Source organism: Mycobacterium sp. SP-6446 (genome assembly GCF_001954045.1).
GTDB lineage: Bacteria > Actinomycetota > Actinomycetes > Mycobacteriales > Mycobacteriaceae > Mycobacterium.
In genome coordinates this window covers 1-46,295 of sequence record NZ_MBEM01000085.1, presented here as the reverse complement: position 1 = coordinate 46,295, position 46,295 = coordinate 1, and the positions used below count along the sequence as shown (strand labels likewise).

36 protein-coding genes and 2 pseudogenes are annotated in these 46,295 nt (G+C 68.2%); 18 read left to right on the top strand and 20 right to left on the bottom strand.

The genetic code is table 11. The features are described 5' to 3' along the window. A partial coding sequence (locus A5736_RS07090) for a type I polyketide synthase (RefSeq protein ID WP_139333178.1) occupies positions 1-5,914 on the bottom strand: 5,914 nt, incomplete at its 3' end. A gap of 317 nt (positions 5,915-6,231) precedes the next feature. Beyond that, the gene (locus tag A5736_RS26545) at positions 6,232-6,591 is read right to left on the bottom strand and encodes a hypothetical protein (RefSeq protein WP_371328366.1); all 360 of its coding nucleotides are present in this window, start codon (positions 6,589-6,591) and stop codon (positions 6,232-6,234) included. Between the two features lie 149 nt (positions 6,592-6,740). Between A5736_RS26545 and rbpA the strand changes: the two genes are divergently transcribed. Next, positions 6,741-7,076, top strand: coding sequence for an RNA polymerase-binding protein RbpA (gene rbpA / locus A5736_RS07080; protein ID WP_076058549.1), 336 nt, complete (start codon positions 6,741-6,743; stop codon positions 7,074-7,076). Between the two features lie 18 nt (positions 7,077-7,094). On the opposite strand, the pseudogene lnt reads toward rbpA, so the two are convergent. From lnt to A5736_RS07060, 3 genes and pseudogenes are all read right to left on the bottom strand, one after another. Beyond that, positions 7,095-9,955, bottom strand: a pseudogene (gene lnt, locus A5736_RS07070) (apolipoprotein N-acyltransferase). Beyond that, positions 9,900-11,432: an amidohydrolase gene (locus A5736_RS07065; RefSeq protein ID WP_076245319.1), complete on the bottom strand. Its 1,533-nt coding sequence runs from the start codon at positions 11,430-11,432 to the stop codon at positions 9,900-9,902. Before A5736_RS07065 ends, lnt begins: the two are co-directional and overlap by 56 nt. A 91-nt stretch (positions 11,433-11,523) precedes the next feature. Continuing rightward, on the bottom strand, positions 11,524-12,066 hold the full coding sequence (locus tag A5736_RS07060) for an FxsA family protein (RefSeq protein ID WP_076245303.1): 543 nt from the start codon (positions 12,064-12,066) through the stop codon (positions 11,524-11,526). A gap of 73 nt (positions 12,067-12,139) precedes the next feature. On the opposite strand from A5736_RS07060, the gene A5736_RS07055 reads away from it, so the two are divergent. Continuing rightward, positions 12,140-12,847 carry a dienelactone hydrolase family protein gene (locus A5736_RS07055; RefSeq protein ID WP_076128003.1) on the top strand — a complete coding sequence of 236 codons (708 nt, stop codon included), beginning with the start codon at positions 12,140-12,142 and terminating at the stop codon, positions 12,845-12,847. 5 nt (positions 12,848-12,852) lie between these two features. Here A5736_RS07055 and A5736_RS07050 read toward each other — a convergent pair whose 3' ends face one another. From A5736_RS07050 to cobN, 3 genes are all read right to left on the bottom strand, one after another. After that, positions 12,853-13,704: a type 1 glutamine amidotransferase domain-containing protein gene (locus tag A5736_RS07050; RefSeq protein ID WP_076245301.1), complete on the bottom strand. Its 852-nt coding sequence runs from the start codon at positions 13,702-13,704 to the stop codon at positions 12,853-12,855. Between the two features lie 5 nt (positions 13,705-13,709). Continuing rightward, positions 13,710-14,105: a PPOX class F420-dependent oxidoreductase gene (locus tag A5736_RS07045; protein ID WP_076127998.1), complete on the bottom strand. Its 396-nt coding sequence runs from the start codon at positions 14,103-14,105 to the stop codon at positions 13,710-13,712. Between the two features lie 137 nt (positions 14,106-14,242). Further along, on the bottom strand, positions 14,243-17,830 hold the full coding sequence (cobN, locus tag A5736_RS07040) for a cobaltochelatase subunit CobN (protein WP_076245299.1): 3,588 nt from the start codon (positions 17,828-17,830) through the stop codon (positions 14,243-14,245). A gap of 59 nt (positions 17,831-17,889) precedes the next feature. Between cobN and A5736_RS07035 the strand changes: the two genes are divergently transcribed. After that, positions 17,890-18,714: an SDR family oxidoreductase gene (locus A5736_RS07035; RefSeq protein ID WP_076245297.1), complete on the top strand. Its 825-nt coding sequence runs from the start codon at positions 17,890-17,892 to the stop codon at positions 18,712-18,714. Positions 18,715-18,717: 3 nt separating this feature from the next. On the opposite strand, the gene A5736_RS07030 is transcribed toward A5736_RS07035, so the two are convergent. After that, complete coding sequence (locus A5736_RS07030) at positions 18,718-20,175, bottom strand: NAD(P)/FAD-dependent oxidoreductase (RefSeq protein ID WP_076245295.1); 1,458 nt, start codon at positions 20,173-20,175, stop codon at positions 18,718-18,720. A gap of 68 nt (positions 20,176-20,243) precedes the next feature. Here A5736_RS07030 and cobG point away from each other — a divergent pair, with 68 nt between their 5' ends. The 4 genes from cobG to A5736_RS07010 are packed head-to-tail and all read left to right on the top strand — an operon-like array spanning position 20,244 to position 23,849. After that, entirely contained in the window at positions 20,244-21,344 is a 1,101-nt protein-coding gene (gene cobG / locus A5736_RS07025) for a precorrin-3B synthase (protein WP_076245293.1), read from the top strand. Between the two features lie 16 nt (positions 21,345-21,360). Further along, positions 21,361-21,987: a precorrin-8X methylmutase gene (locus A5736_RS07020; protein WP_076245291.1), complete on the top strand. Its 627-nt coding sequence runs from the start codon at positions 21,361-21,363 to the stop codon at positions 21,985-21,987. Continuing rightward, on the top strand, positions 21,984-23,465 hold the full coding sequence (locus A5736_RS07015) for a precorrin-2 C(20)-methyltransferase (protein WP_076245289.1): 1,482 nt from the start codon (positions 21,984-21,986) through the stop codon (positions 23,463-23,465). The genes A5736_RS07020 and A5736_RS07015 overlap by 4 nt, the downstream gene beginning before the upstream one ends. Positions 23,466-23,480: 15 nt before the next feature. After that, positions 23,481-23,849 (top strand): STAS/SEC14 domain-containing protein, encoded by a 369-nt coding sequence (locus tag A5736_RS07010; RefSeq protein WP_076127981.1) that lies wholly within the window; start codon positions 23,481-23,483, stop codon positions 23,847-23,849. Positions 23,850-23,861: 12 nt separating this feature from the next. On the opposite strand, the gene A5736_RS07005 is transcribed toward A5736_RS07010, so the two are convergent. Further along, on the bottom strand, positions 23,862-25,391 hold the full coding sequence (locus A5736_RS07005) for a PPE family protein (RefSeq protein ID WP_076245287.1): 1,530 nt from the start codon (positions 25,389-25,391) through the stop codon (positions 23,862-23,864). On the opposite strand from A5736_RS07005, the pseudogene A5736_RS26700 reads away from it, so the two are divergent. Beyond that, positions 25,350-26,180: pseudogene (locus A5736_RS26700) on the top strand (DUF2275 domain-containing protein); the annotation flags it as partial. The gene A5736_RS07005 and the pseudogene A5736_RS26700 sit on opposite strands and share 42 nt — an antisense overlap. A 174-nt stretch (positions 26,181-26,354) precedes the next feature. Beyond that, the gene (gene sigC, locus A5736_RS26695) at positions 26,355-26,909 is read left to right on the top strand and encodes an RNA polymerase sigma factor SigC (protein WP_233148105.1); all 555 of its coding nucleotides are present in this window, start codon (positions 26,355-26,357) and stop codon (positions 26,907-26,909) included. On the opposite strand, the gene A5736_RS06995 is transcribed toward sigC, so the two are convergent. From A5736_RS06995 to A5736_RS06980, 4 genes are read right to left on the bottom strand one after another with little or no spacing between them, the layout of a single operon-like run. After that, positions 26,906-27,634: a cobalt-precorrin-6A reductase gene (locus A5736_RS06995; RefSeq protein WP_139333179.1), complete on the bottom strand. Its 729-nt coding sequence runs from the start codon at positions 27,632-27,634 to the stop codon at positions 26,906-26,908. The two genes, sigC and A5736_RS06995, sit on opposite strands and share 4 nt — an antisense overlap. Beyond that, positions 27,631-28,386, bottom strand: coding sequence for a precorrin-4 C(11)-methyltransferase (cobM, locus tag A5736_RS06990; RefSeq protein ID WP_076245317.1), 756 nt, complete (start codon positions 28,384-28,386; stop codon positions 27,631-27,633). Before cobM ends, A5736_RS06995 begins: the two co-directional genes overlap by 4 nt. Beyond that, complete coding sequence (gene cbiE / locus A5736_RS06985) at positions 28,383-29,552, bottom strand: precorrin-6y C5,15-methyltransferase (decarboxylating) subunit CbiE (protein WP_076245283.1); 1,170 nt, start codon at positions 29,550-29,552, stop codon at positions 28,383-28,385. The genes cobM and cbiE overlap by 4 nt, the downstream gene beginning before the upstream one ends. Next, positions 29,549-30,298 carry an SDR family NAD(P)-dependent oxidoreductase gene (locus tag A5736_RS06980; protein WP_076245281.1) on the bottom strand — a complete coding sequence of 250 codons (750 nt, stop codon included), beginning with the start codon at positions 30,296-30,298 and terminating at the stop codon, positions 29,549-29,551. Before A5736_RS06980 ends, cbiE begins: the two co-directional genes overlap by 4 nt. Before the next feature lie 35 nt (positions 30,299-30,333). On the opposite strand from A5736_RS06980, the gene A5736_RS06975 reads away from it, so the two are divergent. The 6 genes from A5736_RS06975 to A5736_RS25885 all read left to right on the top strand — a co-directional run bounded on the left by A5736_RS06975 (position 30,334) and on the right by A5736_RS25885 (position 35,885). Next, the gene (locus tag A5736_RS06975; RefSeq protein ID WP_076058517.1) at positions 30,334-30,744 is read left to right on the top strand and encodes a F420-dependent biliverdin reductase; all 411 of its coding nucleotides are present in this window, start codon (positions 30,334-30,336) and stop codon (positions 30,742-30,744) included. A 253-nt stretch (positions 30,745-30,997) separates the two neighbouring features. Then, positions 30,998-32,572 carry a hypothetical protein gene (locus tag A5736_RS25890; protein WP_076245279.1) on the top strand — a complete coding sequence of 525 codons (1,575 nt, stop codon included), beginning with the start codon at positions 30,998-31,000 and terminating at the stop codon, positions 32,570-32,572. Between the two features lie 22 nt (positions 32,573-32,594). Beyond that, on the top strand, positions 32,595-32,903 hold the full coding sequence (locus A5736_RS06965; protein ID WP_076245277.1) for a hypothetical protein: 309 nt from the start codon (positions 32,595-32,597) through the stop codon (positions 32,901-32,903). 1 nt (position 32,904) lies between these two features. Next, positions 32,905-33,165 (top strand): hypothetical protein, encoded by a 261-nt coding sequence (locus A5736_RS06960; protein WP_083667225.1) that lies wholly within the window; start codon positions 32,905-32,907, stop codon positions 33,163-33,165. Positions 33,166-33,492: 327 nt separating this feature from the next. Then, the gene (locus A5736_RS06955; RefSeq protein ID WP_254848305.1) at positions 33,493-34,437 is read left to right on the top strand and encodes a hypothetical protein; all 945 of its coding nucleotides are present in this window, start codon (positions 33,493-33,495) and stop codon (positions 34,435-34,437) included. A gap of 992 nt (positions 34,438-35,429) precedes the next feature. After that, positions 35,430-35,885 (top strand): hypothetical protein, encoded by a 456-nt coding sequence (locus A5736_RS25885; protein ID WP_139333177.1) that lies wholly within the window; start codon positions 35,430-35,432, stop codon positions 35,883-35,885. Between the two features lie 74 nt (positions 35,886-35,959). Here A5736_RS25885 and A5736_RS06940 read toward each other — a convergent pair whose 3' ends face one another. Then, complete coding sequence (locus tag A5736_RS06940) at positions 35,960-36,484, bottom strand: hypothetical protein (protein WP_076245274.1); 525 nt, start codon at positions 36,482-36,484, stop codon at positions 35,960-35,962. Between the two features lie 506 nt (positions 36,485-36,990). Then, positions 36,991-37,299: a hypothetical protein gene (locus A5736_RS06935; RefSeq protein WP_217695738.1), complete on the bottom strand. Its 309-nt coding sequence runs from the start codon at positions 37,297-37,299 to the stop codon at positions 36,991-36,993. Between the two features lie 55 nt (positions 37,300-37,354). On the opposite strand from A5736_RS06935, the gene A5736_RS06930 reads away from it, so the two are divergent. Next, positions 37,355-38,068: a DUF5631 domain-containing protein gene (locus A5736_RS06930; protein WP_217695737.1), complete on the top strand. Its 714-nt coding sequence runs from the start codon at positions 37,355-37,357 to the stop codon at positions 38,066-38,068. 54 nt (positions 38,069-38,122) lie between these two features. Continuing rightward, positions 38,123-38,443 (top strand): DUF2563 family protein, encoded by a 321-nt coding sequence (locus A5736_RS06925; RefSeq protein WP_076245270.1) that lies wholly within the window; start codon positions 38,123-38,125, stop codon positions 38,441-38,443. On the opposite strand, the gene A5736_RS06920 is transcribed toward A5736_RS06925, so the two are convergent. Continuing rightward, positions 38,440-40,695 carry an alpha/beta hydrolase-fold protein gene (locus A5736_RS06920; RefSeq protein WP_076245309.1) on the bottom strand — a complete coding sequence of 752 codons (2,256 nt, stop codon included), beginning with the start codon at positions 40,693-40,695 and terminating at the stop codon, positions 38,440-38,442. The two genes, A5736_RS06925 and A5736_RS06920, sit on opposite strands and share 4 nt — an antisense overlap. Positions 40,696-40,720: 25 nt before the next feature. Next, positions 40,721-41,848: a Xaa-Pro peptidase family protein gene (locus A5736_RS06915; RefSeq protein ID WP_076245307.1), complete on the bottom strand. Its 1,128-nt coding sequence runs from the start codon at positions 41,846-41,848 to the stop codon at positions 40,721-40,723. A gap of 52 nt (positions 41,849-41,900) precedes the next feature. On the opposite strand from A5736_RS06915, the gene A5736_RS06910 reads away from it, so the two are divergent. Then, a complete protein-coding gene (locus A5736_RS06910; protein ID WP_076245268.1) occupies positions 41,901-42,857 on the top strand; it encodes a 5'-3' exonuclease in 957 nt (318 codons plus the stop codon). A gap of 18 nt (positions 42,858-42,875) precedes the next feature. On the opposite strand, the gene A5736_RS06905 is transcribed toward A5736_RS06910, so the two are convergent. Together A5736_RS06905 and A5736_RS06900 are read right to left on the bottom strand one after the other, a co-directional pair. Further along, positions 42,876-43,643 carry a DUF4333 domain-containing protein gene (locus A5736_RS06905; protein ID WP_076245266.1) on the bottom strand — a complete coding sequence of 256 codons (768 nt, stop codon included), beginning with the start codon at positions 43,641-43,643 and terminating at the stop codon, positions 42,876-42,878. A gap of 51 nt (positions 43,644-43,694) precedes the next feature. Next, a partial coding sequence (locus A5736_RS06900; RefSeq protein ID WP_076245265.1) for an RNA helicase occupies positions 43,695-46,295 on the bottom strand: 2,601 nt, incomplete at its 5' end.

Below are 46,295 nucleotides of genomic sequence, written 5' to 3'. Positions count from 1 at the left end.
CGTGCTGCTCAGCTTCGGGCAGCCCGTCCAGGCGATGCGCGAGCGCCGATTTCGATTTCGCGGCGGCCAGCGAATCGGCGACCCGGCGCCGGGTCGGCGCTTTGACGAGGTCGCCGAACATCGGCGGCACCGCGACCGCATGGGCGCGCAGGGCGCCGAGATCGATGCGGGCGGGCGCGATGAACGGCTCGTCGACAACCAGCGCGGTGTCGAACAGTTCCATCGCCTCGGCAGAGGACAACGCGAGGATCCCGTCCCGGCCGAGCCGAGCGAGGTCGGCGGCGTCCAACCCGCCCGTCATGGCGCTGGCCTGATCCCACAGCCCCCACGCCAGCGAGATCGCCGGCAGCCCGTGCGCCCGCCGATGGGCCGCCAGCGCATCGAGGAACGAGTTGGCGGCCCCGTAGTTGGCCTGGCCCGACGACCCGACCAGCCCCGCCATCGACGAAAACATCACGAACGCCGACAGATTCAGATCGCGGGTCAACTCGTGCAGGTTCCATGCCGCGTCGACCTTGGCCCGCAGCACTGTGTCGACGCGCTCGGGCGTCAGGGATGTCACCACCGCGTCGTCAAGCACGCCGGCCGCGTGAATCACGCCCGACAGCGGCCGTTGCTCGGAGATGTCGGCGATCGCCCTCGCCAGCGCGTCGCGGTCGGCCGCGTCGCACGCGACCACCCGCACCTGCGCTCCGGCCGCCTCCAATTCCGCGACCAATTCGGCGGATCCCGGCGCCCCGGGACCGCTGCGACTCAGCAGCACCAGGTCGCGAACCCCGTGCTGCGCGACGAGGTGGCGGGCCAACGTCGAGCCCGCCATGCCGGTGCCGCCGGTGATCAACACGGCGCCGGCCCCCAGCGCACCCGGCATGGTCATGACGACCTTGCCGACATGACGGGCCTGGCTCAGGTAGCGCAGCGCGCTGCGTGCGCGTCGCACGTCAAATGTCGTCGCCGGCAACGGCTTCAGCACTCCGGCGTCGAAAAGCCCGGCGAGTTCGAGCATCCACTGATGCATCCGGGGACGGCCGGGCTCGAAGAGGTCGAAGGCGCGGTAGCGCACGCCGGGGTATTCCTGGGCCACCGTGCCCGGGTCCCGGATGTCGGTCTTGCCCATCTCCAGGAAAATCCCGCCGGGCGCGACCAGCCGCAGTGAGGCATCGACGAATTCACCGGCCAGCGAGTCCAGCACCACATCCATGCCGCGGCCGCCGGTCACCGACCGGAACTTGTCCTCGAAGTCCAAAGTGCGTGAGTCCCCGATGTGGTCGTCGTCGAAGCCCATGGCCCGCAACGTGTCCCACTTGCCGCGGCTCGCGGTCCCGAACACCTCAAGGCCGAGATGCCGTGCCAGCTGGACCGCGGCCATTCCGACCCCGCCGGCGGCGGCGTGCACCAGCACCCGCTGTCCCGGCTTGACGTCGGCCAGGTGGATGAACGCCATGTATGCGGTGGTGAAAACCGCTGAGATACCGGCGGCTTCGGTATAGGACCAGTCGGCGGGCATCGGCAGCAGCAGGCGAACGTCGCCAGGGACCAGCGTGCCGCTGCCGTCGGGAAAGAAGCCGTATACCGAATCGCCGACCGCGAACTCGGTGACGCCCGGGCCGACTTCGACCACCACGCCGGCGCCCTCGCCGCCAAGCAGGGCGTCGTGGGTGAACATGCCCAGCGTGATCATGACGTCGCGGAAGTTTGTCGCGATGGCGCGCAGGGCGACCCGGACCTGACCCGGCTCCAGCGGCGCGTCGGCGTTGGGAACCGGCTCCAGTTGCAGGTTTTCGAAGGTGCCCGCGCTGTCGATACCCAGCCGCCAGGGCCCCTCGCCAGGAGGTGTCATGATCCCGTCGACAGCGCGGTTGCCGTGCACCCGCGGGGTATAAACCTTGCCGTCGCGCAGCAGCACCTGGGGTTCACCGGTCGCGAGAACGTCGGCTATCGCGCTGTCGTCGAGGGCCGCGTCGCAATCCACGAGCACGATCCGGCCGGGGTGTTCGGTCTGCGCCGAGCGCGCCAGCCCCCACACCGCCGCGCCCGCCAGGTCGGTGACGTCCTCGCCCGCCAATCCCATCGCACCCCGCGTCGCGACGACCAGGACGCCGGAGTCCCGCTCGGTCAGCCAGGACTGCACGGCGCCCAGCGCCTGGTGGGTGCGCTCGTAGGCTGCCTCGACCGGGTTGTTATGGGCCGCAACGGATTCGAATACTTGGTGAACGGGTAACTCGGCTTGGGTTGCGGCGGTCTTCGTCGCGGCGGGCGACCAGATCACCTCGAACAGCCGGTCCGAGCCCGCGCCCGACACCGCCGCACGCAGCTGCCGCTCGTTGACCGGGCGCGGCACCATCGCGCGCACCGACAGCACCGGCAATCCCAGCGCGTCGGCCAGCTCGATGGAGACCGCGTTGGCGCCTGCGCCGTCTGCCGGCGCGATGCGCGCGCGCACCGCCGATGCGCCCGCGGCATGCAACGACACGCCCTGCCACGAGAAGGGCAACATCATTTCGCCGGTCCGGCCGGTGATTTGGTGGCCCATCGCCAGGGCGTGCATCGCCGCGTCGAGCAGCGCGGGGTGCACGCCGAACCCATTGACGCCGCCGGCGGCTTCGGGCAGCCGCACCTCGGCGAATACCTCGTCACCGCGCACCCACGTCGCGGTCAATCCCTTGAACGCCGGGCCGTAGCCGTAGCCGAGGGCGGCCAATTGTTCGTAGCCGTCCGCCGGGTCGGCCATGACCGCGTTCGCCGGCGGCCATACGGACAGATCCGCGTCCGGCTCGATCGAGCCGGGGCTCAGCGTGCCCTCGGCGTGGCCTACCCAGCCGGAGTCCGCATCGGTGCGCGAGAAAATCGAGACGCTTCGGCGGCCCGATTCGTCGGCGGGGCCTACCACCACCTGGACGGCGGCCGAGCCGAGCCCAGAATCCTTGGCCGGCAACATCAACGGCGCCTGCAGCGTCAGTTCGTCGACCGTCGAGCAATCGACCTCGTCGCCCGCACGGATCGCCAACTCCACGAACCCGGCGCCGGGGAACACGACCTGGCCGGACACGGCGTGATCGGCCAGCCAACCCTGCAGACTGGGCGACAACCGGCCCGTCAGTACCACCCCGCCGGACGCCGGCAGCTCGACGACCGCGCTTAGCAGCGGGTGCTCGCTGCTGCCCAGCCCCAGGCCGGTGGCGTCGGCCGCGACACCCTCACCGGAGAGCCAAAATCGGCGGCGGTCAAAGGCGTACGTCGGCAGATCCACCAAGGCGGCGCCGCCCAGGGCACCGCGCCAATCCACGCGCGCTCCCGCGACGAACGCGGTGGCGGCCGACGTCAAAAACCGCTCGAGACCGCCGTCGTCGCGGCCCAGGGTGGGAACGACGATGGCCTCGCCGTCACCGCCCAGGCGGTCGTTGACGGTGTCCTCGATCCCGGCGATCAGGGCAGGATGGGGACTGGATTCGATGAATGTTCGGTATCCGTGCTCACCCGCGTTGCGCACCGCCTGGTCGAACTGCACGGTCTGGCGGATGTTGCGATACCAATAGTCGGCATCCAATCCCGCTGTGTCCAAGCGGGTTCCGGTCACGGTGGAAAAGAATGCTATGCGAGAAGAGTGCGGCTCGATACCGTCGAGAACCTCTGCGAGCTCACCGCGGATCGCCTCGACCTCAACCGAATGCGACGCGTAGTCCACGTCGATCCGCCGGGTTCGCAGCTCCAGGTCGGCACAGAAACCGACGAGCTCGTCGAGCGCCGCCACCTCACCTGACACCACGACGGCCGACCGGCCGTTGACGGCGGCGATGCTGACCCGATCACCGTAGGGCGCCAACAACTCCCGGGCCCGCTCGGTGCTGCAGGCGATGGACAGCATGCCCCCGGGGCCGGCCAGCGACGTCAGCAGCTTGCTGCGCAGCGTGACCACCCGGGCGGCGTCGCGCAGCGACAGCGCCCCGGCGACGTAGGCCGCGGCGATTTCCCCCTGCGAGTGGCCGATCACCGCATCCGGACTTACTCCGATCGACTTCCACAGCTCGGCCAGCGACACCATCATCGCGAAGAGGACCGGCTGCACGACGTCCACGCGATCCATCCCGGGAGCACCGGGGGCGCCGCGCAGCACATCGATCAGCGACCAGTCGACGAATTCCGCGAACGCTTCGGCGCACGCCTCGATCTGGCTCGCGAATACCGGTGCGGTATCGAGCAATTCGATGCCCATGCCCAGCCATTGAGAGCCTTGGCCGGGGAAGACGAACACGGTCTTGCCCGCCGGCGTCGCGGTGCCGCGAACAACCGATGCGGGGACGTCGTCGTCGGCCAGCTCGTCCAACCCGGCCAGCAACCGGTCGCGGTCGCCACCCACAACAACGGCCCGATGGTCAAACGTCGCCCGGCCCGCCAGCGTCCACCCGACATCGGCGACATCCAGCTCGTCGTGGGCGCGCACGTGCGCCGCCAACCGCGCCGCCTGCGCCCGCAGCGCCGCCGCCGACTTCGCCGAGATCACCCACGGCACCACCGGCCGCACCGGAGCAACGTCGCGCGCCGGCTCCGCGGGAGCGGCCTCGATGATCACGTGCGCGTTGGTCCCGCTGATCCCGAAGGACGACACCCCGGCCCGACGCTGGTGATCCGCCGGCCACGCCCGCGCCTCGGTCAGCAGCGACACCGAGCCCGCGGACCAATCGACGTGCGGGCTCGGCGCATCCACGTGCAGCGTCGCCGGCAGCACCCCGTGGCGCATGGCCTGCACCATCTTGATGACACCGGCCACACCGGCGGCGGCCTGCGTATGACCCATGTTCGACTTGATCGACCCCAGCCACAGCGGCTCGTCGCGGTCCTGGCCATAGGTGGCCAGCAAGGCCTGGGCCTCGATCGGGTCACCCAGCGTGGTGCCCGTCCCATGCCCTTCGACCACGTCGACCTCGGCCGTCGAGAGCCCCGCGTTGGCCAGCGCCGCGCGCACCACCCGTTGCTGCGACGGACCGTTCGGCGCGGTGAGCCCGTTCGACGCGCCATCCTGATTGACCGCCGAACCCCGCACCACCGCCAACACCGGATGACCCAACCGCTGCGCGTCCGACAACCGCTCGACGACCAGGATCGCCCCGCCCTCGGACCAGCCGACGCCGTCGGCCGCCCCAGCGTAGGCCTTGCACCGCCCGTCGGGCGCCAATCCGCGGTGCCGGCTGAATTCGACGAAGACCGTCGGCGTGGCGTTCACCGTCGCGCCGCCGGCCAGTGCCAGGTCGCACTCCCCCGAGCGCAGCGACTGCACCGCCATATGTAGTGCCACCAACGACGACGAACACGCGGTGTCGACCGACACCGCCGGGCCCTCCAGACCGAGCACATACGAGACCCGCCCCGACGCGACGCTAGACGTCATTCCGGTCAGGCGGTAGCCCTCGATCTCCTCGGCGAGCATGCCGTAGCCCTGGACGATGAGCCCGGCGAAAACACCGGTGGCGCTGCCGCGCAGCCCGCTAGGGTCAATTCCCGCGCGCTCCAACGCTTCCCACGACAGCTCCAGCAACATCCGATGCTGGGGGTCCATCGCCAGGGCTTCGCTGGGCGCGATGCCGAAGAACGCGGGGTCGAAGTCCCCGACGTCGTCGACGAAGCCACCGGTGTGCGCGTACGTCTTGTGGCGCGCGTCGGGGTCGGGGTCGATCAGTGTCGCGAGGTCCCACCCACGGTCGGTGGGAAACTCCGAGATCACGTCGCGGCCATCGGCAACCATTTGCCACAGGGCTTCGGGAGTGTCGACGCCGCCCGGGAAGCGGCAGGACATCCCGACGATCGCGATCGGCTCGCTCGACCGCTCCAGCAGGGCGCGGTTGGTGCGCTTCAGGCGTTCGACCTGTACCAGCGCTTTGCGCAGCGCTTCGGTCGCATGCTGGAGTTGATCCACCATCACTGCCCTTCGCCTACCATTGGCCGTCGTTCACCGCCGGATGCGGCTCTCGCCGAGTCACGGAAGTTGCGGCACGAAGCAACGTCGTCGTGCTGCTGTCCGACCCAAGAATGTCGCTGGTGAGTATGGCCAACTCCGGCTGGATTTCAAAACGTCCGACGCGGCCCGGCGACGCGCGCGGTGACCCCGAAGTCCCTCAGATTCGGCGCACCGTCCATGGCGTGACTGTACCCGCCTACGCATCGGCGGTGGTCAGGCGCATGGCGCTCTGAATCTCGACGCGAGCCGTCGGGGCACCGCGCCGGCGGCCGTCGCGGTCAGACGCCCACTCGGCGCCAGCCGTCGGCGGCCCGGGCGGCTCGGATCAGCACATCGCACAGGGCGCGCAATTCGGATGCCTCGGCTCCCTCGTCGAGCGCTGTGGCGACGTCCTCCGCCGCGCATCGCACCTGGTAGACGCGATCGGAGAGGTCAGCCGCCTCGTCGGCCGACAGCACGACCGCATCGGCGGGCAGCGCCAGCGCCGCCCCTGCCTCGCCCCGATGGAGCGAGGCGCGTTGCTCGTAGGCCCGCTGCCGGCACGACTGCCGGCAGTACTGGCGGCGGCGACCCATGCCGGCATCGGAGACGTCTCGACCACACCAGCGGCAGGGCTGCGGGCGGGCACGGCGGGTCACGCCTGCCGACTTTAGTCGGCCGCGCTCGGCCATCCCGGTATCATTGATGGTCGCGCCGCGTAGGCCGCGTGTCGGCCCGGGAACTACGCCGAGCACCGTAACGTTTGCCAAGCGGAGAGAATCCCACAGAACCTAGAGGAGTAGCACCCATGGCGGATCGAGTACTGAGGGGCAGTCGCCTCGGAGCCGTGAGCTACGAAACCGACCGCAACCACGACCTCGCGCCGCGTCAGATCGCGCGCTACCGCACCGAGAACGGCGAGGAGTTCGAGGTCCCGTTCGCCGACGACGCCGAGATCCCCGGTACCTGGCTGTGCCGCAACGGTATGGAGGGCACCCTGGTCGAGGGCGACCTGCCGGAGCCGAAGAAGGTCAAGCCGCCGCGGACGCACTGGGACATGTTGCTGGAGCGCCGCACGGTCGATGAGCTCGAAGAGCTGCTCAAGGAGCGCCTCGAACTGATCAGGTCGAAGCGCCGCGGCTGACCCGGGCTGACTCCGTCCTTAAGCCCCTTGGGCCCCGGCCGACTTGGTGCGGTTGTCGGCGCGCGCCGCGCGTGCGCTGGGGGTTCGTCCCTGGATGCCCCACCGAGTGACCTTCACCAGTGCCTCGCGGATGTTGGATCCGCTCATCTTCGACACGCCGAGTTCGCGCTCGGTGAAGGTGATCGGCACTTCGACGATGGCGAAGCCGTTGCACACCGTCCGCCAGGTCAGATCGATCTGGAAGCAGTAGCCCTTGGAGTCAACGCCGTCGAGGTCGATCGCCTCCAGGACTTCGCGACGGTAGGCGCGGTAGCCGGCGGTGATGTCGTGGACATCGATGCCGAGTGCCACCCGCGCATAGGTGTTGGCCGTCCAGGACAGGGCCCAGCGACGCCACGGCCAGTTGCGCACCGTTCCGCCGTCGACGTAGCGCGACCCGATCGCCAGGTCGGCTCCGTTGTCGACGGCGTCGAGCAGGCGGTGCAGCTGCTCGGGCGCGTGGCTGCCGTCCGCATCCATCTCGACGAGCACCGAGTAGTCCCGGCTCAACCCCCACGCGAAGCCCGCCAGATAGGCGGCGCCCAGGCCGTCCTTGGCCGTGCGGTGCATGACGTGGGTGCGGCCCGGATCGGCCGCGGCCAACTCGTCGGCGAGCTTGCCCGTACCGTCCGGGCTGCTGTCGTCCACGATCAACAGGTGCACCTCGGGGCACGCGTCCTTCAGCCGCCGGTGGATCACCGGCAGGTTCTCCAGCTCGTTGAAGGTGGGGATGATCACCAGGACGCGTTGGCTGGGCCGGTTGCCCGGAACGCGGGGCGCCTGCTGGCCGGTGGTCATGTAGCTCCTCTGTGTCGCCCGAAACTGTGTCGCCCGAAACTGGGTGGGCCGCCCTCGTCGAGCGGGCTCTCGTCACCGCCTTCTTCCGGCGGAGTGTGATCGCCGCCCTCGTCGGGCGCGGCGTCTTGCGTCATATCCAAGTCGCCCTCGGCGTCGCCCGGGAACTTACCGGAATCGTCCGATTCACCCGACGGCCTCGCCCGGAAGGGCCGCAACCTCGGCCGAACCGGACGCGGGGACCACCCATTGTGCCGTATCCCGACCAGAATGGCCGCTCCGGCCGCCACGACCAGCAACCATTGCACGATCGGGCCCCAGCGGGTGGCCGGCGTCAGCTGCGTCTTGAGGCGCACCTGGATGTCCAGATAGCCGGGCTCGAAGAATCCGGTGCGGACCAACTCGGCCCCGTCCGGCGCGATCACCGAACTGATCCCGGTGGTGCCAGCGACCACGACGTATCGGTCGTGCTCCACGGCGCGGACCTTCGCGAAGGCGAGCTGTTGCTCGCTCATGCGCCTGTTGAAGGTGGCGTTGTTGGCCGGCACGGCCAACAACTGGGCGCCGTTGCGGACGGCTTTGCGCGGCTCGCGGTCGAAGATCACTTCCCAGCACGTGGCTACGCCCACCGGCACCCCCGCGATCTGCACCACGTCGCTGCTCTTGCGGGGCACCATGTTGCCCGCCCGGTCGGCGTAGGACGAGAGATGTTTGAAGAGCCACGGCATCGGCAGGTATTCGCCGAACGGCTGCACGATTTCCTTGTCGTGGCGGTCGGCCGCGCCGCTGACCGGATTCCAGACGATCATCGTGTTCGTGTATTCCGCGGGTTCCTGCGTGCCGGGCGCGGCGAGGACGGTCCCCACCAGGATCGGCGCGCCGATCGCATGGGCCGCCTGCGCGATTTGCTGCCCGGCGTCGGCATTGAGCAACGGATCGACGTCCGAGGAGTCTTCCGGCCAGATGACGAATTGAGGTTGTGGTGCGAGCCCGGCGCGCACGTCCTCGGCCAGCCGCAGCGTCTCCTGGACGTGGTTGTCCAGGACCGCTCGGCGTTGCGCGTTGAAGTCGAGGCCGAGCCGGGGAACGTTGCCCTGCACGGCCGCGACGGTGACCGTGGGTTCGCCGCCCGCTCCGGCGCCGGCGTGCCGCACCTGCGGCCAGATGATGACGGCGGTGAACAAGACCAGGCAGATGCAAATCCCAGGCAGCACCACCGCGGGCGGCTGTTGATCGGCGTCCTCGGCGTCCTTGTCCCGCGCCTCGGTTCGCCACCATTTCATGATTTCCAGCGCGATCGCGGTCGCGCTGAATCCCACCAGCACGACGGCCGTCGACAGCAGGGCAACGCCGCCGAGCTTGACCAACGGCAGCAGCGGACCTTCGGCTTGACCGAACGCCACCAACCCCCAGGGGAACCCACCGAACGGAACGATCGACTTCAACCACTCCTGGGCCGCCCACACCAACGCGAACCAGACGGGCCAGCCGGGCAGCCCCCGCACCACGACGGCGAATATGCCGAAGAGCGCGGGAAACAGCGCGCACGCCATCGCCAACGCCAACCACGGCACGTCGCCCACCAGCAGGCTGATCCACGGCAGTAGCGGCAGATAAAACGCGAGCCCGAACAGAAATCCGTAGCCCAGACCGCCGGCCATGGTGGTGGCGGGGTGCTTGAGCACCCAGGCCAACAGCGCGGCGGCGACCACGGCGGCCCACCACCAGCTCAGCGACGGGAAGCTGGCGCACATCAGCAATCCGGCCACGACGGTGACCAGCAGCCGCGCCAGGCGGGGCTGGAGCGCCGCCTGCAGGCCCGGCAGCCGAGCGATCACCGCGGCGACCGCCCGCGCCAGTGCCTGGCGTGCTATCGCGCCCGCGCGCTCGGCCACGCCGGGAGCGTCATGCGTGTCCGTGCGTACCGGCGCGTCGGTGGGCTCTTCGTCGCGCTCCGATTCGGCGTCGTCGGGCCGCTCGTGCCGACCGTTAGCCATAGATGACAGCGCCCCGATGCACGGTCCGGCGGCAACGCGGCAAGGCATCGGCCGGGCCCAGCCGCGGCAACGCGGGCACCCGCGAGCGCGGGTCGGTGGACCAGCGCTGCACGGCGTCGCGCGGTGCGCTCACGTCCAGGGCTTCGGCGTCCCAGACGGCGTAGGACGCGGGCGCACCCGGCGCCAGGGTGCCCGTCACGCCGTCGCGGACACCGCTCGCGCGCCATCCGCCGCGGGTCGCGGCGGCGAATGCGGCCCGCGCCGACACGGCGCTGCCTGCGGTGTGATGGTTGACGGCCGCGCGCACGCTGGCCCACGGGTCAAGACCCGTCACCGGGGCGTCGGTACCGAGCGCGAGGGGCACGCCTTGGGATGCTAACAGCGCCAGCGGGTTGAGCCGGCTGCCTCGTTCGGCGCCGAGCCGGCGGGCGTACATGCCGTCGTCGCCGCCCCACAGCGCATCGAAATTGGGCTGCACGCTGGCGATGACGCCCCACGCGCCGAGTTTGGCGGCATGATCGGCCGTCACCATCTCGAGGTGCTCCAGACGATGCCCGCAGCGGGCGACGGCGGGAGCCCCCAGGTCGGCCACGACCCGTTCGATGGCGTCGACGACCGCGGAGACCGCGGCATCTCCGATGACGTGGAAACCCGCCGTCACCTCGGCCTGGGTGCAGGCCCGCAGATGCGCCTCGATGACGTCCCGGTCCAGGTGGCAGGTGCCGACGCGGTCCGGCGCGTCGGCGTACGGCTCGTGCAGCCAGGCGGTGCGGGACCCCAGCGCCCCGTCGACGAACAGGTCACCGGCCAGCCCGCGGGCTCCGGTCACGTCCATCAGGGCACGGGCCTGCGCCGGGCTGGTCACCGCCTCACCCCAGTAGCCGATGACCTCGACGCCGTGATCGAGGGCGCGGAGCGCCAGCCAGTCGTCCAGGCCGCCGATCTCGGGCCCGGCGCATTCGTGCACGGCGACGATGCCGGCCGCGGCGGCGGCACGCAGTGCGGCGCTCCGGGCGTCGGCCAGCTGCCCGGCGGTCAGCAGGTTGCGGGCGGTCGCCCGGACCAGGTGGTGCGCATCGTCGGCGAGCGGCCCCTCGGCGCTGAAGCCGCCCGCCGCCGGCAGCTCCGCGACCCTGCGTCGCAGCGCCGACGAGGCCAGGGCGGAATGAACGTCGACGCGAGCCAGGTAAGCGGGCCGGTCCCCGAGCACCGCGTCGAGGTCGGTGGTGCTCGGCGGGGTGTTCTCGGGCCACGACGACTCGTCCCAGCCGTGCCCCCACACCAGTTGGCCGGGGTGCGCGGCGGCATGCTCGGCGACCATCTGGATGCACTGTGCGCGCGACGTGGCGGGCCGCAGGTCGAGCCCGGTGAGGGCGAGGCCGGTCGCGGTCAGGTGGATGTGGCTGTCGACGAATCCCGGCGCGACGAAGCCACCGTCGAGATCCACGACCTCGGCGTCGGGAAACTGGCTGCGGCCGACGTCATCGCTGCCCAACCATGCGACGACGTCGCCGCGCACCGCCATGGCGGTGGCGTCGGGGTGGCTCGGGCTGTGCACCCGGCCGTTCAGCAGCAGCGTCGTAGGCCGACGATCGGTTTGCGCCACACGCCAAAACTTAGATCGATCCCGGCGTCGACGGGGGCCGCGGTGGCAGCTCGACGTCGTGCACGTCGATGACCTCCCCGTCGATGACCTCGCCGTCGATGTAGGCGCCGTCGATGTAGTCGCGGCCGTCGGCGGCTTGGCCGCGGCGAGGGCCGGTCGTGAAGACCGTCGTCTGGGTGATCAGCGGTGCCCGCCCGCGCAGCCCGCGCAGCGCGATCCCGCTCAGGCCGGGGCCGGCAACCGCCCGTATCGGCGGCACCAACAACAACAGTCCCAACACCGTGGTGACCAGCCCGGGAACCAAGACCAGCGCCATGGCCAAACCGACCATTGCGCCGTCGTTCACCGCGGCCTGCGGTTCGGTCAGGCCCGATCGCAGTTGCCCGAGTTGGCGAATGAGCTGCGACCCGGCCATCGGCGCCAAGAGGCCCCACCCGAGCAGGAAGGTGGCCAGCAGCACCAGCAGGGTCCAGCCCCACCCGATCGTCGACACCAGCGCGAAGATCACCGCAAGTTCGACGACCGCATAGACGAGCAACAGCCGCGACAGCATGTCACGCCAACGTCCGCGGACCGGCGCTGAGTTCCCCTGGTGAGGCACGACCCGGCTGCAGTTAGATGACGCTATGACGACGATTCAGATCGAGGCCCCGGACGGACCCATCGATGCGCTGCTGGGCATTCCCCACGGCGACGGCCCCTGGCCTGGTGTGGTGGTGATCCACGATGCGGTCGGCTACGGCCCCGACAATGAACTGATTTCGCGGCGCATCGCGCAGGCGGGCTATCTGGCGCTGACCCCGAACATGTACGCCAGGGGTGGTCGCGCGCGATGCATCACGAGAGTCATGCGCGAGCTGCTGACCAAGCGTGGTCGCGCGCTCGACGACATCCTGGCCGCTCGCGATCACTTGCAGTCGATGCCGGAATGCACCGGCCGCGTGGGCATCGCCGGCTTCTGCATGGGTGGTGGTTTCTCACTCATTATGTCGCCCAAGGGTTTTGGTGCTTCCGCGCCGTTCTACGGCACGCCACTGCCGCGCAATTTGAGCGAGACACTAGACGGGGCGTGCCCGATCGTCGCCAGCTTCGGCAGTCGTGACCCGCTAGGCGTCGGCGCACCCAAGAAATTTCGCGAGGTGACGGCCGCCAAGGGGATCACCACCGATATCAAGGCCTACCCCGGTGCGGGCCACAGCTTCGCGAACCAGCTCCCCGCCCAGCCGCTGCTTCGCGTCGTCGGCTTCGGCTACAACCGGGCGGCGGCCGACGATGCGTGGGACCGGGTCTTCGCGTTCTTCGGCGAGCATCTGGGGGCCGGCGCGACGACTTAGTGCCGTCAGAGCTTCCGCGACAAAACGGTGGCGAAGGTGTGCGTGTCGCCGGGCCAGCGCGCCGAGATGTAGTTGCCGTCGTCGACGACGAATGCCGGCCGCGAGTCGGTCGCGGTATCCCTTGCCATTCCCGAGGATTTGCGCCGCCAGTGCGGTTCTCCGCGGACGACGTCGCAAAAATCTGCCGGATCTTTAAGGGCTCGGGTGACTTCGGACTGCACCGACATGTATCCGCCGGGCTGGCCGGGCTGCTCGGTGTAGGTCCGGTAGTAGTCGGGGTCCCGGAATCGGGTGCGGCGGGTGAGCCGCCAGGCGAGCCGTTCCATTGCCCACGTCAACGCCGTGGTCCTGTGCCCGTAGAGCACGGAGTGACCCGTGCCGGGATCGACGCTGCGCGCAGCGAGCAGCACACCATGGCAGATCGCGGCCACGATCATCCCGCGGGCGAAGGCGTCCACCACCAACCGGTGCAGTATGTCGCTGTCGATGTAGCTGCGCATTCCGCGGGCGCGGTGTCCGCCGGGCAGGAGCAGTGCGTCGACGTCGTCGAGGGTGGCCTGAGACCAGCTGAGGGGATGCCGAAATTCGGTCGAATCGACCATCGCGGCGTAGGCATCGCGACCGTCTTTGTTGGCCCGCAGCATCAGCCCGATGACCGGGATGGCCCCGAATATCGGTAGCGCAGACCAGATGTCGAGTCCACGGCCGGTGACCATGATGTCGTCGGCCACCCCCGCCGAGCCGCTTTCGGTGGCGAACACCACCCGATGACCGTTCCTGGTCAGGACGCGCCAGCTGACGGCGACCTCGGTGGGGTCGAAGTCGCGGTCCGGGATCGGAATCAGGACGGTGCCCATTTGCGTTAGGGCGCGGCCACTTTGAGCTCGAGCCCGACGTTCTTTTCCATGCCGCCGCGCGCCTTGCTAAAGAAGTTGAACACCTTGCCCACGATGCCGTAGCGCTGGCCGATCGCGTCGTAGACGGCGGCGGTGTGCGACTTGTCGAGAATGGTCGCGGTCGCCTCGACCGGCTCGCTGGTCGGGCGGCCGCGCATGGTGCAGGTGGCTAGCGTCACGCGCGGGGTGTTCCGGATCCGCTTGACCTTCCACGACTTTTCCTCGGTGATCACCAGTAAACGGTCGCCGCGCTCCTTATCCACGGCGGTCCAGATTGGCACGGGCTTGGGGCGGCCGTCTTTGGTGAAGGTGGTCAGCAGGATGTATTCCGACTTGGCGAGGTCGGCGAAGCTTGGGGTCACGCTGCCAACCTACTCCGCGAGAAGACTCCTGACGGTGGCCCTCTCATGCCGAGTGTGCGGCCAGCCGCACGTTCGGCTGCGAGTGTGCGGCTAGCCGCACGTTCGCGACCGGGGCGGCGATTTCGGAGAAGCCCGGATCAGCCCTCCAGGTCACCCTCGGTTTCCAGCAGCGCTTGACGCAGCCCGTCGAGGGTTTCCGGTTGCGGATCCGCCCACATGCCCCGGCCGGCCGCCTCCAGCAGCCGCTCGGCCATGCCGTGCAGCGCCCACGGGTTGGACTCCGCCATGAACTTGCGGTTCTCGGCGTCCATCACGTAGCGCTCGGTGAGTTGTTCGTACATCCAGTCGGCCATCACCCCCGCGGTGGCGTCGTAGCCGAACAGGTAGTCGACCGTCGCGGCCATCTCGAAGGCACCCTTGTAGCCGTGCCGTCTCATCGCGGCCATCCAGCGGGGATTGACGACGCGGGCGCGGAATACCCGGGTGGTCTCCTCCGACAGGGTGCGGGTGCGGATCGCGTCGGGCCTGGTGTTGTCGCCGATGTAGGCGGCGGGCGCTTGGCCGGTGAGCGCCCGCACGGTGGCCACCATCCCGCCGTGGTATTGGAAGTAGTCGTCGGAGTCGGCGATGTCGTGTTCGCGGGTGTCGGTGTTCTTGGCGGCCACCGCGATTCGCCGGTACTGGCGGTTCATGTCGTCGACGGCCTCGCGTCCGTCCAGGTCACGTCCGTAGGCGAACCCGCCCCACGCCGTGTACACCTGCGCCAGGTCCGCATCGTCGCGCCAGTTGCGGCTGTCGATCAGCTGTAGCAAGCCGGCGCCATATGTTCCCGGCTTGGATCCGAAAATCCTTGTGGTGGATCGGCGTTGATCGCCATGCTGGGCCAGGTCGGCCTGGGCGTGCGCGCGTACGTAGTTGTCTTGCTCCGGCTCGTCGAGCTCGGCGACCAACCGTACCGCGTCGTCTAGCATCGTCACGACGTGTGGGAAGGCGTCCCTGAAGAACCCGGAGATCCGAACGGTCACATCGATGCGCGGCCGGCCCAGCTCGGCCAGCGGCATCGGGGTCAGACCGACGACCCGCCGCGACGCGTCGTCCCAGACCGGTCGAACGCCCAGCAGCGCAAGGACTTCGGCGATATCGTCACCGGCGGTGCGCATGGCCGAGGTACCCCATACCGACAGCCCCACCGATTGCGGCCAGCGGCCATGATCGTTCCGATACCGGGCGAGCAGCGAATCCGCCAGCGCCACACCGGCTTCCCACGCCAGCCGGGACGGGATCGCCTTGGGGTCGACGGAGTAGAAGTTGCGTCCGGTGGGCAGCACGTTGATCAGGCCGCGCAGCGGCGAACCCGACGGACCGGCCGGAATGAACCGGCCGTCCAGCGCCCTGAGCACCTGGTCGATTTCGGCTGCCGTGCCGGCCAGCCGGGGCACCACCTCGGCGGCCGCGAACCGCAGAACTCTTGCCACTTCGGTGTCGCCGGTGAGGCGTTCGGCGGCGTCGGGATCCCATCCGCTCGCCTGCAGCGCGGCGACCAGTTCACGGGCGGCGGCCTCCGCCTCGTCAACTGACGTCCGCTCGTCGGTGCCGTCCTCGGCCAGGCCCAACGCCTCTCGCAGGCCGGGAATGGCCTGCTCCCCACCGAACAGCTGGCGGGCCCGCAGAATAGCCAACACCAGATCGAGTTCGGTCTCGCCCGTGGGCCTTTGGCCGAGGACGTGCAGGCCGTCGCGGATCTGGACGTCCTTGATCTCGCACAGCCAGCCGTCGATGTGCAGGATCATGTCGTCGAACGAGTCCTCGGCGGGTCGCTCGGTCAGGCCCAGGTCGTGATCCATCTTGGCGGCCCGGATGAGCGTCCAGATCTGCTGGCGGATGGCGGGCAGCTTGCCGGGGTCAAGCGCGGCGACGTTAGCGTGCTCGTCGAGCAACTGCTCCAAACGCGCGATGTCGCCGTAGGTTTCGGCGCGGGCCATCGGCGGGATGAGGTGGTCGACGAGCACCGCGTGCGCTCGTCGCTTGGCCTGGGTGCCCTCCCCGGGATCGTTGACCAGGAATGGGTAGATCAGCGGCAGGTTCCCCAGCGCGGCGTCGGATCCACATGCCGCCGACATGCCCAGCGTCTTTCCGGGCAGCCATTCCAGGTTGCCGTGCTTGCCCAGATGGATGACGGCATCGGCTTTGAAGCCGGTGTCCAGCCAGTGGTAGGCCGCCAGGTAGTGGTGGCTGGGCGGCAGATCCGGATCGTGATAGATGGCAACGGGGTTTTCGCCGAAACCGCGGGGCGGCTGGACCATCAGCACCAGATTGCCCGCCTGCATCGCAGCGATGACGATGTCGCCGTCGGGATCGATGCTGCGGTCGACGAAGAGGTCGCCGGGCGGCGGCCCCCAGTGCTCTTGGACGGCGTCGGTGAGTTCGGCCGGCAGGGTCGCGAACCACTCGCGATAGTCCTTGGCGGACACCCGGATCGGGTTGCCGGCGAGTTGCCCTTCGGTGAGCCAGTCGGGATCCTGCCCGCCGCGTTCGATCAGCGCGTGGATCAGCGCGTCGCCGTCGTTGGACTCCACCCCGGGAAGGTCGTCCACCCGATACCCGCGCTCGCGCATCGCACGCAGCAGCGCGACCGCGCTGGCCGGGGTGTCCAGTCCGACCGCGTTGCCGATGCGGGCGTGCTTGGTGGGATACGCCGAAAACACCAGAGCCACGCGCTTCTGCGCGGGTGCGACGTGCCGCAGCCGTGCGTGGCGGACCGCCAGGCCCGCGACGCGCGAGCAGCGTTCCGGGTCGGCGACATAGGAGATCAGGCCGTCGTCGTCAATCTCCTTGAACGAGAACGGAACCGTGATGATGCGCCCGTCGAACTCCGGGACCGCCACCTGACTGGCCACGTCGAGCGGGCTGAGCCCGTCGTCGTTGTCGCGCCACTGATCGCGCGGGCTGGTGAGGCACAGGCCCTGCAGGATCGGGATGTCCAGCGCCGCAAGGTGTTCGACGTTCCAGCTGTCGTCGTCCCCGCCGGCGGACACCGTGGCCGGCTTCAGTCCCCCGGCCGCCAGCACGGTAACGACCATGGCGTCGGCGTCTTTCAGCCGTTGCAGCAGCTCCGGTTCGGCGGTGCGCAGCGACGCGCAGTAGACCGGCAGCGGCCGCCCACCCTCGTCCTCGATGGCCCGGCAAAGCGATTCGATGTATGCGGTGTTGCCTGCCAGGTGCTGCGCGCGGTAGTACAGCACCGCGATCGTCGGGCCTTCTGTGTTCGCGGCGTCTTGGCGCCGCAGCTCGCCCCACGTCGGCGTCACCACCGGCGGGGTGAAACCGTACCCAGTCATCAGCACGGTGTCCGAAAGGAAGGCGTGCAGCTGACGCAGGTTCTCGACCCCGCCGTGGGCGAGGTAGATGTGCGCCTGCACCGCGATGCCGGCGGCCAGCGTGGACAGGCCGGTCAATTCCGCGTCGGCCGCCTGCTCACCGCTGACCAGCACCGTCGGCACCCCACTGGCGACCACTGTGTCGATGCCGCTTTGCCACGCCCGATAGCCACCGAGGATCCGGACCACCACGATCGCGGCGCCGGATAACAGGTCACCCAGTTCTGAATCGGCTAGGGGGTCGGACAGCCGCGACGGATTGGCCCACCGATAGTTTTTGCCGCTGGACCGTGCGCTGATCAGGTCGGTGTCGGATGTCGACAGCAGCAGGATGGTCGGCTCGGCCACCCACCATTCGTACCGCAGCGGGGCTCGGCAACCGGCGGCGGTACGGCTAGCGTGAGGCAATGAACGCAACCTCGGTCACGGGCAAGGTCATCGCTGTCACCGGCGGAGCGCGCGGAATCGGCCTGGCCATCGCCACGGTTCTGGACGGTTTGGGCGCCCACGTCGCCATAGGCGACATCGACGAATCTGCCGCAAAGGAGGCCGGCCGCCCGTTCGAGCTTTCCCGCAAATTGGACGTGACCGACCGCCAATCCTTCACGGAGTTTCTCGACGCTGTCGAAGACCGACTCGGGCCGCTCGACGTCTTGGTGAACAACGCGGGCGTCATCGCGGTGGGTAGCGCGATCGACGAGGCCGATGCCGTGACCCGGCAACTACTTGACGTCAACATTTTCGGCGTGATCCTGGGCACCAAGTTGGGCGCCCAGCGGATGCTGCCGCGTCGCCGAGGGCACATCGTTAACATCGCCTCTCTGGGCGGCGTGCTGCCGACCGAGGGCATCGCAACCTATTGCGCCACAAAGCATGCCGTCCTCGGCTACACCGACACCGTTCGCATGGAGAACCGTGGCAGCGGCGTCCACTTCTCGGCGATCATGCCGACGCTGACGAACACCGAGATGGTCGCGGGCATCGGACACGCGCGCGGCTTCAAGAACGTCGAGCCAGACGACGTCGCTCAGGCCGTGGTTCGAGTGATCGTCAATCCGAAACCCCGCGTGGCTATTCCCCGCTCGATGGGCATCGCGCTGTCGGGCCAGCGTTTGATGCCGCGCGCTGTCGCGGAGGCACTTGGGCGTCTATTGGGTACCGGCCGCGTTTTCACCAGCGACGTCGAAGTGGGTAAGCGCGCTTCGTACGCCCGCCGGACCGGGACGTCCTAGCGCTCAGGCGGTGCGCACCTCGAAGTGCGTCGGCTCGGGTCGTCGCAACAGCTCGCGGTGGGTCTCGGGCGTCCACGGGAAGAGCTCCGGCAGACCGTCCTTGCCAAGGTACCAACTGCTGCAGCCGGTAACCCAAATCGTCTGCGGCATCGCGGCTTTCATGCGCTCGTTGTATTCCTTGGTTGCCGCCTCGGTCGGAGCCGCTGCGCGCACGGCTCCGTCACGCAGCTGCTCGATCCACCACATCACGTAGCCGGCCTGGTCCTCGGCGATCGGAACGAGCGACTGGTTGCCGATCGGCGAATGCGGCCCCATCAGCATGAACAGATTGGGGAATCCCGGCACCGCGATAGACCGATAAGCCATCGGACCGTCCTCCCAGACCTCGTCCAGGGTGATTCCGCCCTCCCCGATCAATTCGAGTGGACGCACGTAGGCGCGCGCGTCGAATCCGGTGGCATAGACCAGCATGTCGAGTTCGTGTAGCGCGCCGTCGGCGGTGACGATGCCGCGCGGCTCGATGCGGTCGATCGAGTCGGTGATGATCTCGACTCCAGGCTTTTGTACGGACCGGTAGAAATGCCCGGCCATCACCTGCCGCTTGCACATCGGTTGGTAGGTGGGAGTCAGCTTCGCCCGGAGCTGCGGGTCGCGCACCGACAGCCGCAGGTTCCATCGACACCAGGCCTGGATCTGACGGCGCTGCCAGCCCGGGCGGATCGGTGCCACGCCGAACCAGTGCCGCATCAGCCACCCCCAGAAGCGATAGGGCAGACCGTTCAGCGCGGGCCACCGTGACAGCGCCGCCTGAGCCAACTTCGAATAGCGCGGGTTAGGGAATGGGTAAACCCACTGCGCGGTGCGCTGAAAGACTTTCAGCTGGCGCACCTTGCCGCCGAGCTCCGCGGTAATCTGCACACCGGTCGAACCGGTGCCGATCAGGCCGATCCTCTTGTCCGGCAACGAAACCGAGTGGTCCCACTGCGACGAGTGAAAGGCCGGGCCGGCGAACGTGTCCCGTCCGGGGATGTCCGGATAGCGAGGCACCCGCAGGACCCCCGTCGCGGTGACGAGCACGTCGAACGTCTCCTCACCGTCGGGGGTGGTGAGCCGCCACGTCCCGTCGTCATAGCGGGCCGCGGTGACGACGGTGCCGAACCGGATGTGCGGACGGATGCCCCGTTCGTCGGCCACCCGCTGGAAATACGCCTGGATCTCCGGACCCGGCGGGAGCCAGTGCGACCAGTTGGGATTCGGCCGGAACGAATAGGAGTAGTAGCGCGACGGGACATCGCAGGTAAGTCCGGGATAGGTGTTGTCGCGCCACGTGCCGCCCACCTCGTCGGCCTTCTCGAAAATGGTGAACGAGTCGATGCCGGCGTCCTGCAGCTTGGCGGCCATGCAGATGCCGGACATCCCGGCGCCGATGATCGCGACCTTCACTGGGCGCTTCTGTGCCATGGCAATCACCCGACCTCTCGCTGGCCTGCACGTTACGCCGGAAAGTCCCCGGGTCGTACCGTAAACGGATGGCCAGATCGCGCGACACGGACGGTTGCCCGGGCGCACTGCAGGCGCATCAGGCGGCCGACGGCGCGCTGGTGCGCGTCCGGCTACCCGGCGGAATGATCGCGGCCGCCCAGCTGGCCGCGCTCGCCGGTGTCTCGAGCCGGCTCGGTTCGGCAAGGCTGGAGCTGACGTCCCGCGGCAACGTGCAACTACGCGGCATCACCGACGTGACGGCGGCGGCCGAGGCGATCGCCAGCGCCGGGCTGTTGCCGTCGACGACGCATGAGCGCGTCCGCAACATCGTCGCGTCGCCGCTGTCGGGACGGGCCGGCGGGCGCGCCGACGTGCGTCCCTGGGTGAGTGAGCTGGACGCGGCGATCTGCGCCGAACCCAGTCTCGCCGAGCTCGGGGGCCGGTTCTGGTTCAGCCTCGACGACGGCCGCGGCGACGTGTCGGGGCTGGGCGCCGACATCGGCGTGCACGTCCTGGGTGACGACTGTGCGCTGCTGCTGGCGGGGCGGGACACCGGCGTCCGGCTGGCCCCGCGCGACGTGATCCAGACACTCGTGGAAGTGGCCCGCCGGTTCATCAAGATGCGCGGAAAGGCTTGGCGCATCGGCGAATTGGATGACATCGCTGGACTTGTTCCCGGCGCGGCGGTCGGTGACACCACCTTCCCACCCGTCACCCGGCCACCGGTGGGCTGGATCGACCAGGACGACGGCCGGATCGCGCTGGGCGCGGCTGTGCCCCTGGGGGCGCTGCCCGCGCGCGTCGCGGAGTACCTCGCCGCGATCGAGGCGCCGCTGGTGGTCATGCCGTGGCGGTCGGTACTGGTGTGCGACGTCGAGGAGGCCGTCGCCGACGCCGCGCTGCGCGTCCTCGCCCCGCTGGGCTTGGTGTTCGACGAGAACTCCCCCTGGCTCAACGTCAGCGCCTGCATCGGCAGCCCCGGGTGCGAACATTCGGCTGCCGACGTGCGGGCCGACGCGGCGCTGTCGCTCGACGCGGATTCGGCCGTGCATCGTCACTTCGTCGGCTGCGAACGCGCGTGCGGCAGCCCACCCGCCGGTCAGGTGCTGGTCGCCAGCGGACAGGGCTACCGGCTGCTGCGAGGCTAGCGCTTAGGGTGAGCACGTGCTCGACTACATCCGCGACGCGGCGGAGATCTATCGCCAGTCGTTCGCGGCCATCCGCGCGGAGGCCGACCTATCGCGATTTCCCGACGACGTGGCTCGGGTCGTGGTCCGGCTGATCCACACCTGCGGACAGGTCGATGTCGCCGAACACGTCGCCTTCACCGACGACGTCGTCGCGCGAACCAGCGCCGCGCTGCAAGGCGGCGCCCCGGTCCTGTGCGATTCGTCGATGGTGGCCGCCGGGATCACGACCGCGCGGCTGCCCGCCGACAACCAGGTCGTGTCGCTGGTGGCCGACTCGGGCGCGGCCGACCTGGCGGCTCGCCGGCAGACCACCCGCTCGGCGGCCGGCGTGGAGCTGTGGGCAGACCGGTTGGACGGGGCCGTGCTGGCGATCGGCAACGCCCCGACCGCCCTGTTCCGGCTGCTCGAACTCGTGGACGAGGGAGTGGCGCCGCCGGTCGCGGTGCTGGGCGGGCCGGTCGGATTCGTCGGCTCGGCGCAGTCCAAGCAGGAGCTGATCGAGCGTCCGCGCGGCATCTCGTATCTGGTGGTGCGCGGCCGCCGGGGCGGCAGCGCCATGGCCGCCGCGGCCGTCAACGCGATCGCGAGCAACAGCGAATGACATCCCGCGGCAGGCTCTGGGGAGTCGGGCTTGGCCCCGGCGACCCGGAGTTGGTGACCGTCAAGGCCGCCCGGGTGATCGGCGAAGCGGACGTGGTGGCCTATCACAGCGCCCGGCACGGCCGCAGCATCGCGCGCGGCATCGCCGAACCGTATCTGCGGCCCGGCCAGATCGAGGAGCACCTGGTCTATCCGGTGACGACCGAGGCGACAGATCATCCCGGCGGGTACGCCGGCGCGATGGAGGACTTCTACGCCGAGGCCACCCGACGGATCGCCGCGCACCTCGACGCGGGACGCAACGTGGCGCTGCTCGCCGAGGGCGACCCGCTGTTCTACAGCTCGTACATGCACCTGCACACCCGGCTGACGGAGCGGTTCGATGCCGTCATCGTGCCGGGTGTGACGTCGGTGAGCGCGGCCTCGGCCGCCATCGCGACGCCGCTGGTGGCTGGCGACGAGGTGCTGTCGGTGCTGCCGGGCACGCTGCCGGTCGCCGAGCTGACCCGCCGGCTCGCCGACGCCGACGCCGCCGTGGTCCTCAAACTGGGCCGGTCGTATCACGCTGTGCGAGAAGCGCTTTCGGCGTCCGGACAGCTGGACGCAGCGTTCTATGTGGAGCGTGCCAGCGGCGCCGGGGAACGCATACTGCCCGCCGCCGACGTCGACGAGAACAGCGTGCCGTACTTCTCGCTGGCCATGCTGCCGGGCGGACGCCGTGGTGAACGGCAATCGGCGCGCGAGGGCACCGTCGCGGTGGTGGGCCTGGGCCCCGGCGACCTCGACTGGATGACGCCGCAGAGCCGACGCGAGCTGGCCGGCGCGACCGACCTGATCGGCTACAACGGCTACCTGGATCGCGTCCCGGTCCGCGACGGCCAGCGGCGGCACCCCAGCGACAACACCGACGAGCCGGCGCGTGCGCGGCTGGCGTGCGCGTTGGCCGAGCAGGGGCGCACCGTCGCGGTGGTGTCGTCCGGCGATCCGGGAGTTTTCGCCATGGCCACCGCCGTGTTGGAAGAGGCCAAACAATGGCCGGGGGTGCGGATCCGCGTGATTCCCGCGATGACCGCCGCGCAGGCCGTCGCCAGCCGGGTGGGCGCGCCGTTGGGCCACGACTACGCGGTGATCTCGCTGTCGGACCGGCTCAAGCCGTGGGATGTCATTTCGGCCCGGCTGGCCGCCGCGGCCGCGGCCGATCTGGTGCTGGCCATCTACAACCCGGCCTCGAAGTCGCGGACCTGGCAGGTGGCCGCGATGCGCGACGTGCTGCTCGCACACCGCGAACCCGGCACTCCGGTAGTGATCGGCCGCAGCGTTTCCGGTCCGGACGAAGACGTGCGCGTGGTGCGGCTGGCCGATCTCAACCCCGCCGAGATCGACATGCGCTGCCTGCTGATCGTCGGATCCTCGCAAACCCAGTGGTACACAGACGATTTCGGTGACCGGGTGTTCACCCCGCGTCGCTACCCGACCTAACGGAAGGAGAAGTCGATGATCGAACTGCTGCACGACGTGCCCGAGGGTGTGATCGGCATCCGCGTATCGGGCCGGCTGAGCGGTGACGAACTGCGCGAGGTCAGGCCCGCCGTCGAGGAACTGGTGAAGACCGGCGAGATCAGGATCGTTGAGGTCATCGAGCCGGACTACGAGGGCTTCGGGCCCGGCGGGTTGGTCGAAGATATCAAGCTGGGCTTGGGCACTGTGTTGCCGCATCATTCGGCGTTCAAGCGAATCGCCGTAGTGTCCGACAAGGAGTGGGTCGCCCATACCCTGCATGCGCTGGCGTGGCTGGTCCCCGGCGAGCTCGCCCTGTTCGGCCTCGACGAGCTCGAGCGCGCCAAACAGTGGGCCGCCGGCTGAAGACCTCTTTCCCTAGTCCTGGTCCCAGCTGCCCGGCATCATGGGCACGGTCGGGCCGTCGCTCAACCCGTCGCCGGTCACGGTGATCAGCCCCGCGGGCTGGGGTCCATCGGATTTGGCTGCGGCCCCGGCAAATCCGAGCGGTCCAGCGCTCTGCGCGGAAGCCCAGGCGCCCTCCGGGTCCATGAATTCGTAGCGGTATCCGAGGTCCTTGGCCGTTGCCCCGCGCCGTCGGCGGGCCCGGGCTCGCTGGTCCGCTGCCGCGGCGGCCGGTGCGTCGGCGTCGTCGGGCGCCGGTTCCCCGGACTTGCGGCGCGCCCGGCTTTGGGCGCTACTGCGTCCCGACAGTCCGGACAGGCCCACGGCATACAGCGAGTCGGAGATTCCCGCGCCGATTCCGTCGGTCGCCGTCGGGCCGAAGCCAACTCCGGGTCCGCCGCCGACCGGTCCGCCACCCGACGCCGTGGCCACACTTGGCGCCGGGCTGGAAGCCGTGGCGGTGCTCGCGTTCGCCGGGGTGCTGGTGGACATTGTCGGCGTCGGAGCCGGCGTGGTGGCCATCGGCGCCGGCGGTGCCGTTGCCAACGGCACGCTCACTGCCGGCGCAGCGGCGGCGGCGGCACTCACAGCACCGGCAACAGCCGCGGCCACACCTGCGGCAGCGGCGGCGGAGACAGCCGCGATCATGACCGGGGCAAGCATTACTCCCAGCTGAGCCGCTTGTACTAAGGGCCAGACGAGCATCAACGAATGAAAGATGAACCAACCCAACGCTGTGGCCAGCGCGGGGCTCATGCCGGGAATTTGCATGAAGAAGGAGGACACCGCGTTGGCAAATGGCACCGCGTCAATGGGCCAGCCGTCGGGGTATATCTCCTTCCCGAGCGGCCAGAGGATGTTTTGGGTGAAGTCCGAAAGTGCCTTCGCTAGCTCGTCCTGCCACGAGGTGACGGTAGGAGTCTCGGAAGCCGTATTCGCTGCCGCTGCCTGGACCTCGCCGCCCGGAGTGACTATCTGCGGCGCGGGCGTCGTCGCCGGAACCGCCGCCATGGCGGATTCGCTGACGGCCTGGTAGGTGGTCATCGTCGTGGCTGCCTGTACCCACATGCGCGCGTAATCCGCTTCGTTCACCGCGATCGGGATTGTGTTGACGCCGAAGAAGTTGGTGGCGACCAGCACGGCGTGGGTGGCGTGGTTTGCCGCGAGCTCGGCCAGCGTCGGCATGGTGGCCAGCGCCGTGGTGTAGGCGGCGCCCGCCGTCGTGTGCAATGTTGCCGCCGCGGTGCTCTTGCTGGCGGTGTCGATCAGCCAGCTCAAGTAGGGGACGTGTGCCGCCACGTATTGTTCGGCGCTGGGCCCATCCCATGCGCCACCCTGCACGGCGCCCAGTAACGCGACGAGTTCGTCTGCTGCCGTGGCATATTCGGTGCCCAGGGACGTCCACGCTGCCGCCGCGGCAAACAGCGGCCCGGGTCCCGGGCCGCTGCTGAGCAATGTCGAATGCACCTCCGGCGGAAAGGCGATCCAGATCGGGGCGGTCATCGTCGGCGGCCTTCGAGCGGAAACACGGATACCTCTTCGATGAGTGTTCGTGAGTGTGAGGGTGCTTGCCTCCAGTGGTCGGTTTGCCGTGCGGTTTGGTTCCACGTCATTTTTCGCGCGCCCTTTGCGCGCGGACCGGGCATGCGCAACGATGCAGGGATGCGGTGTGACGTTGCCCGTGAGGCGCTTTCCGCGCGATTGGACGGCGAGCGTCCCCAAGTGCTCGCGCAGCAGGTCGACGCGCATCTGGAATCGTGCCGAAGTTGCCGCGCCTGGCTGATCGGTGCCGCCGTGCAGACCCGCCGGCTGGCCTCGATGGAGCCCGGCGATGCACCGGATCTCGTCGACAAGATTCTGGCGAGCGCCGCCGCCGAGTCCACCGCGTATCAGCGCGCGATGCGCTGGCTGCGATCGCACTATCGGCGCTGGGGCCTGATCGGCGTCGGCGCGTTCCAGGTCGCGATCGCCGCGGCCCAAATCAGTGGAACCAATTTCGGCATGGTGTCGATGCACATGCACGGCGCGATGTCCGGAGAGCATCTGATGCACGAGTCCACCGCATGGCTGCTGGCGTTGGGCCTGGCGATGATGGCCGCGGGCATCTGGCCCGTCACCGCCATCGGGGTCGCGGCGATCACCGGCGTGTATTCGGTCGCGCTGTTGAGCTACGTGATCGTCGACGCATTCAACGGCGAGGTCACCGTGGCACGCATCGCCAGTCACGTGCCGGTGCTACTGGGCCTCGTATTCACGTTGCTGGTGGCGCGGGAGCGCGCCGGGTCGCATCGGCCGCGCAGGCGCGACAGCGACGCCGATGTTGAGCACCCCAGCCCGCCCACCGCGTCGGGTCATGCTCGGCGCCGTGGACACCTATGGCCGATCAACCGGTCGTCAGGCCCCCTTGCCGCCTCTACGACAACCCGTCGTAGACTCGCCGTGCCCGCGCAACTAAGGTGGTTGGCCATGACCGCGTCAAGCGACGACGAGGCCGTTACCGAACTCGCTTTGGCGGCTGCACGCGGGAATGCGCGAGCGCTCGAGGCGTTCATCAAGGCCACCCAGCAAGACGTGTGGCGCTTTGTCACCTATCTGTCGGACGCGGGCGTCGCGGACGACCTGACACAGGAGACGTACCTGCGGGCGATCGGCGCGATCGAACGATTTTCCGGACGCTCCACCGCCCGAACCTGGTTGCTGGCCATCGCCCGTCGTGTCGTGGCCGATCACATCCGCCACGCCCAATCGCGGCCGCGCACAGCGCCCGGCGCCGATCCCGAGCAGGTGCTCAACGGCGACCGTCACGCCCGCGGCTTCGAAGACCTCGTCGAGGTGACGACGATGATCGCCGGCCTCACCGCCGAACAACGCGAGGCCCTGCTGCTCACCCAGCTGCTCGGGCTGCCCTACGCCGACGCCGCGGCCGTGTGCGGTTGCCCGGTGGGCACCATCCGGTCGCGGGTCGCCCGCGCCCGCGACGCGCTGCTCGCCGATGCCGAACGCGACGACCTGACCGGCTAGTCCAGTCCGGCTACCCAGTCGGCCGCCTCTTGCACGGTGCCCACCGCCGTCACCCCGGCCGGCAGCGGCGGGCGCGCCACCATCACCACCGGAATGCCCAGCGCCGCAGCGGCATCCAGCTTGGCACGGGTCATGTCGCCTCCGCTGTTCTTGGTGACCAGCGCGTCGATGCGGTGCTCACGCATGATGGCCAACTCGTCGTCGTAGTGATACGGGCCGCGGGACAGCAGCAACTCGTGGTGGCGCGGCAGCGCGGTGGCGTCGGGTTCGGTCACCGTGCGGATCAAGAACCAGGCGTCGCTGCCGGCGAATGCGTTGACGCCGGAACGGCCGGTGGTGAGAAAGACACGTGAATAACGTTGCCGCGCAACGGCTTCGGCCGCCTTGCTGTCATCCGTGACGATGATCGCGTTGTTGGGGTCCCATGGCGGGCGGGCCAACACCAGGTGGGGTATCCGCAATTCGCGGCACGCTTCGCTGGCGTGGTCGGTCATGGTCGCCGCAAACGGGTGGGTGGCGTCGACGACGGCGTCGATGCGCTCCTCCTGTAGCCATCGCTTTAGGCCGTGCACACCGCCGAATCCGCCGATGCGTACCGGCCCCACCGGCAGCGCCGGGTCTGGTACCCGGCCGGCCAGCGAGCTGATGAGGTCGACCTTGGGGTGCAACGTTTTCGCCAGCGCGCGGGCCTCGGCGGTGCCGCCGAGCAGCAGCACCCGCATCAGTGTGGGCCTTTGGCGCGGCGCGCGGCCGAATACAAGTAGCTGTCGGTGAACCCCTCGGCCGCCAGCACGTCGCCGACGATGATGACCGCGGTCTTGGTGATGGCGGCGTCTCGCATTTGCCCGGCGATGTCGGCAAGGGTGCCTTTCAGCACGCTCTGGCGCGGCCAGCTGGCGAAAGCCACTACCGCGGTGGGTGTTTCGGGTCGGTAGCCGCTGGTTAGTAGCTGCTCGACGATGGCGTCGATCTGCGCTGCGGCCAGGTGCAGGACGAGGGTGCCGCCGGATTGGGCGAGGGTGTGTAGGTCTTCCCTCGGCGGCATGGGTGTCGACAGGGTGGACACCCGGGTCAGGGTCACCGTCTGCGCGACGCCGGGGACGGTGAGTTCGCGTCTGAGCGCGGCCGCGGCTGCGGCGAAAGCCGGTACGCCCGGGACGATTTCGTAGTCGATGCCCAGCGCGTCGAGCCGGCGGCACTGTTCGGCGAGCGCGCTGTAGAGTGACGGGTCGCCGGAGTGCAGCCGCGCAATGTCGTGGCCCGCTTCGTGCGCGAGTTTGAGTTCGGCGATGATCTGGTCGAGCGTCAACGGGCCGGTGTCAATGATTTTCGCGTCGGGCGGGCAGAGGGCGAGCAGCTCATCGGGCATGATCGAACCGGCGTAGAGGCATGTTCGGCATCGCTCGAGCAGGCGCTGTCCGCGGACGGTGATCAGGTCGGCCGCCCCGGGGCCGGCTCCGATGAAGTACACCGTCACGGTTTTGTCACCGCCCACTGTGTGACCGGATGCTGCGGGCGCCATCCGGTGAAGCCGCCCAGCGGCTCGCCCCGATAGTGCTGGAAGCGGCGCAGCTGGCCGCCGAGGCGTGAATATGCCTGCAACAGGACGGTTTCGGACTCGGTGGTGACAGTGTTGGCGACCAGCCTGCCCCCGCTGGGCAGGTTGTCGAGGCACGCGTCGAGCAGACCCGGCTGCGTCAGGCCGCCGCCGATGAAGATCACCGACGGCGGTGGGGCGCCGTCGAACGTGTCCGGGGCTTCACCGCGCACGTCGATTTCCACGCCGGACGCGGCGGCGTTTGATTCGATGTTGAGGCGGCGTTGCTCGTCGCGTTCGAAAGCCACCGCACTGCAACCCTTCCAGCGCAGGCACCACTCGACCGCGATGCTGCCCGAGCCCGCGCCGACGTCCCAGAGCCGCGCGCCCGGCCGCGGCCGCAGGGCCGCCAAAGTCACCGCGCGGATTTCGTATTTGGTGATCTGCCCGTCGTGAGCGAACGCGTCGTCGTGCAGCGGTGACACGCGTTCGTCGGGCAGGTAACGGATGGCGATGACGTTGAGATCGTCGATGTCTGTGGGTGCGTCGTTGGCCCACTGGCGCGCGGTGCCGTCGCGACGGCGTTCGGTTGGGCCGCCGAGATTTTCGAGCACGCTGTATTCGGACTCGCCCCGGCCGTGGGTGTTCAGTTCTACCGCCAGCGCTTTCGGTGTGGACGCGTTCTTGGACAACACGATCGCCTGGCCGCCCCGGCGCACCGCCGTGTGTGGCTGCGCGGTGACCAGGCTGATCACCTCGGTGTCGTGAAAGTTCCAGCCCATGCGCGCGCACGCCAGCGTCACCGCCGAGACGTGCGGCAGCACCCGCACCCTCTCGGTGCCGTACAGGCGGATCAGGGTGCCGCCGATGCCGTGCGTCAGCGGGTCGCCGCTGGCGACGACGTGGATGTCGTCGTCGACCGGCAGTGCTTGCAGGGCAGGCAGCAGCGGCGACGGCCACTCCCAGCGGGCGGCGGCCACGGTGTCGTCGAGCAGGGCGAGTTGTCGTTTTGCGCCGTAAATGATTGTTGCCCTTTGTAATTCGGTGCGCGATGCCGGGGCCAGCCCCGCCATACCGTCGGCGCCGATACCGACCACGGTGATCATCGCGGCATCCTTCGCCAGACGAATCGCGGCAGCAGCCGCATCACGACAGACGCGGGCCCCAGCGCCCACGGGATCCACACCGTGCGCCGGCGCTTGGCGAGCGCACGCGCGGTTGCGGCGGCCACCTTTTGCGGGGTGGTCGGCAGCGGCGCGGGTGTCATGCCCTGCGTCATGCGCCCGACGACGAACCCCGGCCGGGCGATGAGCAGGTGCACCCCGGTGCCGTGCAGCGCGTCGGCCAGGCCGCTGGCAAAGCCGTCCAGGCCCGCCTTCGCCGAGCCGTAGACGTAGTTGGCGCGGCGCACGCGCGCTCCAGCGATCGAGGAGAACACGACCAGCGCTCCTGTGCCGGCCGTCCGCATGGCGGCGGCCAGATGCGTGAGCATGCTGACCTGGGCGACGTAGTCGGTCTGGACGATGGAGATCGCGTGGGCGGCGTCGGCCTCGGCGCGGGCCTGGTCGCCGAGGATCCCGAAGGCCAGCACCGCGGTGCCGATGGGGCCGTGGTCGGCGACGATCGAGGCGACCAGCGGGCCGTGCGAAGCGAGGTCGTCGGCGTCGAATTCCCTGGTGTGCACCGCCGCGGCCCCTGCTTTGGTCAGCGTCGCAACCTGCTCGTCGAGCTGATCTGCTCGGCGCGCGGCCAGGATCACCGTCCTTTCCGGGGCGAGGCACCGCGCGAGTTCGATGCCGATCTCGCTGCGGCCGCCCAGAATTAGTACCGGACCTGCGCCCGTGTCATCCACGGCTGCGATTATGACCTGCGCTAGCGTGGGCGTTGATGGCGAACACCACTACGCGGCTCACGGACGACGCTCTGGCGTTTCTGTCCGAACGTCATCTGGCGATGCTGACCACGCTTCGCGCCGACAATTCACCGCATGTGGTGGCCGTGGGTTTCACCTTCGATCCCAAGACGCATATCGCGCGGGTGATCACCACTGGCGGTTCTCAGAAGGCCGTCAACGCCGACCGTGGCGGGGTGGCGGTGCTCAGCCAGGTCGATGGGGCTCGGTGGCTGTCGCTGGAGGGCCGGTCCAAGGTCAACAGCGATGTCGACGCCGTGCGCGACGCCGAGCTGCGCTATGCCCAGCGCTATCGGACCCCCCGGGCCAACCCGCGACGGGTGGTCATCGAGGTACAGGTGGAGCGGGTGCTGGGGTCGTCGGATCTGCTCGACCGTAGCGAGTAGCGCGCGGTTGGTTCGCCATTCGTTTGGGGATTGCAGTGAATTGACCAGCGTCTATTGCTGGGATTAGCCTCTCGGCATCAGCGGACAGGTCGCCGCGGCAATCTCGAACCGGACAGCTTGAAAGGGTAGCGATGTTCGTCAACAGCCGAATCTCGCACTCGGGGGCGAACCGGCCTCAGGGCACTGCGTGTGTGGCTGCCCTTGAGCTCGCTGACACGGAGGCGGGCGATGTCGCGGGAGTGCGGGCAGTGCGATGCAGCTGCGCTACATAAGCATCGCGGCGCTGATCGCCGAGGCCGGTGGTGATCCTTGGGCGATCAACCAAAGCCTGCAAGCCGGGCGTCCGGCCCAGATTTCCGACCTGGCAGAGGCGTTTCATTCGGCGGCCCGTTGCACTACCGAGTCCAGCAAGGCCTTCGATGAAGCCCGTCGCCGCTTCGAGGCATCGTGGAATCGGGACAACGGCGAGAACCCGATCAACGACTCGGCCGAAGTAGAACGCGTAACCAAGTCACTGGGAGCGCAGTCCGAACAGCTGCCCAAGATCGGCGTCGAGTTGGAAAACATCGCGGCCGCGCTAGCGGAGGCACAGCGAACCGGCGCAGTGCAGATCTCGAATTTGGAAGGCCAGCTCGAGCAGCTCGACAACGAAATCGGCCGAGCGGTCGAAGAGGAAAAAGACATCCATCTCAGCCCCGGTTATCGACGCTTGCTCGAGGCGCTCATCTCACATCTAGAACAGCAAGCCATCGACGACACCAAATCAGCGCTGGGCCAGCTTCAGTCACTACGCAACGGCTACTCAGACCGCCTACAAGGTTCGTTGACTACGCTCAGCAACGACGGCTATGACCCTGCCATAATCCAGCCGGTGGATGCCCCTGGGACGCCATCCAAGGCCGAACCCATAACCAACAAACGGCAGAATGAAATCGATGCATTCGCAAAGGTTTTCGGCCGGCCGCCGAGTTCCCCGGCTGACTGGGATACCGCCGCGGCCCTGGATCCGCACAGCTATGACCCGAAAAACGGCGGTGTGCCTCCGAACATCGTTGTCGGGCGAATCAAACCAGTGCCCGGTCAGGGCGTCGTGCGCACGAACCTGTTCATCCCGGGCCGAGCGGTTTGGGACCCCCAGGTCGATTGGCCGCCGTTCCACGACAATCTCGGTGATAACCGAGGTTTCTCGCCCACAGTTGGCCCCGAAGAGTCAAGGGTCTCGATATTTGTCGACTACGAGAACGGCATCATCGTGGCCCGACAGAATCCATCGGTCGACGCAACGACGGGCCAGATTCGCGCTGGCACACCCAGCATCTCGGCCGTCCAACAAAGTAACGGCTCAGTCCTGGTCAAGTACAGCGCCGCCGACCCATTCTCGCCAGGCGGCGAAAGTCTCGCGAAGGCAACGTCATTCGACGTAAATGGCACCATCGCGATCGAGCCATCGGCAGGGGGTCCTCGCGTCGGTGGAACGGTGACGAATTTCCCCGCGATCGAGATCTACAGCGACCAAGCGGGAAGGGCTACGACGCCGCTCGTCCAGTCGTGGCCGTTCTTCGTTGATGGGGCCGGTGGGCCGGCCGCGGGTCTTGGGTGGCACAAGCCGATCGGGGACGCGGCTATCGAACTGGGCTTTAACGACCAGTTTCCAGCTCCGAAGATTCCTGCCCTCCCCCATCCGGGGCACGTTCCGCCGGTAGCGCCGATTGCGCCGCCGCTGGTCGCGAGCCCGCCAGGTACATATCCACTCGGCCCCGTCGACCATCCGCCGGAAATCGGCGTGCATGATCCGGTTGTCATGCTGCCGGCGTTACCGTCCAAATAAGCACGCGCCACATGGGAGTCACATGAAAGAGCCGGTCGATTGGATACGGGCGGTGTTTTCTGGGGCAGTCATCGGTGGCGTTCTGTGGGCGATCATGGTGAAGATGCTGGCAGTGCTCACGCATGGCCACATGTCCATTCGTGACGTGTATAGCTTCCTTCCCCTGGTATCCCTCGGTGTTCTCGCCGCCGGCGTGGTTCTGTACATATACTCCAAAAACGCATTCTGGCGCAGTACAGCAATTGGTGTGATCTTGGCGCCCCTGACCGGGTGGTCGATTCTGGTGTTCGTTTCGCTGACCATCGTCCTTCCGATGCACCGGATGCACTGACGTGACGTCGTCCGACTACATAGGTCCGTTCGACCGGGCTCGCGAACGACCGGTCCAACTCGTCGCGGGGCTGTTTGTCGGCGTGATGTCGACGATGCTGACGTTCGGTTTCCTGTGGTTTTTTGCGCCCATATTTCCCCTCATGCTTTGTGGGTTGACAATGGCCTTCCGCCGTACATCCGCCTTCTCGGTGGGCGCTTTCGCAGCCTTTTTCGGCGTCTTCATTTTCGTGGCGCTATTTGCGGTGCTGTACTACATATAGGTAAAACCTGCCGACCGAATTGTCGGCACAGCCACACCACAGCCAGGACCGACACTCAGTCGACAACAGCGGCCCTGACTGGCGTCGCAACACTGGGTGAATTGACCGGTGTCAAAGCCGTCGTTAGCCTCAGAATCGGTGTGCGCGGGGGCACAATGTAGGTCGGACCTGCAGCATTCGGGTAACCCACACGCGAGGAAAGGTAGCGATGGTGATCGGCACTGGTTCGGCTGGGCACGGCAGTGGACCGGTCGGGCTGCGCGAGCGGCCATCGGTGCGTGCCCATCCCTTCAACCTGTTCCACGTCACAGTGCCTAGGGGGGCGTGATGGGTGGTGGCGACGGTCGGATTCAAATAATTCTCGATCAGCTCGCACAGCTGAGCGATTCGCCGCCGCCGCCCGGCATCCCGCCCGATCCGCTTGCTACGGGGCGCTCGTACATCAGCCAACTGCTGAAAATCCTTGGCATGGCGTCAAATAGCGGCGATCCCGGTGACATGACGGCCGCGCAAGCCGGGTATGACGAGCGTGGCATGAAAACCGGTGACGCCCTTACCAAATTCCCTGCCAACGAAGCAGATTCGTCGGCGAAGCTGGCCGCTTCGGGCGGTCAAAACGAGATGTCGCAGATGCTTCAGCAGATCCCGCAGATGGCGTCCGGCCTTGCCGGCAGCCTCTCGGGTGCCCTCGGCGGTTTGTTGCAACCGCTGGGTCAGATGACGCAACAGGTCGCTCAGATCGGACAGCAAGCGATGCAAGCAGGTATGAGCGGGCTGCAGCATGGCACGGGAGCTGCGGCGACAGGTGAGGCCATTCCGGGTGAATTGCTCGGGGCCAAAGGCGGTGCCGGTGAGCTTGGCGGTGGCGGCGGTGGCGGTCTCGGCGGCGGCCTAGGCACCACTCCTACCGCGATGCTTGGGCCGCTTCCCGCCCCGTCCGCCGGTACCGAGCCCGCCTCGGCGCATAGCGCTACCCCACCGCCAACCAACGCATCGACGCAGCCCGCGGTGCAAAGGGGCGCGATGGGCGCGATGCCGATGATGCCGCCGGGCGCCATGCACGGCGCGGGCGGGACGGGCAGCGATGCAAAGGCCGACACCAAACGCGTCGTTGCGCCGTCCGTAAAGAACGGCGCCCCCGTGCAGGGTCGTATCACCACGCCCCCGCCGACACCCGAGGTGACCAAACGCGCTGAGGGCAAACCGATTGCGAGTCGGCGGATCCTGCTGCCCGATCACAAGCGGGAAGACGACGCGGACTCAAGCCGCTAAGCCGCGACCGATGCTGGGTGTTGGCCAGCGCTAGCTGTTGAGTCCAAATCTCGGAACCAGGCGTGGCATCACTGCTAACGGTGGCAATCGTCGCAGCCGGCACACGTCGCACAAGCCGCACAAATGGACATCCACGAAACTTTGAGATTCGGTATCAGCGGCTGATCGTCGACAGCGTCAGATGAGCTCGCCGGCCCCTGGATGGCTCCATTTAGTGAGACAAATTCAAGCGCCAGCGAAAGTGACTTCCGAAGCTACAAATGAACGATACGATCCACGACGTGTCGAACCCATTTGATCCCCCGGCTGTACCACTGCCCCGGCCACCTGGAACGCCGCCCCGTCCAGACCGGCCGAGGCCGTGGCTAGCTCTTATCTCTCTCATCGTCGCGCTATTAGCGATATGCGTCGCAATTGGTGCGTGGTTTCGTCCCACACCGCGTAACAATCCACCATCCGCACCACCGGCACCTTCTTATAGCGACCAACAAATCGCAGACGCCAAAACGAAAGTCTGCGGCGCATATAAGAAAGTGCATCGCGCACTCGAGTTGAGTTCAGCACGGAATGGCGGCACCGACCCAACCGCAATCCTTGGCGTAGCAACCAGTGGGCGCCAAGTCCTCGATGGGGGCAGCCGCTACCTCATCACCAAGCTGTCCGACGAGCCAGCGACGCCGCCGGAACTTGGCGGGGCGATTCGAAATCTTGCTAATGCATACCAAGAACTGACGATCAGTTACCTTGGTGGGCTCACAAATTCTGACACTGAACTACAGCCGACGCTACAAGCTGCGGACGACGCCTCCTCCAAAATCGACCGACTTTGCAAGTGACCAACAAGCGTTCAGATGTATTGGTGGGTGACTACCGATACTGCTGTTTGACGATACGATCAGAGGGTGTCGGTACTGCCCCCACCTTCCGTTCCTCCGCCCGTCCCACCCCCGTGGCCGCCGGCACACCCAGCCGAGCGAAGGCGGCAGTGGCCGATGTTTGCGCTACTCGTGGTCGCCCTCTTGATGACACTCGGCATTGCGATTGTCGGCTGGTTTCGGCCAGTGCCAGCAAAACCCGCACCTCCGCCGCCCACGTACACGAGCCAACAGGTCGCCGAGGCTAAGGCGAAAGTATGCGCCGCTTACGCGAAGGTGCACAGCGCGGTCGGAGTCAGTATGGCTCGCGACCTCGGAAGCGACCCTACTTCACAGCTCGCGGTCGCGACGAGCGCACGACAAGCTCTACTTGCGGGCAGCGAATACCTTATAACCACACTTTCTGAAGAGCCCGCGACCGCGCCAGATCTGGCAACTGCAATTCGAAAGCTTGCAAGCTTATTTCAGCAATACACGGTTGACTATTTGAATGGGCACACGAATGCTGATATGGAATCGGCGTTACGCGCTGGCGATGATACAACTTTGACAATTGAAGGCTTGTGCAAATGATATTTCCGCCCGGGGAATGGTCATTTCTGCTCGTTGGCGACCAATGGCCAGATGACCAAGACCTGATGGCGCTTTCACACGGGAAGGTGAATCGCGGACAAATCAAAGTTGGGTTTATGCATTTCGCAGACATGCTTCGCAATGCGCAAACCGGTCCGCTCGCCGAACAGCAGGGCTATACGGCCGATGATCTCCGCAACGCTTTCCAGCAGGGTGAGAGTCAAGCGCGGCGGATTGCTGAAAAGAACGGCACCAAGGAGGGCGCGTACAGCAACGCCTACGACAGCATGGAGAGCCTCCAACACGATCTGACCAATTTGGCTAACGAGGGTAATCAACGGATCAAAGAGATCCAGGACTCCAAAGAGCCTGCGGCAGCGAAGGTGCCGCAGATTGTGGCCGCAATAAACCAGTATCGTGCGCTGGCTGGTCTTGCTGCAGCGAAATATAGCGGCAATGTCTTCGATGCGATGCAGCGGATCCTGGACGAGGAGGCCACGGGGCAGTCCGCCCGTCAGTTCGCGCAGGCTCACGGCCTTGATGTCGGACAAATGTTCCGACCGCCAGAAAACCAGCAGGAATTGGAAAAACAGGTCCAAGGAATGCTCGACAAGCCCGGCTCGACAATGGGCTTTACCGAGCGGTCAGGATTCACCGGGACATCCGAGGCGCTTCCACCAGCACATGGCACCGCTACACCTGGTTCGGCGATGAACATCGGTGGCAGCGGCCAATACGCGGCGCCAGCGCCTGCCCCAGGGCCATCTGTCCCCGGGCCTGGCTCAAGAATGAACATCACTGCCGCTGCGAGCAATCCGCCAACACCAACTCCCGGAGTGACCACGCCGGCGCCCGCTCCGGTTACAGGACCGGCCGCGCCGGGGACGCCGAGCGCAGCAGGCTTTCCCGCCGCCCAGGCGCCGTCGATGCAAGGCACAACCATGCCATCGGCTCCGGCCGCGCCAACACCCTTAACCGGCGGCACGCCAATGGCACCGACGGGCCCTGTGCAAGGCACGACCCCAGCGCAATTGATGCAGAGCTTCGACCAGGGACTGCAGACAGGCGCGCCGTTGTCGAATGCAGCCGGTGCGATTCCGCCTCCTCAGATGACGCCGACAGACCCGGCGGCCGCCACGACCCCGTCGGCCGGCGTCAGTGCCCCGGTAACCGCGCAGGCGTTCGATGCACCAGCTCCCGTCGCGCACGCGCCAACGGCCGACGCGACTCCGGCGCCGCAGGTGGTGGCGGGGCCAGCCACCACGGGAGGACCGATCGCGGCCGCGCCCCCGCCGTCGGGCCCTCTCCCCGCGTACGCCTCCGACATCAGGCCCTCGATCTCGGCGGCCACAGCACCCTCCGCGCCGGCGAGCGCGCCTTCGACGATGCCAGCTTCGGCACCGGTCCATCCCACAGCCGGACAGGCCACGCCGGCCCAACCGACCGTGGTGCGTCGAGAAGCCGTGCCGATGCCACCATCGTCACCGTCGAGCCTTGGATCCCAGGCCGTCGCGGCCACGGCGACCGGCGCGGTGGCGGGCGCGGCATCGGCCAACGCCACCGCGAGGGCCCGCTTGCAGCGACTAGTCTTCGCCGTCGCCCGCCAACAGCCCCGGCTGTCCTGGGCGGCCGGTGACCGCCCCGACAACACCACCGTGCTGGCAACCGATCTGGCCAGCGGCTGGATCCCCCCGGGCATCGATCTCCCATCCGCGGTCAAGCTGCTGCCACCCGAACGGCGCCGAGGCGATCTCGAGGCTCTCCTCGGCGAAGTCAGCGTCGCCGCCGGCTACACACCCATCCACCACATCCCCGAGGACGACGAACCAGTCGTCACGTCGCCGAGGGCTCGACGCCTGCCCGACATCGACGAACTCGGCTGGGAGCTCAACCAAGCCACCCAATGGCGCGACGGCCTGCCGCGGCTTGCCCACACGCTGGCCAAAGCGGCATCCGCGGGCACCGGTGTGCTGGACAAGGAAGTCGACCAGCTGCACGAGCACCTGGCCACGATCAGCGCCCGCGTCCTCGACAACTATCCGGACCACGTGGATCCCAACGACATTGGCAATTGGCAGCTGCTGGCCGCCATCGATGCACTCATCACCGGCGACAAGACATCCGCCAACTATCACCTCGCGTGGTTCAAGGCCTGCAGCACAACGACAATCGGCCAAAGGTGAATTGACCTGCAAATCCGCCGTATTAGAGTTACTCCTGTTCGAAAGGGATTAGCGATGGAAGTCGACACCGGATTGCTGCACTCGGGGGGCAACGAGTCGCACCGCGCGGGTGGGCACGCCCAGGAGGCGGCCGGTCACCTGTCGCGCGGGCCGCTGGCGCCCGGGATGTTCGGCCAGTTCGCCGCGGCCGAATCGTTTCACGAAGCGGTCACATCGGCGCATGCTCAGCATGTGAAAACGCTGCAGGCACATCAAGAAACGCTGACGACTGTCGGCAAGAACGCACACCTGGCCGCCGACGGCTTCACGGACATGGAAGAGCACAACGCCGCGCAGCTGCGAGCGGTGCGACCCAGCTCTGCCACACTCAGTTAGCGAGCCGGCTCCCCCAATGTGATTCGGTGCCGTCCCGGTGACACCGCCACGGTCGATCCCGTCGGCTCACCGTCGAGTCGCACCTGGACCCCTGCCGGCAGTTCGCCGAGCGCGATTTTCGAATCGGAATCGGTGGCGACGGTTATCGTCGACGACGGCAACGACGCCAACCCGGCGCGCCGCAGATCCACTGTGAGACTGGCAACCCCACTCAATCGCAACGTCAGATACGGCAGCGGGTCGACGGGCAATCCCACGCGCCAATCCAGCTCGCTGTACAACCCGGGCGAAGGCTCGAAGTTGAGGATGACGCCGCGGCGATGCCGAACGGTGTGCGTTGGATCCGGCCGGGCATACGACCGCGCATCCACCGACGCGACCGCGCCGCGCCGAGCGGCAACCGCCGGATCCGCGGTCAGCTCCGAGACCCACCACGCCCGATCGGGACCGATACCCAGGTCGGCCCGCACCAGCTGCGGATACCACGCGAACGTGATATGTCCCGGATCGGCTTGGCGCACACCGGTTCCCATGTGGGCGATCGGATCCTCGAACTTGTCCTGAAACACCCAGGCGATGTGATCCTCAAACGGATACACGGTGAACCGGTGGCGGTAGCCGAGGCGGTCGAGTTCGAGCACCTGCTCGGCTGCCGAGGCGAACGGCACCAGCTCGTCGACCAGCCCGTGTGCAATGACATACGGCAGCCAGCGGGCGTTCACCAGTAACTTCCACGTGTCGCCCTCGCGGGCGCACGGCGAATCCGGGTCCAGGTCGGCCGGAATGTCGACATTGGGCAGGAGGCGCACGCCGCACGTCGGCGGGCCGGCGAGCACGACGGCCTGCGCGAACACCTCCGGATAGCTCAGCCCGAACTTGTAGGCGGCATAGCCGCCCATCGAATAACCCGACACCACAGTGCGATTGGGATCGGTACCCAGCTGTTCGGCCACCCGCGCCCACACTTCCCACACGTCGAGCTCGCCGGTGTCGAAGTACCAGGTCGACGGGCCCCGGGCCAGCGGCGTGACCACCACCGAATTGCGGCCCTCGCACACCTCGTGCAGCAGCCGCGGATCGATCGCGGCAAACTGGCTCTGCCCCAACGCAAGCGAGTGCAGCAGCAGGGTCAACGGCAGACCAGGCGCATACGTCGAAGGCAGGCAGACCGCATACGGCTGAACCCGGCCGAGGAATTGCGGCTTGGTGCTCAAGATATTTTCCGCCGCCCAGCCTTGTTCCACGCCCTGCCCGAGCTCGACCGAGGACACGTACCACCGCGTCGATGGGCCGGTGATCACAGGTTCGGGCGTGGTTTCGCCCGCCGCCAGCTGCTCCCACTGCACGGTCACCGCAAACTCCGACACGTCGCCCTGCGTCAGGGCCGCGGCCTGGGCGGCATCCGACCAGAAGTTCAGGTGCGCCGGCTCCTGCTCGTTGGTGCGAAACGCCACGTTGTAGACGTTGGGTTGTCCGGGCAGCGCGCCATGCCCGGCGGGCACGTCTGCGAACCCGTCCCCCGCAGCGTTGGCCAAACCCGCGACCAGCCGCACCGTCCAGCTGCTGGCCAGCTCGACCGACGTCCGGGGAACCTGCGCCACGAACGAGCGCGATGCCATATCGACGCTCTGCTGCACCGGTGTCCTAACACCAGTGGTCAGGTCGATCAGCGCCGCGCCGCGGCCCGAGACCAGCAGGGCCCGGTCGATACCCGGCGAGCGCACGCCCGCCCCAGCTGGCCACTGCTCCGGCGCCGACCGGCTCGGGTCGGTATCGAAGGCGAACAGCGCGATCGGCACCGAGGCGTCCACCAGCGTGTTCCAGTCGATCCGCCACCACGTGTGGGTCTCGGTGAGCCCGATGGCCACGCGAAAGATGTCGGCGCCGTTGCCGGCCGCGGGACCGTCGGGATAGACGTAGGTGCCGCGCGGCGGCGCCTGAATCTTCAGGTCGCCGACCGGCAGGCCCGTCGCGCCGTGGTCGTCGTAGAGGAAGTCGGTCCAGAACAGGGCGCCGCCGGCGACGCGGCCGCTACCGCAGGTGCGCGGGAAGTCCTCACCGAACGGCCATCCGGCCGGCGACGGAAGTTGCGGCTCGGGCCGACGCGCCGCGGGCGGCGCCCCCTCGGGCATGCCGTCGACCACGATGAGCTCGGCCGGCGGCGCCGGTGGGGGCGAGACGGGGTGCAACACCGCGTCGGTGACGTGTCGTGCAATGCGGATCGGAAGCAGGGCTAGGTCCAGGATTGACACCACGCCCAACCTACGCGCACGGCCACTACGGCACTGGTACGACGACCAACTCGTGCGGCTGATTGTTGACGGCCAACGCGCCGTCCTCGGTCACCACGACGATGTCTTCGATGCGGGCGCCCCAGCGGTCGGGGAAGTAGATGCCCGGCTCGATGGAAAACGCCATGCCCGCGGCCAGCGGAAGGTCATTGCCCGCGACGATGTAAGGCTCTTCGTGAACCGAGAGGCCAATGCCGTGCCCGGTGCGGTGCACGAAGAACTCCGCGAGCCCGGCCTGGGCCAGTACGTCGCGGGCGGCGGCGTCGACCTGCTCGGCCGTCACCCCCGGACGCACCGCGTCGAACGCCGCGCGCTGGGCGCGCTGCAGCACCGAATAGTGTTCGGCCACATCAGATTTAGGTTCGCCGATGCTGTAGGTGCGGGTGCAGTCCGAGTGGTAGCCGGGCTCGTATGCTCCCCCGATGTCGACGACGACGATGTCGCCGATCTGCAGTTCACGATCCGAATAACCGTGGTGGGGGTCGGCGCCGTGTGGACCGGAGCCGACGATGATGAATGCCACATCCGAATGCCCTTCGGCCACAATGGCTTCGGCGATGTCGGCGGCGACGTCTGCCTCGGTGCGGCCCGGCCGCAGAAACTCCGGCACCCGCGCATGCACCCGGTCGATGGCCGAGCCGGCCTTGCGCAGCGCGTCGATCTCGCACTCCTCCTTGACCATCCGCAGCCCGCGTAGGACGCCGGTGGCCAGCACCGGCAACACGCCGAGCACACCGGCCAGCGGCAACAAATGCGCCGCCGGCATGGAATCGGTGACGGCCGTCGCGACCGTGCCGCCACCCAGCGCGGCGCCCACCAACCGGTACGGATCGTCGCCGTCGACCCAATCACGCACCGCCAGGCCGAGTTCCGGAATCGCCGATGCCCGCAACGACGCCAACTCCAGCCGCGGCACCACGACCGTCGGCGCACCGGAGGCCGGCAGCACCAGAGCGGTGAGCCGCTCGAACGTCTGGGCCCGCGACCCGACGAGGTAGCGCAGGTCGTAGCCCGGGGTGATCACCAGGCCGGCCAGCCCGGCGTCGGCGGTCGCGGCGGCCGCGGCGGCCAGCCGGCGGGCATACACCGCGGCGTCGAATCGGTCAGAATCCATGGCAGCCAGGCTAACCCGCGCCGGCGTTCGGCGGCGTGAGACCATTGCCGGCATGCCCGCACCCGTGTTGCTGCTCGACGGCGCCAGCATGTGGTTCCGCTCGTATTTCGGAGTGCCGTCATCGATCACCGCCCCCGACGGCCGGCCGGTCAACGCCGTGCGCGGATTCATCGACTCGATGGCCGTGGTAATTACCCAGCAGCGGCCCGCGCGGCTCGCGGTCTGCCTCGACCTGGATTGGCGACCGCAATTCCGGGTGGACCTCATCCCGTCGTACAAGGCACATCGGGTGGCCGAGCCGGAGCCGCCGGGTGAGCCCGACATCGAGGAAGTGCCCGACGACCTCACCCCCCAGATCGACATGATCATGGAGCTGCTGGACGCGTTCGGGATTCCGACGGCGGGCGCGGAAGGTTTCGAGGCCGACGACGTGCTGGGCACGCTGGCGGCGCGGGAGCGCCGCGACCCCGTCGTGGTCGTCAGCGGAGACCGCGACCTGCTGCAGGTGGTCGCCGACGATCCCGTCCCGGTCCGGGTGCTCTACCTGGGCCGCGGGCTGTCGAAGGCGACCCTGTTCGGGCCCGCCGAGGTGGCCGAACAATACGGCGTGCCGGCGGATCGGGCGGGGGCGGCCTACGCCGAACTGGCGCTGATGCGTGGCGATCCGTCCGACGGCCTGCCCGGTGTGCCCGGCGTCGGCGAGAAGACCGCGGCCACCCTGCTGGCCCAACACGGCTCGCTGGAGCGGATCCTGGCCGCCGCACAAGATCCGAAATCCAAGATGGCCAAAGGCCTACGGGCGAAACTGCTTGGCGCCATCGATTACATCGAGGCCGCGGGCCACGTGGTGCGCGTGGCCACCGACGCGCCCGTCAACCTCTCGACACCAACCGACGAGCTGCCGCTGGCCGCCACCCACCCCAAACGGACCGCCGAACTGGCGACCGAGCTGGGCGTCGGGTCGTCGATCGGCCGCTTGCAGAAGGCGCTGGACGGGCTGCCCGGCTGACTGATTACCGAGAGCGGGCTACTGGGGCCGGCCCACCTCGTAGGTGCCCTTGTTGTCCTGGAAGGTCACCGTCACGTGCTTCGTGGCACCGTCGATGCTGACGCTGCAGTCGAACGTGCCGCCCTTCTTGACCGTCGGGTCCTGACCCTTGTTGCACTTGACGTCCTTGACGTTCTTCGCGCCGTAGCCGTTGGTCTCATCGGTGAGGACCTGCTGCACGCCTTGCTGCGCCTTGTTGACGTCCAGTTTGGTGGTGACGAAGAACCCCGGCTCCCAGAAGCCAAGTACCAGCACGACGGCGATGACAAGAAACGCGATCGCGCCGGCGATGCCGCCGATCAGCGCGACGGAACGCTTCTTACCCGGTTGCTCGTAGGGCGGGTACTGCTGCGGGTACTGGCCCGGCTGACCGTACTGGGGCTGGCCGTACTGACCCGGCTGTCCGTACTGCGGTTGCCCGTACTGGGTCGGTTGGCCGTACTGGCCGGGCTGACCGTACTGGCCCGGTTGCCCGTACTGCCCCGCCTGACCGTACTGGGGCTGGCCGTACTGGCCCGGCTGCCCGTACTGGCCGGGCTGTTGCGGGTAGGCCTGCTCGGTCGGCTGCTGGTACTGCGGGTATTCCGCGGGCGGCGTGTACGCCGGGGCCTGCCACGTCGGCTCCTGGGCGGGCTGCTGCTGCTGTTGCCACGGCGAACCCACCTGGGTCGGTTCCTGGGACCGATCGACACCCTCGCCGGGCGGTTGCCACTGCTGGCCCGGGTCCGATCCGTGGGGTCCGCTCATCGTGTCTCCTCGCCTCTTGGTCTTTGGCTGCCACCGTAGCTCGGGCTCAGCCTACCCGGCGTCAACTGCGACGACGCCGCGCCGAACCTCATTGATAGCGCGCTTGGCGGTTGCTCGCAGCTCGGCATCCGGGGCGGCGTTGCGGACCTGGTCCAACAGGTCGAGCACCTGGCGGCACCACCGTACAAAATCGCCCGCCAACAACGGCGAACCGGTGCCCGACGGATCGGCGGCGGCCAGCGCCGCGGCCAGATCGCCGGTACGCGCCCAGCGATAAACGACGGTGACAAAGCCGTCGTCGGGTTCACGGCTCGGGCCGATCCGGTGAGTCTGCTCGTCCGCGCGCAGCGCGAGCGACAGCTTGGACGTCTGATTCAGCGCCTGCCGCAATCGCGATGTGGGCGCCTCGGCGGCAAACGGGCCCCCGGGGCCGTCGCCGCCGCGGCTCTCGTAGAGCACCGCCGAGACCACCGCCGCCAACTCGGCAGGTTTCAACTCCGCCCATGCTCCGGTGCGCAGGCATTCGGCGACCAACAGATCGCTCTCGCTGTAGATCCGGGCCAGCAACCGGCCGTCGTCGGTGACGCGCGGATCGGTCGCCGGGCCTTGGATGAACGCACGCTCGGTGAGCAGACCGACGATCCGGTCGAAGGTCCGGGCCAGCGAATTGGTCGCTGCGGCAACCTTTTTCTCCAACTGGGCGTTGTCGCGTTCGATGCGCAGGTAGCGCTCGGCCTGACGCATCCGCTCCTCCAGGCCGGCGCTGTTGTGGGCGGGGTGCCGGCGCAGTTGCTCCCGCAACGACGCGAGCTCCGGGTCGTGAAACGCGCCGTCGGCGTCGCCCCCGCGACGGCGCTTCGTCGGGACATCCAGCCCGGCTGCGGCGGATCGCAGGGCCGAGGCCAGATCGCGCCTGACCCTGGGCTGCCGGTGTTCGACGCGCTTGGGCAGCGACATCGAACCGACCGGCGCCGAGGCACCCGAATAGTCCGCCGACGAAATGCGACCGGCCCACCGGTGTTCGGTGAGCACCAACGGCCGCGGGTCGGAGCTGTCGCGGGCTGATTCCAGCACCACCGCCAGTCCCCCGCGCCGGCCGTGGGTGATGCTGATGATGTCCCCGCGGCGTAGCGCGGCCAGCGCGTCGCTGGCCGCCTGCCGTCGTTGCAACCGCGACGCGCGCGACTGCGCGCGCTCGAGCTCGGAAATCCGGGCACGCAGCCGGGCGTATTCGAAGATCGGCGCATCGGCCCCGCCGAGTTCGGCGGCGATCTCGTCGAGCAGCTGCCGCCCGCGTTCGATGCCGCGCACCACGCCGACGACGGAGCGGTCGGCCTGATATTGGGCGAACGACTGCTCCAGCAACTGATGCGCCTGCTCGGGGCCCATGTGCTGGACCAGGTTGATCGTCATGTTGTACGACGGCGCGAACGAGCTGCGCAGTGGGAACGTGCGGGTGGAGGCGAGCCCGGCCACCGCGGACGGCTCGGTGGTTTCTTCGGCGGGATGCCACAGCACCACCGCGTGACCCTCGACGTCGATGCCACGCCGGCCGGCGCGCCCGGTCAACTGCGTGTACTCCCCCGGCGTCAGCGGCACGTGCTGCTCGCCGTTGAACTTCACCAGCCGCTCGAGAACCACCGTGCGGGCGGGCATGTTGATGCCGAGCGCCAGGGTTTCGGTGGCGAATACCGCCTTGACCAAGCCGGCGGTGAACAGCTCCTCGACGGTATGCCGAAACGCCGGCAACATCCCGGCGTGGTGGGCCGCCAGCCCGCGCAGCAACCCTTCGCGCCATTCGTAGTAGCCCAGCACCGCCAGGTCGGAGTCGGCGAGATCCCCGCACCGGTGCTCGATCACCTCCGCGATATGCGCGCGCTCCTCCTCAGTGGTCAGCCGCAGCGGCGAGCGCAGACACTGCTGGACCGCGGCGTCACAACCCGCCCGGGAGAACACGAAGGTGATCGCCGGCAACAAGCCCTCGGAATCCAGGGTTGCGATCACGTCCGGCCGCGACGGCGGGCGGTAGAAGCGCGGCCGGCCCGGGCCGGCGCGTCCCGACCGTCCAGATCCCCGGCGCGGCTGCCAGTCCGACATCCGGTCGGCCTCGCGGCGATGCGCGATGTGCCGCAGCAGTTCGGGATTGACCCGCGGCTGACGATCCGTGGCCGGCTTCTCGTTCTCGTAGTCGAACAGGTCCAGCAGGCGCTTGCCCACCAGCACGTGCTGCCACAGCGGAACCGGCCGGTGCTCGTCCACGACCACCGTCGTGTCGCCGCGCACCGTCTGGATCCAGCCGCCGAATTCCTCGGCGTTGCTCACCGTCGCCGACAGGCTGACCACCCGCACCTCGTCGGGCAGGTGCAGGATCACTTCCTCCCACACCGGGCCCCGCATCCGGTCGGCGAGGAAATGCACCTCGTCCATCACTACGTACGAAAGTCCTTGCAGCGCGGGCGAATCGGCGTAGAGCATATTGCGCAGCACCTCGGTGGTCATCACCACCACGGGCGCGTCGGCGTTCACCGACAGGTCGCCGGTGAGCAACCCGATCCGGTCGCGGCCGTAGCGCAGCGTCAGGTCGGTGTGCTTCTGGTTGCTCAGGGCCTTCAGCGGCGTGGTGTAGAAGCACTTGCCGCCGGCCGCCAGCGC

Excerpts from the sequence above, each read along its gene's own strand:
- rbpA (WP_076058549.1), top strand. The coding sequence starts at position 6,741 with ATGGCGGATCGAGTACTGAGGGGCAGTCGCCTCGGAGCCGTGAGCTAC.
- A5736_RS07065 (WP_076245319.1), bottom strand. The coding sequence starts at position 11,432 with ATGGCGGTGCGCGGCGACGTCGTCGCATGGTTGGGCAGCGATGACGTC.
- A5736_RS07060 (WP_076245303.1), bottom strand. The coding sequence starts at position 12,066 with ATGCTGTCGCGGCTGTTGCTCGTCTATGCGGTCGTCGAACTTGCGGTG.
- A5736_RS07055 (WP_076128003.1), top strand. The coding sequence starts at position 12,140 with ATGACGACGATTCAGATCGAGGCCCCGGACGGACCCATCGATGCGCTG.
- A5736_RS07050 (WP_076245301.1), bottom strand. The coding sequence starts at position 13,704 with ATGGGCACCGTCCTGATTCCGATCCCGGACCGCGACTTCGACCCCACC.
- A5736_RS07035 (WP_076245297.1), top strand. The coding sequence starts at position 17,890 with ATGAACGCAACCTCGGTCACGGGCAAGGTCATCGCTGTCACCGGCGGA.
- A5736_RS07030 (WP_076245295.1), bottom strand. The coding sequence starts at position 20,175 with ATGGCACAGAAGCGCCCAGTGAAGGTCGCGATCATCGGCGCCGGGATG.
- cobG (WP_076245293.1), top strand. The coding sequence starts at position 20,244 with ATGGCCAGATCGCGCGACACGGACGGTTGCCCGGGCGCACTGCAGGCG.
- A5736_RS07015 (WP_076245289.1), top strand. The coding sequence starts at position 21,984 with ATGACATCCCGCGGCAGGCTCTGGGGAGTCGGGCTTGGCCCCGGCGAC.
- A5736_RS07010 (WP_076127981.1), top strand. The coding sequence starts at position 23,481 with ATGATCGAACTGCTGCACGACGTGCCCGAGGGTGTGATCGGCATCCGC.
- A5736_RS07005 (WP_076245287.1), bottom strand. The coding sequence starts at position 25,391 with ATGACCGCCCCGATCTGGATCGCCTTTCCGCCGGAGGTGCATTCGACA.
- sigC (WP_233148105.1), top strand. The coding sequence starts at position 26,355 with ATGACCGCGTCAAGCGACGACGAGGCCGTTACCGAACTCGCTTTGGCG.
- cbiE (WP_076245283.1), bottom strand. The coding sequence starts at position 29,552 with ATGATCACCGTGGTCGGTATCGGCGCCGACGGTATGGCGGGGCTGGCC.
- A5736_RS06975 (WP_076058517.1), top strand. The coding sequence starts at position 30,334 with ATGGCGAACACCACTACGCGGCTCACGGACGACGCTCTGGCGTTTCTG.
- A5736_RS25890 (WP_076245279.1), top strand. The coding sequence starts at position 30,998 with ATGCAGCTGCGCTACATAAGCATCGCGGCGCTGATCGCCGAGGCCGGT.
- A5736_RS06965 (WP_076245277.1), top strand. The coding sequence starts at position 32,595 with ATGAAAGAGCCGGTCGATTGGATACGGGCGGTGTTTTCTGGGGCAGTC.
- A5736_RS06955 (WP_254848305.1), top strand. The coding sequence starts at position 33,493 with ATGGGTGGTGGCGACGGTCGGATTCAAATAATTCTCGATCAGCTCGCA.
- A5736_RS25885 (WP_139333177.1), top strand. The coding sequence starts at position 35,430 with ATGTTTGCGCTACTCGTGGTCGCCCTCTTGATGACACTCGGCATTGCG.
- A5736_RS06930 (WP_217695737.1), top strand. The coding sequence starts at position 37,355 with ATGCCACCATCGTCACCGTCGAGCCTTGGATCCCAGGCCGTCGCGGCC.
- A5736_RS06925 (WP_076245270.1), top strand. The coding sequence starts at position 38,123 with ATGGAAGTCGACACCGGATTGCTGCACTCGGGGGGCAACGAGTCGCAC.
- A5736_RS06915 (WP_076245307.1), bottom strand. The coding sequence starts at position 41,848 with ATGGATTCTGACCGATTCGACGCCGCGGTGTATGCCCGCCGGCTGGCC.
- A5736_RS06910 (WP_076245268.1), top strand. The coding sequence starts at position 41,901 with ATGCCCGCACCCGTGTTGCTGCTCGACGGCGCCAGCATGTGGTTCCGC.
- A5736_RS06905 (WP_076245266.1), bottom strand. The coding sequence starts at position 43,643 with ATGAGCGGACCCCACGGATCGGACCCGGGCCAGCAGTGGCAACCGCCC.